This is a genomic window from Streptomyces niger, from assembly GCF_000718305.1.
Taxonomy (GTDB): Bacteria; Actinomycetota; Actinomycetes; order Streptomycetales; family Streptomycetaceae; genus Streptomyces; species Streptomyces niger.
Map to the genome: position 1 here is coordinate 571,354 of NZ_JOFQ01000008.1, position 57,671 is coordinate 629,024.

The window sequence follows — 57,671 nt, forward strand, 5'->3', positions numbered from 1 at the left end:
TGGCCACGGCATGGCCGCGGTCCCGCAGCGCCCGCACCAGCGCGCTGCGCAATTGGGGGTCGTCCTCGACGACGAGCAGGTGGGACATGCCGCCACGGTAACCAGCGATGATCTCGTCCGGGCGGTCGGCCGCAGCCTTTGTGCCTGCCTTAACCGGACGTTAGGGAACGGTGCGGGAGCCTGGATCGTGCCTGGTCCGGTGAGCTCCACGCGTACGTTGCGGAGGTTTCCGCCACCGGGGCGCGGACGCTGTGGACAATCGCCTCACCCGATCGAGCCCCCGCACACGGCGAATCCGCCCTGTGGAAAACCGCTCGGCCTCCGCCCGAGCAGGCAGAGTGAGAACCACGGAGACCGAACGGACAGAGTAAGAACGGCCGAGGCCGAACAGACGGAGTGAGGATCAGGCAAGACCGAACGGGACCAGGCGGACGTCGCCCGGACCAGGACGAGGCCCCGGCGACCACAGCAACACGGGGAAGCACAGCAACACCGGGAAACACAGCAACACCGGGAAACACGGAATACAGGAACGGGAAAGGAGGACGCGCGATGAAGTGGCGAGGCGCGGTGGTGACCGCCGTATGGCTCTGCGCGTTCGCGGGAGCGGGCGGCCTGGGCGCATGGTCGCTGGCCAATACCGACATGGGAGCGCGGAACAGCCGGGCCGAGCCGCTCGATGACGCCGGGGTCCGCCAGAAGCTCGCCGCCGCCCGCACCTCCCCCCGGCCCAACGGTTCCCCGGGCCCCGGCGGCAGTGCCACCGGCCCCGCCGCCCCGGACGCGAGCGGCTCCGGTAAGCCGTCCGAAGGCGGCACGCAGACTCCCGGTGACACGTCGTCTCACGGTGACACGTCGTCCTCCGCCGGCTCCGCCGCGCAGATGGGCACCGTCAACGTCACCGGAGGCAGCGCCACCGCCGAATGTCGGCCCGACGGCCGGGTGTACCTCACGGTGTGGAGTCCGGCCTCGGGGTACCACATGGACACCGTGAAGCGGGGGCCCTCGGGCGTCGCCACGATCGAGTTCGAACCGCTGGACGACGGCGACGACCGTACGTACGCGATCCGGTGCACCGACGGCCACCCGAAGGCGATACCGGTGGCGGACCACGACAGCGACGAGGACGACGACGATGACGACTGAGCGCACGGGGGCGGGGCGGGGGTAGGGGCGGGGGGGAGGCCCCCCGCCGCCCCTCACCCATCGACAACCTGTCGGACCCTCCCCCCACTCCCGTACACACTGTCGGTACCGCCATCCGCGCGGTGATCCATAGGCTGGAGGCGTCCGCCGCCCCACGTTCCCGCGTTCTCGCAGTACGGCGTGGTCGTCGTGCAGGTGGTCGCAGTGCAGCGTCTCGCTGATCAGCGCTCCGGCAGCGCACGCAGCGTCTTCGCGGTACGGCGTCCTCGTAGCGCAGCGTCCTCCGGTACGGCGTGTTCCCGCGTTCCCGATGTCCTGGCGGCCCGAAGCGATCCGAGGTAGTGACCGTGACCACGACGCAACCAGACCCCGCTGCCGGCGCGGCCGTGAAGGCCGCCGACCGTGCCCACGTCTTCCACTCCTGGTCGGCGCAGGGCCTGATAGACCCGCTGCCGATCGCGGGCGCCGAGGGCTCGTACATGTGGGACTACGAGGGCAACCGCTACCTGGATTTCAGTTCGCAGCTGGTCAACACGAACATCGGGCATCAGCACCCGAAGGTCGTGGCGGCGATCCAGGAGCAGGCCGGCAAGCTGTGCACGCTGGCCCCGGGCTTCGCCGTGGACGTGCGATCCGAGGCTGCGCGGCTGATCGCGGAGCGCACACCCGGCGACCTGGACAAGATCTTCTTCACCAACGGCGGCGCCGAGGCCGTGGAGAACGCCGTCCGTATGGCGCGGCTGCACACCGGCCGGTCCAAGGTGCTGTCGACGTACCGCTCGTACCACGGTGCGACCGCGGCGGCGATCAACCTCACCGGTGATCCGCGCCGCTGGGCCTCGGACACCGCGTCGGCCGGCGTGGTGCATTTCTGGGGCCCGTTCCTGTACCGCTCGCCCTTCCACGCGGAGAACAAGCAGCAGGAGTGCGAGCGCGCGCTGCGCCACCTGGAGGACACCATCGCCTTCGAGGGGCCGCAGTCGATCGCCGCGATCATCCTGGAGACCATTCCGGGCACCGCCGGCATCATGGTTCCGCCGCCCGGCTACCTCGCCGGTGTGCGGGAGATCTGCGACCGGTACGGCATCGTCTTCATCCTGGACGAGGTCATGGCGGGCTTCGGGCGCACGGGCCGTTGGTTCGCCGCCGACCACTTCGACGTGACGCCGGACCTGATGACCTTCGCCAAGGGCGTGAACAGCGGTTATGTGCCGCTGGGCGGTGTCGCGATCTCCGCGGAGATCGCCGCGACCTTCGACAAGCGCCCCTACCCGGGTGGTCTGACGTACTCCGGTCACCCGCTGGCCTGTGCTTCCGCGGTCGCGACGATCAACGCGATGGCGGAGGAGCGGATCGTGGAGAACGCGGCGGAGATCGGCGAGAAGATCATCGGCCCGGCGTTGCAGGACATCGCCGAGCGGCACCCGTCGGTGGGCGAGGTACGCGGCATGGGCGTGTTCTGGGCGCTGGAGCTGGTCAGGAACCGTGAGACGCACGAGCCGCTGGTGCCGTACAACGCGTCGGGCGCGGACAACGCCCCGATGGCGGAGTTCGCGGCGGCGTGCAAGGAGCGGGGTCTGTGGCCGTTCGTGAACATGAACCGTACGCATGTGGTTCCGCCGTGCACGGTCACGGAGACGGAGGCCAAGGAGGGCCTGGCCGCGCTCGACGAGGCCCTGACCGCGGCGGACGCGCACACGGTCTGACGTCCCGCCGTGCCGCGTGCGGCCTGACGTTCCGCCCCCCCCGGTAACGCCCACGGTCTGTCTGACGTCCCCACCTACCGCACAGGAGCTGACTCCCGCAGGGACTGACTCCCGCAAGGGCTGGTTTCCCTGTGTCCCCGGCCGGGCCGGTCCGCTGCCGATTTCTGGTTGTGGGCCGGTCCGGCGTCGGTTTCGTCACCACTGTCCCATCCGTCTCGCGCGACGCTCGCCTATCGTGAGAGCGAGGGCCGCGCTTCCGCCGCGCGGTCGCGGAAGGAGACGGACACGATGCCCGCCGGGCCGGTCAGCGGAGTCATCCAGCGCAGCACGCTCCGACAGCAGATCGCGGACGCGCTGCGTGACGAGGTGCTGGCCGGACGGCTGCCCGCGGGCCACCAGTTCACCGTCAAGGAGATCGCCGAGCAGTACGGGGTGTCGGCGACACCGGTGCGCGAGGCGCTGCTCGACCTCGTCGCGCAGGGGCTGCTGGATGTGGAGCAGCACCGTGGTTTCTGCGTGCACACGTTCACGGCGGCCGATTACCGGGCGATGGTCGAGGCCCGCACGCTGGTGGTGGAGGGGGTCTTCCGTACGCGTGCGGAGGAGCTGATGCACGGGGTGACGTCCGATGCGCTGGTTTCCCTCCGGCGTCGCGCCGAGGAGGCGGAGCGGTCGGCGCGGTGCGGGGACCTGGACGTACTGATCGGCTACGACCTGCGGTTCTGGCGGGAGTTCGGGAATCTCGTGGGGAATCCCTGTATCGCCGATTTCCTGGACCGGATGCGGGTACAGGGGTGGGTGTTCGCGGTGCCGATGCTGCGTGCCAAGGCGGACCTGGGCGGTCATCTGTGGCAGGGCCATCAGGAGTTGGCGGACGCGGTCGTGCACCGCGAGCTGGGCACGGCGCAGCGCCTGGTCCGCGAGTACAACGCCCATGCCCTCGCCCTCGTCGAGAACCTCGCCTAGCACTACGCTGTCCCGACCATCGGCTTCGTCTGCCGGACCCGAACGGAAGCGAGAACTTGTGGCATGTGACCTGTGGCTCGTCCCCCTCGTCGACGTGCTGTGCCACAGCCCCGACAATCCCTTCTCCGAAGAGCTCGCCGCCTACGACAAAGCGCTGAACGAGGCGGGACTGCCGCCCGTACCGGTCTTCAACTACATGCCGGGCCTTTCCGGGGACGTCGCGCCGGTCGCCGGTTTCGACTACGACGCGCTGCATTTCCTGCGCCGCGCGTACCTGCTCCAGATATGCGGGCTCGCCGTGTCGCCGGTGGACGAACTGGGCGGTGACTACGAGCAGTTGTTGGAGATGTTCGAGAGCACGGCCCAGGAGTCGCATCTGGTGTGGCATTACGACCACGCGGGGGCGTACGTGCCGGTGGACTTCCCGCATCCGCTGGCGAACGAGGAACTTCTGGCCGGGGGCGGTCCGTTGGGTTCTTCGCACGGGTTGTTGCGGGAGCTGGAGTTGGTCGCGCCGGCCATCGGCATCGACCCGGCCAATCCGCCGGCCGCGCCGACGCCCCCGGATCGGCCGACGAAGCTGGAGGAGCGGGTGGAGGGGCCGGTCGCCGACGACGGCCCGTTCGCCCGGGAGCGCCATGTGTGGCTCGGTCTGCATGCGGCGGCGACCCGCAGTCTGGGCCAGGGATCGATGATCGTCTTCAGCTGACCGGCGTACGGCGTCCGGGCCGGCGTACGGCGTCCGGGCCGGCGTACGGCGTCCGGGCCGGGGCGCGGGGCCCGGTCGACCACCGGGGCGACTCGGCCGGCCACCGGGCGGCTGGGTCGGCCACCGGGGCGTCTCGGCCGGATCACTGGGTGGCTGGGCCGGTTTCCAGGACGACTCGACCGGCCACCGGGCGGCTGGGCCGGCCACCAGGACAACCCGGCCTGATCACCGGGCGGCTGGGCCGGCCACCAGGACAACCCGGCCTGATCACCAGGCGACTCGGCCGGCCACCAGGACAACCCGGCCGGATCACCAGGTGGCTGGGTCGGTCACCGGGGCGGCTCGGGCGGTCGCTGGCGCGGCATGTTCGGGCGGGTGCCCGGCGGGAGGACGATGCGGCCCGTGCGGTCCGGGGCGGTCTCCTGGCGCGGGGGCCCCCACGGGGCGGGTGCCGTGTGGTTCCCCGTCGGCACCGGGCCGGTGCGGAACGCCATCATCCAGTCGGTCGTCTCGGAGCGTACGAGCTCCGCGATGTCCTCGTTGAAGCGCCGCAGCACGGTCAGGCAGCGTTCGGCGGCCTCGGCGGCGGTGCCCTCGGTGGGGCCGAGGACCTCGCGCACGCTCTCGGACGCCCAGTCGAACTGCAGCGCCTCCAGTCGTCGCTGTACGGCCTGGGCCGCGGCCACGTCCCGCATCCAGCCCGCGGTGACGCCGAAGAAGCGGTCGCAGCCGGCGCAGACGGCGGCGAGCAGCAGCGCGAGGTAGCCGTACTGCGTGCCGTCCTCCAGCGCGCCTGTGAGGCCGAGGAGTGGCAGCAGTGCGCCCGCCGAGACGCCGGCGGCGGCACCGGCGCGTAGGATCCGTGCGGTGCGCCGCTTGGCGACGCGGTCCGCGAGGTACCAGTCGATGACGTGCAGCGCGCCGGTCTCGGCCCATTGGTAGAGCTCGTCCAGGCGCTCGGCCGGTTCTCCCCAGTCGCCGAGCGGGAAGGCACGGCCGGTGAGATCACCGCGATCCCGCCCCTGCGCGTCCTCGCCTTCCTCCCGAGGGGGCCCCTCAGGAGGCCTCTCGGGCTGCATCTCCGGCTGGCTCACCCGTGCACTCCCTGTTGAAGATACGTGCGGTGCGCGCGTGGCGATGGAGACGGCCGTGGCACGCGACACCCTTCCTACCGCCGAACGGCTGGCGTTGCCGCCAGGATCGAGCTATTTCCGCCCGGAAGTGGCGCGGGATCAGGTATAGGCCTGTTCCCGGCCTCACTCGAAGGAGTTGCTACACCCCGCGGACCCCGCCTAGGTACCCAGGAAGGGGACACGCGCGCGTCCCTCGATCGGCTGTACCCGTTCGCCGGGCTGTACCTGTTTATCCCTGTTCAGCAGTACCTATGCGCATCTTGGACCAGCCGTGCCCGCTTGTGTTCGTTCGGGTGGCCGAAGCGGCGGCGACTTCGACCGATCTCACAGCCGTTCTTGCCTGCGAGGTGGGGGCGGAGCGTCTCGCCCCTTGGGGCGCCACGGTGTGCCCTCACCCGGGACGACTAGGCTGCTCCTGTGAAGGTCCTCGTCATCGGCGGCGGCGCCCGCGAACACGCCCTGTGCCGCTCCCTGTCCCTCGACCCCGACGTCACCGCGCTGCACTGCGCTCCCGGCAACGCCGGCATTGCCGAGGTGGCCGAGCTCCACCCGGTGGACGCGCTCGACGGCGCGGCCGTTGCCGAGCTGGCCCAGAGCCTGCAGGCCGAGCTGGTCGTCGTAGGCCCGGAGGCGCCGCTCGTGGCCGGTGTCGCCGACGCCGTGCGCGACCGCGGCATCCCGGTCTTCGGCCCCTCGGCCGACGCCGCGCAACTGGAGGGCTCCAAGGCCTTCGCCAAGGACGTGATGGCCGCCGCCGGCGTGCCGACGGCCCGCAGCTACGTCTGCACCACCCCCGCCGAGATCGACGAGGCCCTGGACGCGTTCGGTGCGCCGTACGTGGTCAAGGACGACGGCCTCGCCGCCGGCAAGGGCGTCGTGGTGACGGACGACGTGGAGACGGCCCGGACGCACGCGCTGGCCTGCGTGTCACAGCGTCGCGCAGCGACTCCTTCCGGGGCGGTGGCGGGAGACGGGCGGGCAGTGATCGAGGAGTTCCTCGACGGCCCCGAGGTCTCCCTCTTCGCGGTCACCGACGGCGAGACCGTCGTACCGCTCCAGCCCGCCCAGGACTTCAAGCGCGCCCTGGACGGCGACGAGGGCCCGAACACCGGCGGCATGGGCGCGTACAGCCCGCTGCCGTGGGCCGACCCGAAGCTGGTCGACGAGGTCCTGCAGACCGTCCTGCAGCCCACCGTGGACGAGCTGCGGCGCCGCGGTACCCCGTTCTCCGGCCTGCTGTACGCCGGTCTGGCGATCACCTCGCGCGGCGTCCGCGTGATCGAGTTCAACGCGCGCTTCGGCGACCCGGAGACCCAGGTCGTCCTCGCCCGGCTGCAGACCCCGCTCGCGGGCCTGCTGATGGCCTCGGCGACCGGGAACCTCGCCGCCCTCCCGCCGCTGCGCTGGAGCGACGGCGCGGCCGTCACGGTCGTCATCGCCTCGCACAACTACCCGGGCACCCCGCGTACGGGGGACCCGATCACCGGTCTGGACGCGGTGGCCGAGCAGGACGCGCCCGAGGCGTACGTCCTGCACGCGGGCACCCGGTACGACGCGGACGGCCGGGTTCTCAGCGCCGGCGGCCGGGTACTGTCCGTGACCGCCGCCGGGGCTGATCTGGCCACTGCTCGGGACCGCGCGTACACCGCCGTCGGCCGGATCTCCCTCGACGGGTCCCACCACCGCACGGACATCGCTGCCAAGGCTGCGGAGCAGGCCGGCTGAGGAGCCGCCCCGGGACCGTCCGGCCTCCGATGAGGCCGGACCGTCCGGCCTCCGATGAGGCCTGGTCCCGCCCCGTTCACAGGAACCGGCCGTCCGACGGCCGGTTCCTTGCTTTACCCAAAGCCATTCCATCGAGTGACCGAACCGGTTAACGGCTGACGTGTGGCGGCGCCCCAACTAGGGTTCCGCGCAAGCGTCCTGTGGTGTCCGTTCCGCTTCCCGGCCCGGCCGCCCCTGAGACGTCCGGCAAGTGGCTCACCGGCATTGCGATGTCAGTGGCCGGTGCCAGAGTGGTGGAGAACGAGCAACGCGCCGACGGTCGCGAGCGGCCGCCGACATGTTGCCGGTCTCTTCCGTCCCGTGATCTCTCCGTCCCGTTCAAGCAGGACAGCAGGGGGTGTACAGGCTCGTGGCAGGTCCGGAGGCAGGCGAACAGGCAGCACGCGCCAGGGCGCTCGCGGTGCTGCGGATCCGCGGCGCGGCGCTCGGTGCGGCCGTGCTGCCGGCCGCGCTGGCCGTGGTGCTCTTCGCCGGGGCCGCGACCGGTGGGCTCGGCTCCTGGAATTCCGGCGGCTGGGCCCTCGCCCGCTGGATCGTGACGGGCATCGCGGTGGTGGCGCTGCTGCTGGCGGCGTTGGTCGCCGCGGTGGTCGCCCGGGCCCGGCCCGCGCTCAGCCCCACCGTCCCGGTCGCCGAGGAGTCGGCGCCCGATCTGTACCGCCTGGTGCGCGACCTCGCCGACCGCCTGGAGGTCCCGGCGCCCTCCGCCATAGCGCTCACTCCCGACTGCGACAGCTGGCTGGAGGACCGTACGCACCGCGCGCACGTCCCGTCCGGAGGCCCGGCCGCCTCCCGCGGCGCGACCGGCGACGGCGCGGGCCGGCAGGCGCCGGCGCCGGTCCTGGTCATCGGCTCGCCCTTCCTGTGGTGGATGCGGGTCGGCGAGCTGCGTGCCCTGCTGGCCCCCGTGGTCGCCGGTACGGGCCCCTCGGTCCACCCCGACATAGCGGCCGCGCGCCGCTTCGTGCGCGGCCTGGACGCCGCCGTGGCGGTCGCCGCCCGCGCCCGGGGCGCGCTCCGCGGCCTGCCGCTGCGCTTCGTGGGCCGGGTGGCCCGCCTGCTGCTGCGCGCCTGCGGCGAGCACGCCACGCAGATGGAGCGGGGCGTCGCCGCCGCGGCCTCCGCGCGCGCCCAGGGTGTGGACTACGGCCTGCGCATCGTCGCGCAGGAGCAGGTGGGCCTGGCGTACGCGGGCTGGGACCGGCTGCTGACCCGGGTCGCGCTGCCGGCCTGGCGGATGGGCCGCTGGCCGGCCCGGCTGGACGCCGGCGTGGTCTCCGCGCTCACCGAGCTCTCCCGCCGCGACCGCCTCGCCGAGGGCTTCGCCTCTCGGCTGGGCGAGCGCCCGGCCTGTGACCTGCTGGAGGAGCCAGGCGCCATCGACCGCGCCGCCTCCCTGCTGGCCGCCCGGCTCTTCCACGGCGGCCCGGCCGAGAGCGGCCCCGACTGGGCGCCGATCGCCTGGGACCGCTATCCGGAGGAGGTCGTCGACCGCAAGTGGCGGCTGGAGGCCGCCCGCCTGCACCGCGTACTGGACGACCTGCCCGCGCTCCCGGCCACCGGTCCGAACGAGGGCACTGCCGCGCCCCGGCCCGTACGGACCACGGAGGCGGCACGGACGACGGAAGCCGTACGGACGACGGAAGCCGTACGGGCCACGGAAGCCGTACGGGCCACGGAGGCCGTACGGACCACGGAAGCGGTACGGACGGAGGCCGCGGCACAGCCCGTACGGGCGACAGCGCCGGTGGGTACGAAGGGGCCCGTGGGCGAGCCTCTCGGGGCGGCCGAGCCCGTGGTGGGCCGGGGCCTCGGCGAGCCGCCCGGGGAGACCGACGAGCGGCTCGGCGACCGGGGCCGGACGGCCGGTGCCGCGGACGCCGTCCCGTCGTCGGACGGCGGCGGACCCGCCGTGGCCGGGCCCACGCTGACCCGGGTGATCGAGCGGCTGGCCCGGGACGAGGCGGCGAGCGACCTGGTCGCCGCACGTCTGGTGACCGAGCTGGAGCGGGAGGAGCGGGCCACCGCCGACCGCAGGGCCACCGCCGACCGCAAGGCCGCGGCGCGTACGTCGGGTCCGGCCCAGGAGACCGCCGAGATCGCGGGGCCCGGGGCGTCCTGGGGCGACGGGCTGGTCGACGGCGGCGTGCCGCTGTTCCCCCTGCAGGCGCCTCGCTCGGGCCGTGAGCTGCTCGCCGACCACGTCACGGCGATGGTGTGCTGCGCCGCCGTGGACACCGCCGGCGCCGCTCCGGGCCTGGACTGGCTGGACGGGCCCGCGCTGCTGGTCGACGGCGCCCGTCGGGCGGACGTCGGCCGCCCGGTCCGCAGCCTGGTGGACGACGGCGACGCCGCCCCGCTGCGCGACTGGCTCGGTGAACTGGGCGTCCGCCCGGACAAGCCCGTACGCCTCGTCTGACCACGGACCGCAGCCGGCCCCACCGGTGACGGCCAGGCTCCTGCCCCGCCGCGTCTCAGCCCTCGGGCTCCGCGCCCGTACCTCGCCCCCAGCGGGTGCGACGCCCCCGTGCTCACCGTCGTATCGCATGCCCAACCGATCACTCTGGCCCGGAGCGACGGTGGGTATGCCTCCCCGGTTCGCCTTTCAGCCGTTCTCGCCCGTAAATTCACGACGAAGGGTGACGGTCCAAGTGCGTAATGTGATGTGCTGGGGGTACTCGCCGTGTCTCTTACGAACGAACTTGTACCCACGAGCCCGTGACCTCGGGCTCGTACCCGCAGCCCGGACAGGCCAGCGCATACGGGCGGCAGCACAGGCGAGATGAACGTGGGGCGTGGGAGGGGAGTGGGAGCATGGGGACACAGCAGATCCGGCGGTGGGAGTCCGGTGCGCTCGCGCATGCCGTGACGGACCCGTTCGGCCAGGGCCCACTCCCTTGGCTGCGCGGCAGTGAGAACTACTTCGACTCCGGCCGGGTGGTCCCCTGGTACGTCGATCCGGTGCTCGCCCGGGACGGCGCGCCCGTGCCGCTGCCCCGCTCCTGCGCGGGCCCCCGCACGGCCGACGACGTGCACCGCCAGATCAAGGGCTTCGCCGCGACCGGCGCGGTGGCCCCCGGTGAGGCCATCGACTTCCGGATCACCGTGGACCCGCCGCAGCAGTTCAGCATCGACGTCTACCGGATCGGCCACTACGCGGCGACCGGCGCCGCCAAGATCACCACCAGTCCCCGGCTCTCGGGCATCGTCCAGCCCGCCCCGCTCACCGCCGACCGCACGGTCTCCTGCCACCACTGGTGGCTCTCCTGGCGGCTGCAGATCCCCGAGTACTGGAACGTCGGCGCGTACGTCGCCGTGCTGACCACCGAGGACGGCTACCGCAGCCACGTCCCCTTCACCGTCCGCGACGACCGCCCCGCCGACCTGCTCCTGCTGCTCCCGGACGTCACGTGGCAGGCGTACAACCTCTATCCCGAGGACGGCCGGACGGGCGCCAGCCTGTACCACGCCTGGGACGAGGAGGGCGCGCTGCTCGGCGAGAAGGACGCGGCCGTCACGGTGTCCTTCGACCGCCCCTTCGCGGGCGCCGGCCTGCCGCTGCACGTGGGGCACGCATACGATTTCATCCGCTGGGCGGAACGGTACGGCTACGACCTCGCCTACGCCGATGCCCGCGATCTGCACGCCGGCCGCGTCGACCCGTCGCGCTACCGCGGCCTGGTCTTCCCCGGCCACGACGAGTACTGGTCAATCCCCATGCGGCAGGCGGCCGAGCGGGCCAGAGACAGCGGCACCTCCCTGGTCTTCCTCTCCGCCAACACCATGTACTGGCAGGTCGAGCTGTCTCCCTCGCCCTCGGGCCCGGACTCCCTGCTGACCTGCCGCAAGCGCCAGGGCCCCGGGCGCCCCGCACTCTGGCGCGAGCTGGGCCGGCCGGAGCAGGAGCTGATGGGCATCCAGTACGCGGGCCGGGTGCCCGAGCCGGCGCCGCTGGTGGTCCGCAACGGCGACCACTGGCTGTGGGAGGCCACCGGCGCGCACGAGGGGGACGAGCTGGCGGGGCTGGTCGCCGGCGAGGCGGATCGGTACTTCCCGCGCACGAGCCTGCCCGAGCACACCAGCCGGGTGCTGCTGGCGCACTCCCCGTACCGCGACGGGGAGGGGGTCCGCCGCCATCAGGAGACCTCGCTGTACCGGGCGCCGAGCGGTGCCCTGGTCTTCGCCTCGGGCACCTTCGCCTGGTCGCCGGCGCTGGACCGGCCGGGCCACATCGACGAGCGGATCCAGCGGGCGACCGCCAATCTTCTCGACCGCATCTGCAAACGCGATTGAGCGGTACCCGGCCCGCGCGCGGAGGCGTGGGCCGGGGTCGCATGCGCCGACCGGGACGGCCGGGCCGGGCGCCGGAGGGCGTGCGGGACCGGGCGGGCGCCGCGTCGGCCCACCCTGAAGCGCTGCCGGGCCCCCGCATGCGCGAGAATCGGAAGGACTCCTGGATCAACCTACGCGGAGGCAGCGTGTCCGGATTCGTTGAAAAGCCCGAACCTGTGGAGGTGCCGGGCCTGGTCCACCTCCACACCGGCAAGGTGCGCGACCTCTACGAGAACACCGACGGCGACCTGATCATGGTCGCCAGCGACCGCACCTCCGCGTACGACTGGGTGCTGCCGACCGAGATTCCCGACAAGGGGCGCGTCCTCACCCAGCTCTCGCTGTGGTGGTTCGACCAGCTCGCCGACCTGGCGCCGAACCACGTGCTCTCCACCGACGTGCCGGCCGGCGCCCCCGCCGACTGGGAGGGCCGGACCCTGGTCTGCAAGTCCCTGGAGATGGTCCCGGTCGAGTGCGTGGCCCGCGGCTATCTCACCGGTTCCGGGCTCAAGGAGTACGAGCAGAGCCGTACGGTCTGCGGCCTCGCACTCCCCGAGGGCCTGGAGGACGGCTCCGAGCTGCCCGGCCCGATCTTCACCCCGGCCACCAAGGCCGAGGTCGGCGAGCACGACGAGAACGTCTCCTACGAGGAGGTCGCCCGCCAGGTCGGCGCGGAGACCGCCGCGCAGCTGCGCCAGGCGACCCTCGCGGTGTACGGCCGGGCCCGGGACATCGCGCGCGAGCGCGGGATCGTCCTGGCGGACACCAAGTTCGAGTTCGGCTACGAGGTGGCTGCGGACGGCACGCGGACGCTGACCCTCGCCGACGAGGTGCTCACGCCGGACTCCTCGCGGTTCTGGCCGGCCGACCAGTGGCAGCCGGGCCGCGCCCAGCCGTCGTTCGACAAGCAGTTCGTCCGGGACTGGCTGACCTCGTCGGCCTCCGGCTGGGACCGTACGAGCGAGCAGCCGCCGCCCCCGCTGCCGGCGGAGATCGTGGCGCAGACCCGCGCGAAGTACGTCGAGGCGTACGAGCGGCTCACCGGGCTCAACTGGTCCTGAGCGGCCACGGAAACGGAAAGGGCCCCGGTCGGAAGACCAGGGCCCTTTCGTATGGAGCGGACGACGAGGCTCGAACTCGCGACCTCAACCTTGGCAAGGTTGCGCTCTACCAACTGAGCTACGTCCGCATCTCCGGCGCCGAAGCGCTCGGTGCGTGCACCACTATAGCCAACCGCGCGGGGTGCTTGTGCCCGTCCGGTGGGCAGCCGGAAAGAATGTGGTCACGGACACAGATCGTTTTCCGCTGCCGGGAGGTGGGGAAGCGTCTGCGGTGCGTTCGGGAGGCCGACTTCTCCCGCGGCGGCGGACGGCCAAGATCTTTCCGGGAAACCCGGGAAACCTGGGGAAACCTCGGGAAAGCAGAAGACCCCGATCACGTGGACCGGGGTCTTCTTTCCTGAGCGGACGACGAGGCTCGAACTCGCGACCTCAACCTTGGCAAGGTTGCGCTCTACCAACTGAGCTACGTCCGCATGCATCCGACCGGCTTTCACCGGGCGGCGCGACAGCTACTCTACCTGATCCGGAGGACTGGTCGAGACTGTCAGAGCGGGTGACAGGGATTGCACACTGCGCCTCCCTCTTGGAAAGAGGGCGCTCTACTACTGAGCTACACCCGCATGACTCCTCGGGGCCCGGCCTCTCGGCCTCGCCCCTCGGCGTGCTCCAGACTTTAGCTGATCAAGGGGGGTGCCGCGCAAGTCCGCTGTCCGCGGGGCTGCGGAGCCGGTGCCGGCCGGCCGGCACGGGTCCCGTCGGTCCGGCCGCCCGCACCCCGGCGCGGGGGTGCGGGCGGTCACGGGCCGTCAGCTGTTGGCGGCCTCGAACGCCTCGTAGACCTTCTTCGGGATCCGGCCCCTCGGTGGCACCTCCATGTGGTGCGAGCGGGCCCACGCCCGTACCGCTGCGGGGTCGGCCGCCACCGAGGTGTGGCGGTAGGCCTTGCCGGACTTCGCACGCTTGCGACCGGCCTCGACGTACGGTGCGAGCACCTCGCGGAGTTTCTCCGCATTGGCGGGATTGACGTCGATCTCGTACGTCTTACCGTCCAAACCGAAGGTGACCGTCTCTGCGGCTTCTCCGCCGTCGATGTCATCGGAGAGCGTGACCACTACGCGCTGCGCCACGGATATCGGTCCTTTCGTGCAGCATCTCGGTGCTGACATGGGGAGATGCGGCAGATCCGGATGTCAGGGATCAATGCTTTTTCATTTGTACAGCGATGGGCAATGCATTGGGAAGCCCAGTTAATTTCCTCAGCGTGTCACCGCGCAATCCGGACTGCCGATCTTTTCGAGGATTTTTCCCGGGTGTTCACAACCGTCGATACCGGTACGTGATCGATCGCCTACAGATCTATGCGCGTAGATTTTTCGGCAAGGTACTGTGAAGGAACCGAGTCGGGGTCCGGGGTGTCCCCGGATAAACCCAGCCGCACCACACAACCGGGAGTGCCAGTGGCACGCGTCGTAGTCGACGTCATGCTCAAGCCCGAGATCCTCGACCCGCAGGGACAGGCGGTGCAGCGTGCACTGCCGCGTCTGGGCTTCGAGGGCATCTCGGACGTACGTCAGGGCAAGCGTTTCGAGCTGGAGGTGGAGGGCCCGGTCGACGACGCCGCCCTCGCCCGCATCCGCGAGATGGCCGAGACCTTCCTCGCCAACACCGTCATCGAAGACTTCGTCGTACGGGTCGACGAGCCCGCCGGAGCCACCTCATGAGTGCTCGGGTCGGAGTCATCACCTTCCCCGGCACGCTGGACGACCGCGACACCCAGCGCGCGGTCCGGCTCGCCGGCGCCGAGGCCGTGCCGCTGTGGCACAAGGACAAGGACCTCAAGCAGGTCGACGCCGTGGTGCTGCCCGGCGGCTTCTCCTACGGCGACTACCTCCGGGCCGGAGCGATCTCCCGCTTCTCGCCCATCATGGAGACCGTCATCGAGCAGGCGAAGGCGGGCCTGCCCGTCCTGGGCATCTGCAACGGTTTCCAGGTCCTCACCGAGACGCATCTGCTGCCCGGCGCGATGCTGCAGAACAATCACCTGCAGTTCATCTGCCGTGAACAGAAGCTGCGCGTGGAAAACGCGGACACCGCCTGGACCGTGGACTACGAGCAGGGCCAGGAGATCCACGTACCGCTGAAGAACATGGACGGCCGGTACGTCGCCGACGAGCGCACGCTCGCCGAGCTGGAGGCCGAGGGCCGCGTGGCCTTCCGGTACCTGGACGTGAACCCCAACGGCTCGCTCAACGACATCGCCGGTATCACCAATGCGGCCGGCAATGTCGTCGGCCTCATGCCGCACCCGGAGCACGCTGTCGAGCCGCTGATCGGTGCCGGCGGCACCGACGGGCTCGGATTCTTCACCTCGATCCTGAAGAAGTTGGTCAACGCATGACGCTGGACACGGTCAAGCACGCGGCCGAGACCCCGGACACCGACCAGCCGTGGGCCGAACTGGGCCTGAAGCAGGAGGAGTACGAGCGCGTCCGCGAGATCCTCGGCCGCCGCCCGACCGGCGCCGAGCTCGCGATGTACTCGGTCATGTGGTCCGAGCACTGCTCGTACAAGAGCAGCAAGGTTCACCTCCGCCAGTTCGGTGAGAAGGCCCCCGAGACCGACGCGCTGCTCGTCGGCATCGGCGAGAACGCCGGTGTCGTGGACGTCGGCAACGGCTTCGCGGTCACCTTCAAGGTCGAGTCGCACAACCACCCCTCGTACGTCGAGCCGTACCAGGGCGCCGCGACCGGCGTCGGCGGCATCGTCCGCGACATCATCGCGATGGGCGCCCGCCCGGTCGCCGTGGTCGACCCGCTGCGCATGGGCGCCGCCGACCACCCCGACACCAAGCGCGTCCTGCCGGGCGTGGTCGCGGGCATCGGCGGCTACGGCAACTGCCTGGGCCTGCCCAACATCGGCGGCGAGGTCGTCTTCGACGCCTGCTACCAGGGCAACCCGCTGGTCAACGCCGGTGCCATCGGCGTCATGCGGCACGAGGACATTCACCTCGCCAAGGCGTCCGGCGCGGGCAACAAGGTCATCATGTACGGGGCCAGGACGGGCGGCGACGGCATCGGCGGCGCCTCCATCCTGGCCTCCGAGACCTTCGACGACTCCAAGCCGTCGAAGCGCCCCGCCGTCCAGGTCGGCGACCCCTTCCAGGAGAAGCTCCTCATCGAGTGCACCCTGGAGGCGTTCGCCGAGAAGCTGGTCGTGGGCATCCAGGACCTCGGCGCCGCCGGCATCTCCTGCGCCACGTCCGAGCTGGCCTCGAACGGCTCCGGCGGCATGCGCGTCGAGCTGGACGACGTGCCGCTGCGCGACTCCACGCTCTCGCCCGAGGAGATCCTCATGAGCGAGTCGCAGGAGCGCATGTGCGCGGTGGTCGAGCCGGCGAAGGTCGACCGCTTCCTGGAGATCTGCGAGAAGTGGGACGTCACCGCCACCGTCATCGGTGAGGTCACCGACGGCGACCGGCTGGAGATCTACTGGCACGGCGAGAAGATCGTCGACGTCGACCCGCGGACCGTCGCCCACGAAGGCCCGGTCTACGAGCGTCCGTACGCCCGTCCCGAGTGGCAGGACGCCCTGCAGGGCGACGACGCCGCGAAGCTGGCCCGCCCGGCGAACGGCGACGAGCTGCGCGAGCAGGTCCTGAAGCTGGTGGCGCACCCGAACCAGGCCTCCAAGTCCTGGATCACCTCCCAGTACGACCACTTCGTGCAGGGCAACACCGTGCTGGCCAGCCCGGAGGACTCCGGGATGATCCGCATCGACGAGGAGTCCGGCCTCGGCGTGGCCATCGCCACGGACGGCAACGGCCGCTTCGCGAAGCTGGACCCGTACCACGGTGCGCAGCTGGCGCTCGCGGAGTCGTACCGGAACGTGGCCGCGACCGGCGCCAAGCCGCTCGCCGTCTCGGACTGCCTGAACTTCGGCTCGCCCGAGGACCCGGCCGTCATGTGGCAGTTCGCCGAGGCCATCCGCGGTCTCGCGGACGGCTGCCAGCAGCTCGGTACGCCGGTGACCGGCGGCAACGTCTCGCTCTACAACCAGACGGGCGAGGCCGCCATCCACCCGACGCCGGTCGTCGCCGTCCTCGGCGTGATCGACGACGTGGCCCGGCGCACCCCGGTCGCCTTCGCGGAGGAGGGCCAGCTCCTCTACGTGCTGGGCGACACCCGCGACGAGCTGAGCGGCTCGGCCTGGGCCCAGGTGATCCACGATCACCTGGGCGGCCTGCCGCCGAAGGTGGACCTGGAGCGCGAGCGGCTGCTCGCCGAGATCTTGATCTCGGCGTCCCGCGACGGCATGATCGACGCGGCGCACGACCTGTCCGACGGCGGTCTGGTCCAGGCGCTGGTGGAGTCCTGCCTCAAGGGCGGCAAGGGCGCCCGGGTCGTGATCCCGGAAGGCCAGGACCCGTTCGTGACGCTGTTCTCCGAGTCCGCGGGCCGTGCGGTCGTCTCCGTGCCGCGCAGCGAGGAGCTCCGCTTCACCGACATGTGCGGCGCGCGCGGTCTCCCGGCGACCCGGATCGGTGTCGTCGACGGCGACACGCTCGATGTGCAGGGCCAGTTCAGCATCGCGCTGAGCGACCTGCGGAGGGCGCACGAGGACACGATCCCGGGCATCTTCGCCTGATCGTCCGCGCCTGACCGGCAGTACCGCGGCCCCACCGGGAATTCCCGGTGGGGCCGCGGCGCGTTGCGGTTAGGCTCGCGCCCATGCCTCCTGTGAAGAAGCGTCCCCGCAGTTACGACTCCGCCAAGACCCGTGCCGCGGTGACCGCGCAGCTCGGTCATGTGAGGGACGTCGTACGGACGTTGACCACCGAGGAGTTCGCCCGCCCGACCCGGCTCGGCGACTGGACCGTACGGGAGCTGGTCGCCCACTTCGCCATGGCGGTCGACCACGTACCCGCCGCCCTCGAACGCCCCGCCGCGGCCAAGCAGGAAGTGCAGCTCGTCGAGTGGCCGTTCGCGCCTGCCGTGTATGCCGCCGCCGTCGACGAGCGGGTGCGGGCGATGGCCGCCGAGGAGGACCCGGTCGCGCTGTTGGAGCGGGCGGCCGAGCGGTACGCCGCGCTGGTACCGGAGGCCGAGGACGACCGGCTGATGGCGATCCCACGGCCCGGGGCGATGCGGCTGGGCGACCTGCTGGTGACCCGCTGCCTGGAACTGGTCGTGCACACCGACGACCTGGCCGACGCGCTCGGCAAGGAGCTTCCGATCGACCGGCAGGCGCTGGCCGCCACGACCCGGCTGCTCGCCGATTCGCTGGCCGCGAAGGCGCCGGGCGGGTCGGTGGAGGTGCGGATCCCGCCGTACGCCGTCGTGCAGTGCGTCGAGGGCCCCCGGCACACCCGCGGCACCCCGCCGAACGTCGTGGAGACCAACCCGCTGACCTGGGTGCGGCTGGCCACCGGCCGTGCGGAGTGGGCGGCGGAGCTGGCAGCCGCGGCGGTCAGCGCGAGCGGCGAGCGCGCGGACCTCGGCCCGTACCTGCCGGTGCTGTCCTGACCGGTACGGGCCGGGGCTCCGACCGTCAGGCGGTCGGGTAGGGCAGCAGCGTGGCGTCGATGCGCTCCCAGGCCGTGCGCAGCTCCCGGAGCAGTTCCTTTTCGGCGCCTGCCCGGTCGGCCTGCTCGCGCGGGTCGGCCGTCAGGTGGAACAGCTGGTCGGTGCCGCCCTTGCCGCGGTAGTACTTCCAGTCGCCGCGGCGCAGCGCCCGCTCGCCCCGTACCCGCCAGAAGAGGTCGCGCGCGGGGAGCTGCTCGCCGCGCAGCAGGTGGCCCGCCAGGCTGGTGCCGTCCAGCGGGTAGCGGCGGTCGGGCCGGGCGCCGGCGAGCTCCAGCAGGGTCGCGGTCCAGTCCGGGGTGTACACCGGCTCGTGGCTGACCTGGCCGGCGTCCAGCCGGGCGGGCCAGCGGACGATCGTGGGGACGCGGATGCCGCCCTCCTGGAGGGACGCCTTGTTCCCGGACAGCGGCCACTGGTGGGACCAGCGTTCGCCGCCGTTGTCACTGGCGAAGAAGACCAGGGTGTCGCGCTCCTGCCCGGTGCGCCGCAGCGCGTCCAGGACCTGGCCTATGGAGCGGTCCAGGTCCTCGACCATCTCCTTGTACTTGCTCAGCGAGCCGCCGTCGCGGTGGTTGAGCGCGCCCTTCTCGCCGGCTCTGATCCGGGCGGTGATCTTCGCGCTCTCGGCCTCGTCGCCGTCCGCGATCCACGGCCAGTGCGGGGTGGTGAAGTTCAGGTTGAGCAGCCAGGGCGCCTGCTGCCCGGCGCGGCCGGTGACGTGGTCGACGGCCCGTTCGGTGAGGATGCGGGTGTAGTACCGCAGGTCCTTGTACCGGGCGTCGCCCTCGTACAGGTCGTACTCCCCGGCCGGCCCCAGTTTGGAGTAGTACTCCAGGGCGCCGCCGAGGTTGCCGAAGAAGGTGTCCCAGCCGGACTTGGTGGGGCTGTAATCCGGCAGGTAGCCGCAGTGCCACTTGCCGATCAGGGCGGTGGCGTAGCCCGCGTCGCGGAGCAGCGAGGCGAGGGTGGGGTGGTGCGGGTCCAGGCCGACGCCGCGGTCGGCGATGGGCTCGGCGAGGCCGCCTTCCGTCCGGCCCGGATACCGCCCTGTGTAGAGCGAGAAGCGGGTGGGGGAGCAGGTCGCGGAGCCGGCGTAGGCCTGGGTGAAGCGGACGCCCTGGCGGGCCAGCCGGTCCAGGTGCGGGGTGCGGATGTCGGGCGAGCCGTACGAGGAGAGGTCGGCCCAGCCCAGGTCGTCGCCGAGGATGAAGAGGATGTTCGGGCGGCGTGCGGACCGGTCGGTCGCGGCCCGGAACGGCCGCTCCTGGAAGGCGGCCGGCGCCGCGGGTTCCGCGGCCGCTGCCGTGCCGGCGGCGAGGGTGGAGAGCCCGCCGAGCGCGGCGGCGCCGGCTCCGGCGAGGCCGCCGAAGGTCCGGCGGGAGAGGGGGCGGCGGGCGGTGTCGGACATGTCGGGGTGCTGCGCGTCGGGCGACGTCACGAACGGGTGTCCTTTGCTGGCGGGAAAAGGGCGGCATGCGCGCCGCGACCTCGACCAGAAACCCCCGTAAATGCCTCACATCACCCCCGCCCGCGTACGCGATGGCCGGGAAGTGACGCTTCTCACCCCATGTAAGGCGGCGATCAAGAAGGCGCGGCCCGCTCGAACGGCCGCCGACGGCGCCCTACGGCGGGCCGTTCTGCCTGGTCAGAGTGGGTGCGACGACAGGCTGGCGGAGCCGGGGGAAGCCGGGGAGCGGCGGCGCGGCGGTGTACGGGACGTACAGAAAGGCGCGCGGCGGAAGGGGCGCGCGAGAGGCGCGCTCAGCGGCAGCGACAGATGGCGCTCGCGACGCGACCGAGGTCGACATGGCGGCGCTGCACCAAGAGCTGCGGGGTCTGCACGGTCCTGGATCCTGGCGGTGATCAGGTGTTCACGTCAAGCACATGCCGGAGCCCGGCGGCCATCCCCGGTTCGGATGAATCCCGTACCTGCCCTAGACTTCCTGATGTGCGTGGTGACGGACGACTCAACCACGACCTGCTCCCTGGTGAGAAGGGTCCCCAGGACGCCTGCGGCGTCTTTGGTGTCTGGGCCCCGGGAGAAGAGGTCGCCAAACTCACTTATTTCGGGCTGTACGCGCTGCAGCACCGCGGGCAGGAGTCTGCGGGCATCGCAGTGAGCAACGGCTCACAGATCCTGGTCTTCAAGGACATGGGTCTCGTCTCGCAGGTCTTCGACGAGACCTCCCTCGGCTCTCTCCAGGGCCACATCGCCGTGGGCCATGCCCGCTACTCCACCACCGGTGCGTCCGTGTGGGAGAACGCCCAGCCGACCTTCCGTGCCACCGCGCACGGCTCGATCGCGCTGGGTCACAACGGCAACTTGGTGAACACCGCCGAACTGGCCGAGCTGGTCGCCGACCTGCCCCGTGAGGGCGGCCGGGCGACGCAGGTCGCGGCCACCAACGACACCGACCTGGTGACGGCGCTGCTGGCCGGCCAGGTCGACGAGGACGGCAAGCCGCTGACCGTCGAGGAGGCCGCTCCGCGCGTCCTGCCCAAGGTCATGGGCGCCTTCTCGCTGTGCTTCATGGACGAGCACACCCTCTACGCGGCCCGTGACCCCCAGGGCATCCGCCCGCTGGTCCTCGGCCGCCTGGAGCGCGGCTGGGTGGTCGCCTCCGAGACCGCGGCGCTGGACATCTGCGGCGCCAGCTTCATCCGGGAGATCGAGCCCGGCGAGATGGTCGCCATCGACGAGGACGGCCTGCGGACCACCCGCTTCGCCGAGCCCCGCCCCAAGGGCTGCGTCTTCGAGTACGTCTACCTCGCCCGCCCCGACACCGACATCGCGGGCCGGAACGTCTACCTCTCCCGCGTGGAGATGGGCCGCAAGCTGGCCGCCGAGGCGCCCGCCGACGCGGACCTGGTGATAGCGACTCCGGAGTCCGGCACGCCGGCCGCGGTCGGCTACGCCGAGGCCAGCGGCATCCCCTTCGGCTCCGGACTGGTCAAGAACTCCTACGTCGGCCGGACCTTCATCCAGCCGTCGCAGACCATCCGCCAGCTGGGCATCCGGCTGAAGCTGAACCCGCTGAAGGAAGTCATCCGCGGCAAGCGCCTGGTGGTCGTCGACGACTCGATCGTCCGCGGCAACACCCAGCGCGCCCTGGTGCGCATGCTCCGCGAGGCCGGCGCCGCCGAGGTGCACGTCCGGATCTCCTCCCCGCCGATCAAGTGGCCGTGCTTCTTCGGCATCGACTTCGCCACCCGCGCCGAGCTGATCGCCAACGGTCTCTCGGTCGAGGAGATCGGCAAGTCGCTGGGTGCCGATTCGCTCGCGTACATCTCCATCGACGCCATGGTCGAGGCGACCACGATCGCCAAGCCGAACCTGTGCCGCGCCTGCTTCGACGGCGAGTACCCGATGGACCTGCCGGACCCGGAGCTGCTGGGCAAGCACCTGCTGGAGTCGGAGACCGAGGGCCGGACGACGTCCGACGTGGACGGCGTTCAGACGCTCACCGCCGGGGTCGGCGGCGCCGACGCGCTGCGTCGCCCGTAGAACCCCTGCAAGACGACACGAAAGCTCTCAGCCATGTCTGCTGAAACTCCTGCCGGTGCCAGCTACGCGAGCGCGGGCGTCGACATCGAAGCGGGCGACCGCGCCGTCGACCTCATGAAGAAGTGGGTCAAGAAGGCCACCCGCCCCGAGGTCGTGGGCGGCCTCGGCGGCTTCGCCGGCCTCTTCGACGCCTCCGCCCTCAAGCGGTACGAGCGCCCGCTGCTCGCCTCCGCCACGGACGGCGTGGGCACCAAGGTCGACATCGCCCGCAAGATGGGCGTGTACGACACGATCGGCCACGACCTGGTCGGCATGGTCGTGGACGACCTGGTGGTCTGCGGCGCCGAGCCGCTGTTCATGACCGACTACATCTGCGTCGGCAAGGTCTACCCCGAGCGGGTGGCGGCCATCGTGAAGGGCATCGCCGAGGGCTGTGTGCTGGCCGGCTGCGCGCTGGTCGGCGGCGAGACCGCGGAGCACCCGGGCCTGCTCGGCGAGGACGACTTCGACGTCGCCGGCGCCGGTACGGGCGTGGTCGAGGCGGATCGCGTCCTGGGCGCGGATCGCATCCGTAAGGGTGACGTGGTGATTGCCATGGAGTCCTCCGGTCTTCACTCGAACGGGTACTCGCTCGTTCGCCACGTGCTCTTCGACCGGGCGGGCATGGCGCTCGACCAGGAGGTGGCGGAGTTCGGCCGCACCCTGGGCGAGGAGCTGCTGGAGCCCACCAAGATCTACTCGCTGGACTGCCTGGCGCTGACCCGCACCACCGAGGTGCACGCCTTCTCGCACATCACCGGCGGCGGCCTCGCGAACAACCTCGCGCGGGTCGTCCCGGACGGGCTGCACGCCACGATCGACCGCTCCACCTGGACCCCCGGCGCGGTCTTCGACCTGGTCGGGAAGGCCGGCTCGGTCGAGCGCCTGGAGCTGGAGAAGACCCTGAACATGGGCGTCGGCATGATGGCCGTCGTCCCCCAGGAGTCGGTGGACGTGGCGCTCGCCACCCTCGCGGACCGGGGCATGGAGGCCTGGGTCAGCGGAGAGATCGTCGAGCGCGGCGACCACGCCGAGGCCGTGGCCCTGACCGGTGACTACGCGAGCTGACGCCCGCCGCCTCCCGCAGGGCAGCACAGAACCCGGTCCGGGCTATGCGCCGGACCGGGTCCGTGATGCTGCTGTGGCTGCCTTGAGCGCGCGTCGGCGTCAGGCGCGACGACGGTGGTCGGACGAGTCGCCCTCGTCCTCCTCATCGTCATCGTTGTTGTACAGGTCGGCGTACCGTGCGTACGGGTCGTCGTCCTCGTCATCCTCGAACGGCTCACCGTTCGGCGGCTGCTGTGCCGGCTGTTGCGGCGATGCACCCAGCTCTTCGGCCAGGCGTGAGAGATCAGTCCCACCGCTGTTGTACTTCAGCTGGCGGGCGACCTTCGTCTGCTTGGCCTTGGCCCGGCCGCGCCCCATGGCTCGACCCCCTCAACGACGGGGCTCGACGGCCCCAGAGTCTTGACACGCGTTCATGATTCAGAGCGGACTCTCGACGGAGAGTCCGGCCCGTAGGGCTTTAACGGTACCTGCTTCCGCGGCCATACGGTACGTCGCCCGCACCACCGGCCGCCCGGCATGACTCGCGGGACGCCCCGTACCCGCTGGTCAGCTGCGATTTTAACGTGTCATGTCCGGCGACCCGCCGGTGGGTGGTGAGGGATGTCTCCTTCACCACCCACCGAGCGTGTCGCTGTAGGAACCCCACGGTCATCACCGAGGGCCCTTGCGGGTGGCGTGGATCACGCCGAGCGGGCCTCCGCCATCCTCAGTTCGGCCAGCCGATCGGCCGCCGCGGCTGGCGGAATGCCGTCCTCCTTCGCACGAGCGAATATTGAAAGTGTCGTGTCGAAGATCTTCCCGGCCTTCATCCGGCACCGGTCGAAGTCGAATCCGTGCAACTCGTCCGCCACCTGGATGACGCCGCCCGCATTGACCACATAGTCGGGTGCATAAAGGATTCCGCGGTCGGCGAGGTCCTTCTCCGCGCCCGGATGGGCGAGCTGGTTGTTGGCCGCGCCACAGACCACCTTCGCGGTCAGAACCGGTACGGAGTGGTCATTGAGGGCGCCGCCCAGCGCGCACGGCGCGTACACGTCGAGGCCCTCCATGCGGATCAGCGCCTCGGTGTCGGCGGCCGCGCGGACCTCCGGGTGATTGGCCAGAATTCGATCCACCGATTCGGACCGTACGTCCGTGATGACCACCTCTGCCCCGTCTTCGAGCAGGTGTTCGACGAGGTGGCGGCCGACCTTGCCGACGCCCGCGATGCCCACCTTCCTGCCGCGCAGGCTCGGGTCGCCCCACTGGTGCTGCGCGGCCGCGCGCATGCCCTGGAAGACGCCGTACGCGGTGAGGACGGAGGAGTCGCCGGCGCCGCCGTTCTCCGGCGAGCGGCCGGTGGTCCAGCGGTTGGTCCGGGCGACGACGTCCATGTCGGCGACGTACGTGCCGACGTCGCAGGCCGTGACGTAACGGCCGCCGAGAGAGGACACGAAACGGCCGTAGGCGAGCAGCAGCTCTTCGGTCTTGATCGCTTCGGGGTCGCCGATGATCACAGCCTTGCCGCCGCCGTGGTCCAGGCCCGCGAGCGCGTTCTTGTACGACATGCCGCGGGACAGGTTCAGCGCGTCCAGTACGGCCTCGTCCTCGGAGGCGTACGGGTGGAATCGGGTGCCGCCCAAAGCCGGGCCGAGCGCCGTGTTGTGGAGCGCGATCACGGCCTTCAGTCCGCTGGCGCTGTCCTGGCAGAGCACGACCTGCTCGTGGCCGCCCTGGTCGGACCGGAACAGCGTGTGCAGGACACCGCTGGCGGTCGCAGTGTGAGCTGCGGAAACCTCCGGCACGGAGTGCGCGGAGGAGGGACGTACGTCGGTCACGGTAGTGACTCCCATAGTCGCGGTGGACGCCCTCGAATCGTTCCCCCCGCTTGTGGCAGGGGAAGCGGGGGGAGGGCCGGTCGAGGGCAGCGTATGACCTCCGCCGGCCGTTGATCGGCACAGTGCGGAGGATCACCCCTTAGTGGGGGACGGGCATGGGACGATTTGCGCATGCCGGGCCGCTCGCGGGGAGGCAACTCCCGGTGACGCGCCCCTGCTTGGCAGACTCCCTGTGGCGGACTTCCCTCACGGTCCACCGCCGGCGGACCGACAGAAGAATGGAGCGGGCGTGGCCCTGGCGTCATCGGTGATGGTCCCGTACGCGGCGTATCTACGGGTCTACGAACCGCTGGCAGCGTTCCCCGAGCCGGAGCGCTCCCACTGGGCGCGCTACGCCAAGCGGGAGTCCGTGCCCACCGCCCAGGACGAGCTGCGGCGCTCGCTCGCCGACCTGCTGCCGACCCCGCCCGTGGCGGTGCCCGTGCACGAGAGCGGCGACGCGTTCATCGCCGATGTGGACGGCGTGACGTGCGTGTGCCCCTGGCGGACGCGGCTGCGGGGCTGGCAGGCGCTGGAGGAGCTGCCCGAGCGGCTTCCCGGCCCGGTGCTGGACGCCGCCCTGCCGCCGGTGGTGCGCCGGCAGGCCGCCGCCGACTACGAGCGGTGGCTGGATCGCAACCCCGACGCGCGCCCCTGGATCCGCACGGCGACCTGGCACGTGCCGGTGCGCTGGTTCGTGCTCTTCGCCGACGCCGAGCGGGAGTACACGAAGAGTGACCAAGGGCTCGTACTGCGTTACCGGACGCCGATGGTCGAGGCCAGGCGCCGGGTCGCCCGCGGACTGCGCACGCTCCGTGACGCTCTCGACGAGGGGCCGCTGATCGACGGCCTGGTAGATGTGGGGCGCTGGCTGGAGGAATTCCACCCACGTGCCCTCGTCGAGCTGGACTACGGAGGACTGGTGCACGCCGTCCCCGAAGGGCAGCTGGCCGAGGACCGTTCCGCCGCGGAAGTGGCGGAGGGGCTCGCGGCGCTGCGCGAGGGCGACGGGGAGCGCGCCGGCGCGGCGTACGAAAAGCTGTCGGACCGCTGGCGTGAGGTCCGGGAGCGGCAGTACGCGAGCTGACCGTCGGGCATTGGGTGATCATTTTCGGAGGCACGCGTGGTGACGACGCGCGCCCCCGTTGTGCGCCTCCGGTGGGCGCGCCGGCGCATGCCCGAGGGCGAGGGTCGCCAGGCAGTCCCAGTGCGGTGATTGAGGGGTTTCTGTGCGGTGCTGTCGGTTTACGGTGTCCTGGTGCGGAGGTACGGGACGTAGGTCCCGATCCGGGCCAAACCGTAAAACAGTGACCTAAAGCACTGACTTCGGGCCTTGCCACCAACTACCACCCTCGTGCCAAAATAGGACAAGGAGCCTGACCGGGGCTCCTTCCGTCCAACTAAGGGCGGATAGATCGGTATTGCACTCCTTGGTGGGACTGGTGACGCCTGATCACGTTGTGACTGATCGTCACAGAGGCGTGACTGTCCGTTATGGCACGGTCCATCGGCTTCCGCCGAGGTTGAACACCTGAGAGGGCAATTCCATCGGTTTGGCCGACGCGGCTGGACAGATGGTGTAGTTGTAGTGCCGAGGACAAGCCGTTCGTCCTATAACCGACTCGGCCCGCGTCCGCCATTTCGGGCAACGCGGGTCAAGGTGCAGAATTTAGAGGAAAGAACCGTGATGGTTCGGTTCTCCCGAGGAGGCCGCTCATGACCGCTCGCACCCCTGACGCCGAGCCGCTGCTTACCCCTGCCGAGGTCGCCACGATGTTCCGTGTCGACCCGAAGACGGTGACCCGCTGGGCCAAGGCAGGCAAGCTCACGTCCATCCGTACGCTCGGTGGACATCGGCGCTACCGCGAGGCTGAGGTCCGCGCACTGCTCGCGGGTATCCCGCAGCAGCGCAGCGAGGCCTGAAAAACCGCATAACCGGGCATTTTTGGGTCCCCCAACCCGCCTGATGCCCATAGAGCACCACATAGCTCCTTATGACGCGGTGCCTGCCCCAACAGGCCCCACGCCCGCAGCACATGGGTACGTCATCGATCGCGCTGGACTCCGCCGGGTCCAGCGCGATCTTTTTTGTGTGTTCGTGCGGCCTTCGGTTCGCCGCTTCGCGCCGGCCCCGGTCACGTCCTCGGCGGATCCGCGCCCTGGGCGGTAGCTCTTGGTCACCGCCCACAGGGGACTCTCAGGTAGCGGTCCCGGTACTCGCCGGTACAGCCGTGGGACTGCCGGGTGGGCGGTGCAATTGCACATATTAAATTGACCACCTGTAGGCAGGGCGTAAGTTCCGTCGATCCCAAAATTCGTACGGTGACACCCGTCACAGGAGTCACTGGTTGTCCCTGTGGCACCCGCTGCGGTAGTGCACAGCAGCCTCGTCCCGTACCAACAGCCTCTCACCGCACGGGCGCTGACGGAGGCGTCATTGGTCATCGGGGCAACGGACTTTCGTCCTTGCTCCGCAGTACGCGTGCGGAGGTGGCGGCGCGGGGGGCCGTCCGGAGCGCCGACGGTCGCGAGGAGGGCGTCACGCGCCGCGTACGGGCCGCGGTGGCGGTCCTGGGCGAGGAAGAGAGGGTGGCGACCGGAGAGGCCGCAGAAGACCCCGTAGAGACGATCTTGGTCTGTGGGGCGTCCGGAACGCGGTCGAGCGCCAGCCGCAGCAGCCGGCGGCACACCGGACAGCGCACGGTGGCGTGCCGGAAACGCGCGGCGGCGGACAGATGCGCGCGGAGCAGTGCGCCGGTCGCGTGCCTCCCCGCTGCCGCCATCGCCGCACCTCCCCGGCTCTTCTTCGTGAGTACCGGTGGCAGGTGCCGTGGTCAAGGGTCGGGAGAAAAGGCGCGGAACCGCGTCCGCCGGGGGGAGGAGGTCGGAATTCGTTCGCGTCCGGACGCCGCGTACGACGAAAGGGCCCGCATCCTGATCGGATGCGGGCCCTCTGCTTGCGGTCCTGACGGGATTTGAACCCGCGGCCTCCACCTTGACAGGGTGGCGAGCACTCCAAACTGCTCCACAGGACCTTGTCGCCGGCGCCCTCTCGGGTGCCTGCGAAGCAAGACTCTACAGCAGGTCAGGGGGTGCGGTCGAACTCGCTGCCGGAGAAGGCCCCGGTAGGCCCCCGGCCGTGACCCGGCGCACAGCGCGTCGGGCCCGGAGCCCTACGGCGCGGCCGCGTCCACCGCCTTCACGATGCGCTTGTCGGACACCGGGTACGCCGTGCCCAGCGCGTGCGCGAAGTAGCTCACCCGCAGCTCCTCGATCATCCAGCGGATCTCCAGCGCCTGCTGCGGCACCGGCCGCCCCGCCGGGAACTGCTCCAGCAGCCAGCCGAATTCGTCCTGCATCTCCTTCACCTTCGCCATCCGGGAGCGGTCCCGTTCGGCGTTGGCGGGCATCTGCTGGAGCCGGCGGTCGGCGGCGACCAGGTACCGCATGAGGTCCGGCAGCCGCTTGGCGCCGTGCGCGGTGACGAAGCCCGGCTTGATGAGCGCGGCCAGCTGCTCCCTGACGTCCGTGACCGAGGACAGCAGTACCGGGGAGGTGGTGTCCTTCAGCCGCCGCTCGCACGCCTGCCAGGCGGCCAGCACCTCGCGCACCTGCTGGACGGTCTTCATCGTGGCGTCGACCAGGTCGGCCCGCACCGCGTCGAAGAGCTTCTTGAACCCCTCCTCGTCCCAGGCCGGGCCGCCGTGCGCGGCGATCAGCCGGTCGGCCGCCGCGGTCACGCAGTCGTCGAAGAGCGATTGAATCGAGCCATGCGGATTGCTGGAGAGCGCCAGCTTCTGCTGGTTGGTGAGCTTGCTCTGCGCGAACTTGGCCGGGTTGGACTGGATGTTGAGCAGGATGAGGCGGCGGGTGCCGGCCCACATCGCGCTCCGCTGCTCCGCCTCGGTGTCGAAGAGCCGTACGGCGACCGAGGAACCCTCGTCCACCAGGGCCGGGTACGCCTTGAGCGGCTGGCCGGCGCGCCGGGTCTCGAAGGTGTGCGGCAGCGTGCCGAGGGTCCAGGAGGTCAGCCCGGTGCGCTGCTCCAGGCCCGCCGGTCCGGCGGCCGCGCCCTCCTTGCCGGGCCGGCCGCCCTGCTGCGTCGCCTGCTTCTGGGCCGCCTGCTCGAAGGCCTTGGAGATGGCCTCCCGGGTCTTGGGCTTGAGCTTCAGCCGCAGCGCTTCGAGGTCCTTGGCCTCGGCGAGCTTGCGCCGCCGCTCGTCGACCACCCGGAAGGTGATCTTCAAGTGGTCCGGCACCTTCGACAGATCAAAATCGGCCGCCTCGACCGGCACGCCGACCATCCGCTGCAACCCCGCGGCCAGCGACGTCGTCAGCGCGCCCTGCAGGGGCACCGTTTCGTCCAGGAAGCGGGCCGCGAAGTTCGGCGCCGGGACGTAGTTCCGCCGGATCGGCTTGGGCAGGGACCGGATCAGCTCGGTCACCAGCTGCTCGCGCAGGCCCGGGATCTGCCAGTCGAAGCCCTCGGCGGAGACCTGGTTGAGCACCTGGAGCGGGATGTGGACGGTCACGCCGTCCGCGTCGGCGCCCGGCTCGAACTGGTACGTGACCTTGAACTTCAGCTTCCCCTGCCGCCAGGAGTCCGGGTAGTCGTCCTTGGTGACGGCCTCGGCGGTTTCGTTGATGAGCATCGAGTGCTCGAAGTTGAGGAGTTCGGGCTCCTCCTTGCGCTTCTTCTTCCACCAGGAGTCGAAGTGCGCCCCGGATACGACATGTTCGGGAATCCGCTGGTCGTAGAAATCAAACAGCGTCTCGTCGTCGACGAGGATGTCGCGGCGCCGGGCGCGGTGCTCCAGCTCCTCGACCTCGCCCAGCAGCTTGCGGTTGTCGTGGAAGAACTGGTGGTGGGTCCGCCAGTCGCCCTCGACCAGGGCGTTCCGGATGAACAGGTCGCGCGAGGTCTCGGGGTCGATCCGGCCGTAGTTGACCTTGCGCTGGGCCACGATCGGTACGCCGTAGAGCGTCACCCGCTCGTACGCCATCACCGCGGCCATCTTCTGTTCCCAGTGCGGCTCGCTGTAGGTCCGCTTCACCAGGTGCTGGGCGAGCGGCTCGACCCACTCGGGCTCGATCTTCGCGTTCACCCGCGCCCACAGGCGGGACGTTTCGACCAGCTCCGCCGACATGATCCAGCGCGGCGGCTTCTTGAAAAGCGCGGAACCGGGGAAGACCGCGAACTTGGCGCTCCGGGCGCCCAGGTACTCGTTCTTCGCGTCCGTGTCCTTCAACCCGATATGCGACAGCAAACCGGCAAGCAGCGACGTGTGGATGTGTTCGGGGGCCGCGTCCTGCTCACTGAGGTGGATCCCCATCGTCTTGGCGACCGTGCGCAGCTGCGTATAGATGTCCTGCCACTCGCGTATCCGCAGGTAGTTCAGGAATTCGTTGCGGCACATGCGGCGGAACGCCGACGAGGACAGCGCCTTCTGCTGCTCCCTGACGTACCGCCAGAGGTTCAGGTATGCCAGGAAGTCGCTGGTCTCATCCTTGAAGCGGGCGTGCTGCTGGTCGGCCTGCTGCTGCTTGTCGGCGGGCCGCTCGCGCGGGTCCTGGATGGACAGCCCCGCGGCGATGACCATGACTTCGCGTACGCAGCCGTTGCGGTCGGCCTCCAGGACCATCCGCGCGAGCCGCGGGTCCACCGGCAGCTGGGAGAGCTTCCGGCCCATCTGCGTGAGCCGCTGCTCCTTCTTGCCCGATTGGGGGGACTTCTGCTTCGGGTCGATCGCGCCCAGCTCTTCGAGGAGCTGCACGCCGTCCTTGATGTTGCGGCGGTCCGGCGGGTCGATGAAAGGAAACTTCTCGATGTCGCCCAGGCCGGCCGCCGTCATCTGCAGGATGACCGACGCGAGGTTCGTGCGCAGGATCTCCGCGTCGGTGAACTCCGGCCGTGACTCGAAGTCCTCCTCCGAGTACAGCCGGATGCAGATGCCGTCGCTGAGCCGGCCGCAGCGGCCCTTGCGCTGGTTGGCGCTGGCCTGCGAGATCGGCTCGATCGGCAGCCGCTGCACCTTCGTGCGGTAGCTGTAGCGCGAGATGCGGGCCATGCCGGTGTCGATGACGTACCGGATGCCGGGGACCGTCAGCGAGGTCTCCGCGACGTTCGTCGCCAGAACGATCCGCCGCCCCGAATGCCGCTGGAAGACGCGGTGCTGCTCGGCGTGCGACAGGCGCGCGTACAGCGGCAGCACCTCGGTCTCGCGCGCCAGTGCGCCGCCCCGGTTCAGGCGTTTGGTCAGCGCGTCCGCGGTGTCGCGGATCTCCCGCTCGCCGGAGAGGAAGACCAGGATGTCGCCGGGGCCCTCGGCGTGCAGCTCGTCCACGGCCTCGCAGATGGCGCTGACCTGGTCCCGGTCGGCGTCGTCCCCGCCCTCCTCCAGGAGTGGGCGGTACCGCACCTCCACCGGGTACGTGCGCCCGCTGACCTCGATGATCGGGGCGTCCCCGAAGTGTCGGGAGAACCGTTCCGGGTCGATCGTCGCGGAGGTGATGACGACCTTCAGGTCCGGCCGCTTCGGCAGCAGCTGCGCCAGATAGCCGAGCAGGAAGTCGATGTTGAGGCTGCGTTCGTGCGCCTCGTCGATGATGATCGTGTCGTACTGGCGCAGCTCGCGGTCCGTCTGGATCTCGGCGAGCAGGATGCCGTCCGTCATCAGCTTGACCAGCGTGTCGCCGCCGACCTGGTCGGTGAAGCGGACCTTCCAGCCGACCGCCTCGCCCAGCGGGGTCTTCAGCTCCTCGGCGACCCGCTCCGCGACCGTACGCGCGGCGATCCGGCGGGGCTGGGTGTGGCCGATCAGGCCCTGCACCCCGCGGCCCAGCTCCAGGCAGATCTTCGGGATCTGCGTCGTCTTGCCGGAGCCGGTCTCACCCGCGACGATCACGACCTGGTGGTCGCGTATCGCCTCCAGGATGTCGTCCTTCTTCTGGCTGACCGGCAGCTGCTCCGGATACGTGATCTCCGGAACGGCGGCCCGGCGCTGCTCGACGCGGAGCTGCGCTTCCTCGACGCCCTCGGCGATCTCGGCGAGCACGGCGGCCCGCGCCTCGGGCTTGCGGATCCGGCGCGCGCCGTCGAGACGGCGGCCGAGTCGCTGCTGGTCACGCAGCATCAGCTCGGGCAGCTGCGCCAGGAGTGCGGGCAGGGCGGGAGCACCCTTGGGCGTGGCGCCCCTGGGCGCGGCGGAGGCAGGCTGACTGGACATACGCGATCCAGGATCTCACCTTGCCGAAACGACTGGCGAACGAATTGCTGCCGGGCGGCCCCCGGAACGGCCGCACGCGGCCGGATCCGGGCGTTCGGCGGAGCCCGGCGCAGGCCTCGACGCAGGCCGCGGGGAATGTCCGGGATGCTCGGCGCAGGCCCCAGGGAATGTCCGGGATGGGTGCTTTAGCGTGGTCGTATGCCCGATGATCACGACGCCGAGCCCGCCGAGCGCGCAGCGCCCGTCGACCGCGCAGCGCCCGCCGACCGTGAAGGCCCCGCCGACCGTGAAGGCCCCGCTGACCGCGAAGCACCCGCCGACCGCGCAGGCCCCGCCGCCGATGGCTCGACCGCCGCCCACGAAGCGCACGGGGCGCACGCCAGGACCCGGACCGCGGCCGAGAAGTGGGTGGCCTTCAAGAAGTCGCCGTTCCTGCCTGCGACCGTCCTGATCTTCATCCTGGCGGCCGCCGCCGGCCTCTTCGCCGGCTCGTACACCTACTCCATGGCCGCGCCGACCCCGCACCGCATCCCCACGGCCCTCGTCGGCGCCCCGGACGACGCCCGCGGCAAGGCGTTCGTGCAGGGCATGGAGAAGGCCCTGAACGCGTCGCTGGAGCTGCACGAGTACCGGACGTACGCGCAGGCCCGCGAGGCGATCGACGAGCAGCAGGCGTTCACGATCATCAGCGTGGCCGGCTCGGGCGTACGGATGGACCTCTCCAGCGCCTCGGGCGCCTCGGTGAGCCAGCTGCTCCAGCAGGCCGCGCCGCAGGTCGGCAAGAAGGCGGGCGTGCCGGTCACGATCAAGGACATCAAGCCGGTGCAGCCCGGCGACCCGCGCGGCCTGGCGCTCTTCTACGTCTCGCTGGCCGCGGTGATCATCGGCTTCGTCGGCGCGATCCAGCTGAGCGTGCACGCGCGCGGGCTCAACCCGGCCGAGCGGATCGCGTTCACCCTCGCGTACGCCCTGCTCGGCGGCTTCTCCATCGCCGCGGTCGTCGACTGGCTGCTCGGCGCGCTGACCCTGCCCTTCGTGCACTCCTGGCTGATCCTGGCGTTCACCATGTTCACGTCCGGCATGGTCTTCACGATGTTCAACACCCTGATCGGGCGGTGGGCGATGGTGCCCACCTGGGGCCTGATGGTGCTGCTCGGCAACCCCTCGTCCGGCGGCGCGGTCTCCTGGCCGCTGCTCCCGTCCGTGCTCGGCCACATCGGCCGGTGGCTGCCGCCGGGCGCCTCGGTGAACGCCCAGCACACCGCCGTCTACTTCCCCGGCCACCAGCACGTCTTCCCGTACCTGGTGCTGGCCGGCTGGTCCCTGCTGTCCTGCACGGTCTTCTGGCTCTGGCGCCACCGCCACCCCGGCGGCCGCCCCACGACCCCGGCCCACGCAGCACACTGACCGGCCCCCGGCCCAGATCCGTACGCGGGCACGGACATGGGTGTGGCCACGGACCTGGGTGTGGGCACGGACCTGGGTGTGGGCACAACGAAAAGACCCCGGGAAGCGAACTTCCCGGGGTCTTTCACGGAGTGGCTGGGGCCGGGGTCGAACCGGCGACCTTCCGCTTTTCAGGCGGACGCTCGTACCAACTGAGCTACCCAGCCACGCAGTCCCAGAGAGACTGCAGCGGTCCTGACGGGATTTGAACCCGCGGCCTCCACCTTGACAGGGTGGCGAGCACTCCAAACTGCTCCACAGGACCAAGCTTTGTGCGAGCACCAGTCTCGCACAGGGTGTTGCGTGCCCCCAACGGGATTCGAACCCGTGCTACCGCCTTGAAAGGGCGGCGTCCTGGGCCACTAGACGATGAGGGCTGATGGCCCACCTGGGCGCTTTGTCGGCGCCGTCGGGGACGTGAGAAGCATATGGGATGGGGGGACGGTTCGCCAAAACGGTTTACGGAGAGGGGCTCGGCGAGGTCCGTGAAGGAGTGGACGACGGGGTGGCGCCGGGCCGGTTGTCGGCCGGCAGATGGCGGCTGACCTGGGCTTTCGACAGGCCGAGCCCGCCCAGCGTGATCTCGTCCCAGGCCTGGAGGCGCCGCGAGTCGCGATCCAGGTAGAGCACCGAGGCCTGCACCTGTTCGGGTGTCGCGCCCTCGACCGCGCGCAGCCCGCCGCCTCCCGTGGACCCCTCGACCATCAGCCGGGTGCCCTTCGGCAGGACCCGGTTGTCGCGGTGGTGGACATGGCCGGCGAGCACCAGGGGGACCAGCCCGTCGGTCTCGGACGCGGCGACCGGGTTGTGCGCCAGCGCGATGTCCGCCGGGGTGCGCGCCCGGGAGAGGGTGCGCAGGGAGTCGGCGAGGCGCCGCCCCGCAGCGCGTTCCGTGCGGTCCCCGGAGGGGGCCACCGAGCGGTCCGGGGTGAACTGCGGGTCGCCGATGCCCACGATGCGCAGCCCTCCTGCCCGCACGGAGGTGCCCTGGTCCACGACCTTCACGTTCTTCAGCTTCTTGCTCTGCGCGAGGTACTTCTGCGTCTTCATGGAGTCGTGGTTGCCGCGCACCCAGACGTACGGGGCGCCGAGCCTGCCGATCGGGTCCAGGAACGTGTTCTCGGCGGCCGAGCCGTGGTCCATGGTGTCGCCGGTGTCGACGATCACGTCGATGTCGTACTGCTCCACCAGGGACCTGATGATCTGCCAGGCGGCCGGGTTCAGATGGATGTCGGAGACGTGCAGGACGCGGACCGTGGAGGGGTCCGGTTGGTACGCGGGCAGCGTGGACGTCGCGTCGTAGAGCTTGGTGACGTTCGTGACCAGCCGGGCCAGCTCCTTCTGGTAGACGTCGAACTCGCTCACGATGGAGCGGGCGCTGCCCACCACGGAGGGCGCGGAGGACAGCAGCCCTGAGAAGCGGGGTTCCAGTACGGACTTGGGGTTCCAGGTGGCGTACGCGACGCCCCCGGAGGCGGCGAGCAGCGCGAGGGCGAGGCCGCCGGCGGCCAGCGCGCGGCGGGGCCTGCGGTACACCGCGAGGCCCAGCGCCGTCGCCCCGGAGACCACCGCGACGCAGGACCGGAGGGCGAGGTCGGCGGTGCCGCGCTCGACGTCCCGGGTGACCTCGGCCTGGAGGCCGGAGAACCGTTCCGGGTGGTCGACCAGTTCCTGGGCGCGTGCCGGGTCCAGCTGGTCGACGTCGACGTCCAGCCGTATCGGGGCGTGGTGACTCTGCAGGTCCAGCGCGCCCAGCGGGGACACGTTGATCTTCGTGCCGCCGCTGAGGGACGGGCGCAGCGCCATGGTCGTGTCCACGGGCCCGACGGGGATCCGGACGCTGCCGACGATCAGCAGGCCGAGCCAGGCGCCGAGCAGCGTCACGGCGAGCAGTCCGAGGGCGCGGGCGTACGGGTGCGGGGTGTGCGTCAGGGCGAAGGTGGGGGCCTGGTGGTGGGCGCGGTAGTGCCGCAGGACGGCGGCGGGGGCGCTCCGGACGCGGTCGTACGCGGTACGGAGCAGCCGGAGCACGGAGGAGCCCGGGGACGGCCCCCCGGACGGCGCGGTGCGGGCCATTGTGGCCGTATGCCCGTCCGCAGGGCCCGTTATGCCGGGGGTTGTGGCATACGTGGGTGAGGACGCGCAATTCGTGGGCGTAGGTGGTGGCCGTGTGCCGGCGCGCGTGCGGGGGCGGGGTTACGGGGTGCACGCGGGAACGTACGGGGCCCATCCGGCGTGAGGCCGGGCCCCGAGCGACCCCGTGACCCACAATGGGCGCGTGCTGGAGATGACGCGCGAGGAGTTCGAGGAACTGGTCAGCGAGGCGCTGGACCGGATCCCGCCGGAGCTGACCCGCCTGATGGACAACGTCGCGGTGTTCGTCGAGGACGAGCCGCCGGCGGACGACCCCGAGCTGCTCGGGCTCTACGAAGGGACGCCACTGACCGAGCGCGGTGAGTGGTACGCGGGCGTCCTGCCGGACCGGATCACGATCTACCGGGGCCCGACGCTGCGGATGTGCGACACCCGGGAGGACGTGGTGGCCGAGACCGAGGTCACGGTCGTGCACGAGATCGCCCACCACTTCGGCATCGACGACGAACGGCTGCACGCCCTCGGGTACGGCTGAGGGCGGCCGCGGCCCCTGAGGACGGGCGTCCGGCACGGATGCCCGGCGCGCAGCCCGGGGTGGGCGACACGCCGTGCTCCGGGGCGCGTGGGGTTCGGCCGGCCGGGGGCGTCCCGGGCGTGTCCTCCGGTGGGCGGCGGGAGTTGGGCAGGGCGTCAGTCCCGCGTGTCCGCTCCGGATCCGGAGGTCCCGTCCGTGCGTCGCTCGCTCCCCGCCAGTCGCCCGCCCCAACCCGCACCCCCCGCTGCCGGGCCGCCCGGCCCGCTCCCGCCCTCCGTTTCCTCCGCCTCCTCGCCCGCTTCCTCCGACGGATCCGCCTCGCCCGCTTCCTCCGACGGATCCGCCTTGCCCTGTACGGCGACGCGTACGGCCCGCTCCCTGGCCCGGACGGCCGCCGTGGCCGCGGCGGCCTCCGCCTTCGCCATGTCGCTCACCGGCTGCATGAGCGTCAGCGACGACCCGCCGAGGCCCAAGCCCTCCGGCACGGCCGCCGGGCACCACGGCAGCGACGCCCAGCCGGACGGCGGCTCGGCCGAGGCGCCCGGCGCCGGACCGCGCCGGATGGGCCGCTCCACCGGCCCCATGGAGGACGAGGACCGCAGCACGCCCTCGGGGGACGAGGAGCCGTCGGCCGACGAGAACAGCACGCCCGGAGAGCCCGGCGGCAGCAGGACCCCGAGCGGCGCCGGGCCGGGGTCGGAGAGCCCGACGAAGGGCAGCGCGCCCCGCCCGGCCCCGCCGCGCCCCACCGGCCGCCCGAAGCCCACGCCCACCCCCTCCCGTACGACCCCGGCGCCGCCGGACCCGACGCCCACCCCGAGCCAGGACCCGCCGCCGAGCAGCCCCGAGCAGACCGACCCGCAGTCGGGCTCCCCGGCCTCCGCCTCGGACCCCGGGAGCGACGGCGCCCAGTAGGACCGCCGCCCGCCCGCCCGGTACGGAGGTGCCGCCCGTCGCGTACGGAGGTGCCGTCCGCTTCGTACGGAGGTGCGGCCGCCCCGTACGAAGGTGCGACCATCCCGCACGAAGGCACGGCCGTGCCGTATCGAGGTGTCGAGCGGCCTGTACGGGGGCGTCGAGCGGGACCCGTACCGAAGTGTCGAGCGGCTCGTACGGGGGCGTCGAGCGGGACCTGTACCGAGGCGTCGAGCGGATCCGCGCAGTGGTGTCGAGCGGGTCGCGCACAAGGGGCGATGATCGGCCTTCGAGCAGCGAAAACCGGACGACCAGCGGTGTCGGGAGAATCCTGCCGGCACCGCATTTGCCTTCAGGGGGGCCGGGTGCGTATGGTGGTAGATCGTTTGATCCCATTTGCCCGGCGCCCACCGGATCCCCTTCACCGAAGGGGGCGAAGCGCGCCGCGTGGCGCGTTCTCTCCTTACCGTGGCTGACCGCATTGAGGCGGTCGTTTGTGAAACAACACGGAGTTTGGGCGCGTGCCGAGACTCCGGAAGGTTTCGCATTTCGCATGTCCGTTTCCACTGACCACTCCGCCCTGCCCGCGCACGACGAGCAGGCCCTCCTCGACGACGACCAGGCCGTGAGCCAGGACGCGCAGACCGAGGCCGCCGAGGCCGTCGCGGAGGAGCCGCAGGCCCCCGAAGAGCCGCAGATCACCTTCGCCGATCTCGGCCTGGACGAGAAGATCGTCCGCAAGCTGGCGCAGAACGGTGTCACCACCCCGTTCCCGATCCAGGCGGCGACCATCCCGGACGCCATCGCCGGCCGCGACATCCTCGGCCGTGGCCGCACCGGCTCCGGCAAGACGCTCTCCTTCGGCCTGCCGCTGCTGACCCGCCTGGCCGGCGGTCGCACCGAGAAGAAGCGCCCCCGCGGCGTCATCCTCACTCCGACCCGTGAGCTCGCCATGCAGGTGAGCGACGCGCTGCAGCCGTACGGCGACGTCCTCGGCCTCAAGCTGAAGGTCGTCTGCGGTGGCACCTCGATGGGTAACCAGATCTACGCCCTGGAGCGCGGCGTCGACATCCTCGTCGCCACCCCGGGCCGGCTGCGCGACATCATCAACCGCGGCGCCTGCTCCCTGGACGAGGTCGAGGTCGCCGTCCTGGACGAGGCCGACCAGATGGCCGACCTGGGCTTCCTGCCCGAGGTCACCGAGCTGCTGGACCTGGTCCCCACCGGCGGCCAGCGCATGCTCTTCTCCGCGACCATGGAGAACGAGATCGGCACCCTGGTCAAGCGCTACCTGAACAACCCGGTCAGCCACGAGGTCGACGCGGCCCAGGGCGCGGTCACGACCATGTCCCACCACGTGCTGGTCGTGAAGCCGAAGGACAAGGCGCCCGTCACGGCCGCCATCGCCGCCCGCAAGGGCCGCACGATCATCTTCGTCCGTACGCAGCTGGGCGCCGACCGCGTCGCCGAGCAGCTGTGCGACTCGGGTGTCCGCGCCGACGCCCTGCACGGCGGCATGACGCAGGGCGCGCGTACGCGGACCCTGGCCGACTTCAAGGACGGTTACGTCAACGTCCTGGTCGCCACCGACGTCGCCGCCCGCGGCATCCACGTCGACGGCATCGACCTGGTTCTGAACGTGGACCCGGCCGGCGACCACAAGGACTACCTGCACCGTTCCGGCCGTACGGCGCGCGCCGGCCAGTCCGGCACGGTCGTGTCGCTGGCCCTGCCGCACCAGCGCCGGCAGATCTTCCGCCTCATGGAGGACGCGGGCGTGGACGCCTCGCGCCACATCGTGGGCGGCGCCGGCCAGTTCGACGAGGACGTGGCCCGGATCACCGGCGCCCGCTCGCTCACCGAGGTGCAGGCCGAGTCGGCCGCGAACTCCGCCAAGCAGGCCGAGCGCGAGGTCCAGGAGCTGACCCGCGAGCTGGAGCGGCTGCAGCGCCGCGCCGCCGAGCTGCGCGAGGACGCCGACCGGCTGACCGCCAAGGCCGCGCGCGAGCGGGGCGAGGACCCCGAGGCCGCGGTGCAGGCCAAGGCCGAGGCGGAGGCCGCTGCCGAGGCGGAGAGCGCCGCGCAGCCCGAGGCGTCGGTGCCGGCCCAGGCCCCGCGCGCCGCCGAGGCCGACGACACGCAGCGCCGCTCCACGTACCGCGACGAGCGGGGCAACTACGAGCGCCGTGACCGTCGTGACGACCGTGGTGGCCGTTCCTTCGACCGCAACGACCGTGGCGGTGACCGCGGTGGCGACCGGGGTGGCTTCGGCCGTGACCGTCGTGATGACCGTGGTGGCCGTTCCTTCGACCGGAACGACCGCAACGACCGTGGCGGCGACCGCGGTGGTTTCAACCGTGACCGTCGTGACGACCGTGGTGGCCGTTCCTTCGACCGCAACGACCGCAACGACCGCGGTGGTGACCGGGGTGGCTTCGGCCGTGACCGCCGTGATGACCGCGGTGGGCGTTCCTTCGATCGGAATGACCGCAACGACCGTGGCGGCGACCGGGGTGGCTTCGGCCGTGACCGTCGTGATGACCGTGGTGGCCGTTCCTTCGACCGCAACGACCGCAACGACCGCGGTGGCGACCGTGGCGGCTTCCGTCGCGACGACCGTGGTGGCCGTCCCTTCGAGCGTCGTGACCACCGTGGCGGCGACCGCCCGTTCAACCGCGACCGCCGGGACGACCGCTTCGGTCGCGACCGCGACAACGACCGTCGTCCGCACAACCGCCGCGACGACCACCGCGGCGGAAACGCCGGCGGCCGGTCCTTCGACCGCCGTGCGGACAAGCCGCGCTGGAAGCGCAACGGCTGACCCGGCGTCGGAGCGGCCCTGAGCTGCCCGTACGCGGTCGCCTGAACGGTGGGCCCACCCTCTTCGGGCGGGCCCACCGGCACGTTCTCACCCCGTGCCGCAGGCCCACATCGGGCCACTTCGACCCCGCCGAGCCCTAATGCCTTCCAGCTGAAGGACGAGCGCGGGCTATGCTGCTCGGTGCGGGCCATTAGCTCAATTGGCAGAGCAGTGGACTTTTAATCCATTGGTTCAGGGTTCGAGCCCCTGATGGCCCACCGGTCAGGCCCCTCGACAGGACGCTGACCAGCAAGAACGCGCCCCGGCTACTTTCTCTGGCCGGGGCGCTTCCTGTAGATCAGCCGATTGCGTGAGCGATGCGTGAGCGCACTACACGGCCGAGCTGCGAGGAACGAGCTGCGCTGCGGCTTCCGCGGCCCCCTTGGCCAGCTCAGGAAGGACGCTCGCGTAGATGTCCCTCGTGATCGTTATCGACGAGTGACCCAGCATCTCCTCAACTCCTCGACCACCTTCATGTCCGCTCCGGCAGCGAGCATCAGTGTGGCCGCGCCGTGCCGAAGGTCGTGGAGACGGACCGGCGGAAGACCTGACGCGGTGACAAGCCGCTCGAACAGGTCGGTGACCTTGCCCGGGTGGAGCCAGGAGCCGTCCTCACTGGTGAAGACGCGGCCGGTGTCGACCCACGCCTTCCCCCACGCCAGGCGTTCCTTCGCCCGCTGGGCGCGGTGGGCCTTGAGAGCGCGGACCGTCTGGTCGTCCAGGGGGGCGACACGGAAGCCGCTGGACGTCTTGGGTACCGACTCAGCGACCTCCCAGCCGTCTTGAACGAGCTGTGCGGACACGGTCAGGGAGCCGGCGTCCAGGTTCGTCTCCGCCACGGCTGTCCGCAGGCTTCGCCCCGCCGGAGGCCGCGGAGGGCTATGAGGTGCCACACGGCGTAGAGGCGGTCCTTGGACACGAAGTCGAGGAACTGCCCGACCTGCCCGACCTGCCCGATTTGCTCGGGCGTCCAGACCATGACAGGAGAGGGCCTGACGCTCGTCTCGCGCCATTGGGCAATCCGCTCGCCGGTCCAGAGCAGGGCCTTGGGCCGCTCGGCGGCTTCCAGCTAGACGTGTGAGCCGCCGGGGTGAAGGTGATCGGCTGCCCGGTCGCTCGTCAGGCCGTCCAGCACCTCCAGACCGCCAGCGCTCGCACTCTCGTCCCCGTCCTCGATGACCTCGCCGCCCGGCAGCCCAGGGAGGACGAACGCCGTCCCCTCACCCATGACATCCGGACCGCCGTACCCGACCACGCCGAACGCATAGTCACGACCCCGCCTGGCCTGCCCTCGCCACCGTCCTGGCCGACGCCGAGGCATGAGGCCACCGCCCCCACCAGCTCCTCAAGGAAGCCGCCGCACAACGCGAACTGACCACCGCCCGCAGCCCGCCCGTGTGCTGATCACCCGCATCCAGCACACCAGCCGCACCCCCGCCCCCGACCGCCGCGCCGAAGCAGCCCGCCGACGCTCGACCATGATCTCCTCGGCCCCTGCCCAGGCCGAAACCCCACAGCGAACGGCGGCGAACACGACACCCACCGAACGGCAGCACCGGCAACGCGGATAGTTCCCGTCGGATTCGAGGGGCCGTCCCCGCGGTCAGCGAGAGGGGCCCGCCCGCGGCGTCGGCCAGCTCGACGCGCGACCATGGAGCGGCGTCAAGGAACGACTGCGGACCGTCGGGCAACTCGCACGGCAGCTGCCATAAAGCCCAATGTCCCTGCATTATGTCCCTCGGGAAATCAGGCGGAAACTCCAGAAAATCTGGGGGAGTTGTGGTGAGCCGCGCGGACTGTGATCAGGGACACGCCGTCGCGCGTTCGCTGTGTGATCATGTCAATGGCATCATAGGGGGCGCTCGCACCGCGGGCGACTTTTTCTCTGGCACCCGCACTGACCATTCGGGAGCCTGAACGGGGCATCTGAAAAATCCATGCGGGTGCGCATGGATCGGGGGATTAATGAAGACGAAGACCGCACGTTCGCGTTTCCTGAAGGGCGCGGCGAGTGCCGCCGCACTCAGCGCCGGTCTGCTGATCGCCGCACCGAGTGCACACGCCACCAGTGACTCCGCCACCTGGAACATTCCTGGTGGCAACAAGATGTCGGTGAACGCCTGGCACTGTGGCACCTACGTGAGCGCCTGCGACTGGAAGGCGTCCACGAAGATGAAGGGCAGCAACCCGAAGAAGGCTCAGTGGATCAAGAACGTCGCTGACCTCCAGGCTCACGGCGTCAGCGTGAGCATCAAGATTTCGAAGAACCCCGAGGCATCGCTCAAGATGGTGAGCAAGTCTCTGGGGCGGGTGACCTGGAAGAACACCAAGACGTGGATCTCCGACACCAGCGGCCAGATGCGTCCCAGCAAGCTGACCACCTACGTGTCGACCAAGAGCTGCGGCTCGGCCCAGATCACCAGCAAGGTCAAGTTCAGCACGAAGTGCGTCTACGCCGGCGCTGCCTGACCAGCGGTGCGCGGCTGAACTGAATTGCTTGACGAGGGTGCGGACCGTCGGGTACCAGGCGGTCCGCACCCTCGGGGGTATGCACGAAGTGTTGGGGGGGACGCGTGTCATACATCGGGGTGGCGCGGAAGTCGAGAAATGCGCACGAGTGGCACCCGCGTAACTGGATTCTGCTGGCAGTTTGCTGCTGCTTGCTGCTCAGTTCATGTGGCTCTTCGGACGCACCTGCCGGTCGGCAAGGGGAGCAGTCGCAGAAGTACTTCCAAGGATTGGTCAGTTCGCAGAACGGGCTTTACTACCACCCCTTCTTGGAGAATGAACCAGCCGGTGTCGAGGCGCAGTCCTATGCGCTGGAAATACTGGCCGAGACGGGGCAGCGGCCAAAGGTTTCCCTCGACGCAAAGGAACAATCGGCACTGCACGACGACGCCCTTGCAATGTCTGCGCTGTGGGGACGTTATTGGCTCATCCCTTTCCGCCAGGCGGATGCCACTGGCGTGCTGACCGCCCGGGACGCCGAAGCTGTACAGAAGCTCCGTCAAAAGGATGGCTCATACCGCGATCCTGACCTCGGCAAGAAGGACACCGCAGCCCTCATCGGCACCACCTGGGCGGCTCTGGAGGTGCTGGACGCCGTCGGCTCTCTCGACGGGCCCGTTGCCACCGGAACCTCTTCGACAGCCGCCTGGCTGGAATCCCTGGCCGGCAAGACCGATGACCTGTCCGAAGCCGGAGCGCTGGCCCGCGCCCTGCAGCTGCTGTCGCAGCCCGTGCCGGAGCACCTCACTCGGCTGAAGGCGCCGCGCATGGACGACTTCACCTCCCTCGGCGCCGACGAGCGCATCTCGCGGCTCGTCGACACCTACGGATACGTGCAGGTACAGGAGGCTGCGGGACGGCGCCCCGCAATCGATGCGACAGCATGGCAGCAGGTGCTGAAGCACAACGCCGACACACTGGACTACGAACAGCTCTTCTACACCGTGCACATTCTGCACTCGGTCGGCACCGATACGAGCGTCTACCACGACGCCCGCCGTCGCCTGTTGCGCAACCGACTCGACAACGGCACGGTGCGCGATCCGGACGCCTACGCGGGCAGCCTGGACGCCTCCTTGTGGGTGGAGCGGCTGCGCTCCCTGGTCGGCTGGACGACCGAGGACCGCCCACTGGTCGCCGCGCTGGAGCGCACGGACGGGACCGCGGACCGGAGCCCGGACGGTGGCGAACTGCTCGCCCGGACCGCGCTGTTCCAGCAGGCCGGTTCTCCGGACCACGCGGACGGCACAGTGATCCAGGACTGCGCGGAAGGCCGGCTGCTGCCCGGCACTGTGACGGCGGACAACGCGGCCGAGTGGCAGCGTACGAGCATGGAGTGCGCCGAAGCCGGAGGCACCGTGCCGACGCCGGACGTGACCCGCTGGCAGCTCGACAGCCCGCAGCGGGCGGCGGCCGCCGGCGCGCTCGCGGTGGGTCTGGATGCCACGGACCACGCGGACGACGTCCCGGACTGGATCACCGCCGACACACTGGCCTCGTGGGCCAGGAACCCGGAACGTTTCACCTCCGTCTACGACTACGCCCAGGTCGTACGCGCCTACCTGTCGCTCGGCGGGCAGGCGAACGGCGCCCTACGCACGGCGATGCGGCGGGGCACCGGCCAGTACAAGGGGTGCCCCGGCATGCCGGACTTCTACCGGACCGGCGGCTCCGACCCCGGCTGCGATCTGAAGACCACCTGGGCGGTATGGGCGCTGGATCAGGAGGCGCAGGGCGTGCTCGACGCCCTGCCCGAGGGTGCTGCCCGCACGGCGGGCGCACGGGCACGACAGTAGGACAGTGATGGATGAAGGTGGGAGCGACACAGTGAGTGCGCCATTGCGCGTCGAAGGAGTGGGTAAGTCCTATTCCTTGCGCGGACAGAGAATCGACGTGCTGCGAGGTGTCGACCTCACCGTGGACCGTGGTCGCATCAGCGCCCTGATGGGGCGCTCCGGATCCGGCAAGAGCACCCTGCTGCACGTCCTCGGGCTGCTCACCCCGCCCGACACCGGCCGCATCCACCTCGACGGCAGAGACGTGACCGGCCTTCGCGACGCCGAGCTGGCCGATCTGCGCCGTCGGCAGTTGGGCTTCGTCTTCCAGTCCTACAACCTGCTCCCCCAGCATTCCGCGCTGGACAATGTGGTGCTGCCCGCGCTGCAGCGCCGCACCTCAGCACTGCAGCGCGGGCGCGAACTGCTGGAACGGGTGGGCCTCGGCGACCGTGCCGGCCACCGTCCTGGCGAACTGTCCGGCGGCGAGCAGCAGCGTGTCGCGCTGGCCCGCGCGCTCATCAACGACCCGCCCGTCATCCTCGCGGACGAGCCCACGGGCAATCTCGACGAGAACAGCGAGGAACTGCTCCTCAAGCTGTTCAGGGAGCTGGCCGACGAGGGCAAGGCCGTGCTGATCGTGACCCACAACCAGGCCGTGGCGGAGATCGCCGACACGGTATCGCGCATCGCCGACGGCACACTCGACAACACCGCCACCGGTGGCGAGGACAAGGCGGCACGAGGGACGGACGCCACATGAGCCTGTTGCGACTCGCGCTGTCCAATGTGATCGCGCTGCGCCGCCGCCTGTACGGCCTGGTCACCCTGGTGGCCGTGGCCACCGCCGTGTGCCTGGCCTCCATGGGCATCGCCGACCGCGCACAGGGGGCTGCCGACACTGGTGTGAAGGAGAGTTATGCCAACCGGAGCATCAAGGTCGACCAGAGCGACGATGATCGCCCGGATGCCAAGCCGCTGACCGAGCGTGCGGAGCAGCAGCTGCGCGCGCTGCCCGGCGTCCAGGCCGTGCAGCACCGGGCCCAGGCCTCGTTCGGGCTGAAGGACGACCACGTGGATGGTGTGCTGCTCTATGCCACGACCTACCGTGCGTCGATGGTCCCGCCCGTCACGGACTCCGTGCGCAAGGCGGTCTTCCCGCTGCACGCCGGGGAGGTGGTGCTTCCGGCCACCTCACAGGGCGAGAGCATGAAGCCGGAGCTCGGCAAGAAGGTGACGGTCGAGACCACCCGGTACATCGCGCAGGGGCAGGGCACGGGTGCCTCCGACACCGTGCGGGTCGTCGGTCTGTACGACCCCACCTGGCAGCTGGACGGCCCGGACGTGGCCTACGCCGATGACGCCACCGTGGTGCGCTGGGCCGCAGCAAAGGCCGGGGTACCGGAGAAGAGCTACCTGAGCAGCGTCGGATACGACCAGCTGACCGTGGTCGCCGCGTCCTCCGGCAAGGTGGCGGACGTACAGCACCGCGTCCAACAGCTCGGCTATCCGGCCACCACGCTCCAGCAAGAACTCAGCGCGCTGCCCACGGTCCTGGAGCTCATCAGGTCGGTCGGCAAGGTACTGGTTGTGGTCCTGGGGCTGCTGTCCTTCGCGGGCGCGGTGACAGTGACCGGCGCGCTGGCTCGGCAGCGGGTGCGCGAGATCGGCATCCTCAAGGCCGTCGGCTTCCGTACCCGTTCCGTACTCTCCCTGCTCATCGTAGAAATGGCGCTGACCGGCGTGGTCTCCGCGGTGCTCGGCACAGCGCTGGGCGCCGTGCTGAGTGGCGCCGGAGCCGCTCTGCTCCGCGGCCAGGCGGACACCGCCGCGTACGTGGAAGGTGCGGTTCTGCTCCCCGGCCCCGGCATGACGCTGCTGTTGCTCGGGGCACTGATACTCGTCGTCGTCGCCGGTGCGCTGCTTCCGGCCCGACGTGCAGCGGTACTTCCCCCCACCGACGCGATGAAGGACTGGTAAGCCCATGCGCACGCACCACACACACCACAAGGATTATGTCGTCACTCGTACCGGACGCGTGCGGCGGCGTTCGCTGCGCGGGGCGTTGCCGCTGGCTGCCGTGGGGCTGCTGACGGTGGTCGCGACCACGGCATGCTCGGTGGAGCCGGGCGGTGTCGAGCTGGGCTCGGACTGGAAGGGGGCCCGTGCCTTCTCGCTCGCCGAGGTCGACGGTCAGCTGACCGTTGTGGGCGTCAACCCGCAGAAGGGCAAGGCGGAACCTCTGGTAGTCGTACCGTCGCAGGCCGACGACAACGACACCCTCGCCCCACAGATCGTCCGCCTCGCCGACGGCCAGTGGGTCATCTCCGTCCCGCGTAAGGGCGGGAAGCCGGACCGGATGTACCGGATCGACCGCAAGGACCACGCCGTCGCCGCGCAGGGTGCCGGCCTCGAGCCGCTGCACGGACTGTTCCCGGGCAAGAGCCGGGTCGCGGCCGTCCCCGGCCTCCCCGATGAGGGCAAGGCGGGCGGCAAGGGGCAGGGAGACAGCAGCGCGGTACTGGTGGAGAAGCCCGCTGACTGGACCACCGACCGTACGGTGAAGATCCCGGGCACCATTTCGCTCGCCGCCTCCGGCCTGGATTCCGACGAACTGTGCGTGGCGCAGGACGCGGAGGACGGCAAGGGCAGGACCAAGGTGGCAACCGTCGACCTCCTGGACGGCAAGGTCCATGACGGTGCGGCGGCGCCGGAAGGGTTCGAGGCTCAGCAGCTCGCCTGCGACGACGGCCACCCGGTGCTGGCCGGGCCCGGCGGGGCGCCGGGGAAGACCTCCGGCGGCTCCGGCAAGGTCAGCGCGGAGCAGAAGGACGGCAACATGATCGTTACCGTCGAAGGCGGGCGCGTCGACCAGCTGGCCGTGGACGGCGACACCATCGTCGCCGCGGTGTTCCACGACGACAAGGAAAGCCTCGTCACCCTCGACGCGAAGTCGGGCGAGGAGACCCACCGCGTCGCTCTCTCCGGACTGACCGACGCCCAGGGCCTTCAGCGTACGGAGCAGGGCTGGTTGGTCTTCTCCGACGAGGGGGCCGCGTTCGCCACCTCGGCCTCGAAGACGGCCAAGAAAATCACCCTGCCGGGGAAGCTGCTCGCTTCCTGATGCCCTGGCTCCGCCACATACTGCAGGTCCTCCGGCGCTGACGTTTTTTCCCGCGATGGTTCGTCGGAACGGGCAGTGGAGACTGAGGGTCTGCCGGTGCTGACGGCGTCGATGACGGCCTGGAGTTCGCGGGCGGGGCTGGGCTGTCATCCCGCCAGTAGCATCGCAGCGTGTACCAGAGCGCCGGACACAGCCACGAGCGGCCCCTACCGACCATGGCCCTGGAGTGGTTGAGGCGGATGGTGTTCTGACCGGCCTCCTTCTCTGCCTATTGCAGGCGGTGGACTTCGGTCCGCGGCGGGATGGCGGCGGCCGTCCCGGACCCGCACCGTCACGCCCCGGCCGGACTCTCCGGTCGGGGCGTTTCCGTTGCTGCAGGCGCCGGCGAACTCGTTGCCGTACCCGTTGCCGTGCTCGTGGCTGCTCGTGGCCGGTCCGGTGACTGCCGTGTCACCTGCGGGGCGGCGGTCAGCACGGCCTTGCCACCTCTGGGGCGGCGGTCAGCACGGCCTTGCCACCTCTGGGGCGGCGTTCAGCGCGGTCGTGTCACCTGTGGGTCGCGTTTTGCACGGTCCGGTTCCGGTAGCGATCATGACCCGGCGAAACGATCATGCCGTCGCGCCGCTGGAGAGACCGACGGCTCCCGGCGGCGGGGTGCGGAGGGTGCACGGATGACGGCGCGTGACCCGCGGCCGCCCCGGGCGTGAGGCGGCGCCCGCCATGCGCGCGGCCGCAGGAGCCGAGAGCAGTACGGGAGCGGAGCACCGAATGGCCGCGAGCACGCGTTCCGGGGAGCCCGACGAGAAGATCGTGCGGCTCCTCTTCACCGACTTCGACGGGGACCGCGCCGACCCGGACGACGTCATCAGCGACGGGCTCGACGGCGGCTACGCGGACCGTACCGAAGCGCTGGCCGCGATCCTGCGGGACCCGGCCGAGGGGCCGTACGAGCGCTTCCTGGCCTGCCTGGCGCTGACCAGGTGGGGCGACGCCCTCGGTTACGCGGCCGTCGTCGAGGCGGCGTCGTCCCCGGAGTCGGTGGACTGGCGCGGTGCGTCGTACGACAGGCTGCACTCCCGGGACGACACCTTCGGGTTGCTGGCCGAGGCGGTCGGGGACAGCGCCGACATGGTCGAGGAGCGGTCCACGCCGGACGCCCGCGTCGACGCCGCGCGGGCGCTGCTGGCCATTGCCGACCGGGTCCGGTTCGACCGGCGCATCAGCGCCCTGCTCCGTCGGGACCTGCTGTCCGCGTGCCTGCCCGCGCTGCGGGACGCGGTGGACCGCGGTGTACGGCGGCTCGCGGAGCGGGAGCGGCTCGGCTTCGACCTCGGGGTGCAGCTGGCGCTGATGATCGTCGCGGCCCACCCCGCCGACCCGGCCTGGGCCGCTGCCGCCGGCGGTCGCCTCGCCAGGGCCGAGCCGGGCGAGCGTGCGTTGCAGGAATTGCGGGACCTGCAGGAGCCACGGGGCGCGTGAGACAGCAGCCCGGGGCGTGAGACAGGAGCCACAGGGCGCATGAGACCGGAGCCACAGGGCGCGTGAGACAGGAACCGCGGGGAGCGTGAGGCAGGAACTACGGGGGCGTGTGCGAGTCGAGCACGGCGCGAATGCGCGTCGCGCACACCGATCGGCGGTGCCACTTCCCGCTTGCCGGGACACCCGTACCGCCAAGGACGACGACACCCGCGCCTTCTGGGCAGTGACGGCCCGGATGCGCATCGCGGTTCGGCTCCGGCACCGACGCCGAAGCCGGCTGGAGACGCCGAAGACACGAAGCCGACCGACGACGCCGAAGAAGCCGACCGACGACGCCGAGGCCGACCGACGACGTCGGAGACGGCCAGGAGGAGGGACGGACCGTGCCGTCCGTACGGGCGTGCCCCGTCCGGCCCTCGACGGGTCGCCTCGTCGCGCCGGGGCAGGCACCCTGGGACGGCGTTGGTGGCTTTGTGGCCTCGGTGGCGTCCGTGGCGCGGGCGGTGATGACGGACGCGCGGCACGACACGGGAAACGGGCGCGCGGCACGACACGGGAAACGGGCGCGGGAAACAGCGCGGGAAACAGCGCGGAAAAGAGGCCGGTGCGGATGGGGCGAGGCGGAACGGGCATGCCGGAAGAGCGGGAGCGGCAGGCCCGTCGGGACGGTCTGCCGCGGTTCGGCCGCCGGCTGGTGTGCTGGCTGCCCGCCATCTTCCTGATCGGCGGCCTGGCCTTCGACCTGCTGACGCCGACGCCGTACACCGCGGCGCCCTTCTTCTCGGCGGCGCCTCTGGTGGCGGCGCCGCTGTACTCATTGCGGTACACCGCCCTGAGCGCGGTCCTCTCCGTCCTGGCGGAGCTGGGCGTGGTCGCCTTCCACGGCCGGACGGGCGGCTACGAGTCGTACACCGAGGCGGTGACCGTCCTGGTCGTGGCCGTCCTCGCGCTCGGCATCAACCGCGTCGTACGGATCAGCGACGCCCGGCTGGCCTCCGTGCGGGACGTGGCCGAGGCGGCCCAGCGCGCCGTGCTGCCGCTGCCGCCGGACCGCATCGGCGGGCTCGACGTGGCCGCGCGGTACGAAGCGGCGCAGGCGGATGCCCGTATCGGCGGTGACCTGTATGCCGTGCAGGACACCCCGCACGGCGTACGGCTGATCGTCGGCGACGTACGGGGCAAGGGGCTGGAGGCCGTGGAAGCCGCCGTGATCGTGATCGGGGCCTTCCGGGAGGCCGCGGAACAGGAGGCCACGCTGGAGGCGGTGGCCGGGCGGCTGGAGCGGGCGCTGCAGCGCGAGGGCAGCAGGCGCGAGGGGCTGGACCAGTTCGAGGGGTTCACGACGGCCGTCCTCGCCGAGGTGCCGTCCGAGGAGCGCGGGCTGCTTCGGGTGCTGAACCGTGGCCACCCCGCGCCCCTGCTGCTGTGCGCGGACGGCACACTGAGCGAGCTGGCACCGCGTACCCCGGCGCTGCCCCTCGGGCTGAGCGAGGTCGCGGGCTGGCCGGACCGCGCGGACGAGTCCCGGTTCCCGCCCGGCGCGATGTTGCTGCTGTTCACCGACGGGGTGACCGAGGCGCGGGACACGGAGGGGGTGTTCTACGAGCCGGCGGTCCGGCTCTCCGGCCGCGTGTTCACCGGCCCCGACGCGCTGCTGGACGCCCTCGTGGCGGACGTGGCACAGCACACGGGGGGCGAGACCGAGGACGACATGGCCCTGCTGGCGCTGCGCAGACCGGAGGGGTGAGTTCGGGAGGGGTGACGCCCCCGTGCTGGTTTCCGGGCCGCTGCCGCTCCGTGCCGTCTCACTGAATTCCGCGCCTCCAGTGACGCCGCCTATGAGTCCCCTGGCTCCTGCGGCCTCGGGAGCCACTGCACGCTCCGCCCGTGCTGTTCCGTGAGCGCGACCGGCCGGCCGTCGACGGCGAGCGTGAGGTGGTGCGCGTCGGCGGGGCGCGGGCCGGGCAGCCAGGGCAGCACGCTGTGGTGCTCCTGGGAGACCCAGTGCCCGGGCCGGTCCGCGAGCAGCGACCGTACGACCCGTACGAACTCCTCGCGGCGTTCCAAGGGCAGGTAGGTCAGCACCGCCGTGTGGAAGACCACCAGCGTCGCTTCGCGCGGCGCCTGCGCGGCCAGCGCAGGCAGCTCGTCCAGGAGGTCGCCGCGTACGAGGGGGGCAGGCGGCGCGCCACGTACGGCCTCGATGGCGGCCAACTGCCGGCCGGCCCGGTCCGCACCGACGTCCGCACGGATGCCCGCACGGATGTCCGCGCCGATGCCCGCGCCGACGTCCGTGCCGATGGTGGCCCCCGTGCCCGCACCGATGTCCGCGCCGACGCTCGTGCCGACGTCAGTGCCGGGGTCCGTGTCGTGTTCCGAGCCCGGCCAGACCAGGGCCTGGAGCCAGCGGACGTCGTCCGGGTCGGACGGGTCGAGCGGTTCGAGGTCGATGCCGGCCCGCCAGACGACCTGCGGCAGCGCGGCCGGTACCGGCGTGCCCGGAGACGTACGGCACGGGAAGACCACCGGGCTGCCCGGGGCCCCGAACTCCGGCCCGCCGTCGTAGCGGTAGCGGTACCGGTCCGGGTGCAGGCACAGCCCGGCCGCCGCGCCGACCTCCAGGAGCGCGAGCGGCTGGGGGAGACGGGCGAGGACGGGCAGCAGCGCGGCGCAGCGCGCGGGCTCGTTGGTCTGGGTGAGCCGCCGCATCATGACGTCGCGTACGTCGTCCCAGTGCCGGATGGTCCACTCGCGCCAGGTCCGGTACGCGAAGTCGCCGCGGGGGCCCTGCGCGGCGTGCGGGCCGTCGAGGTAACGGACGGCGGCGAGCAGGAGATTGGGCTGCTGCTTGTTGCCCGGTGGCAGCGAGGCGGCCAGGAGGTCGCAGAACTCCGGGTCCTGGCTGATGCGGGCGGTCAACTCCTCATGGGCCCGGGACACGCCCCGTGCCTGCTGCCACGAGAAGTCCGCGTACCGATCCGCCACTGCCTGCGCGCTGTTGACGACCATGATCAGACGCTACTGCTCTCACCGTCCGTAGTTGCTGCGCACCCCTCCGCATAACAACTGGCAAACGATCAGTCCGGTTCGGGTTTCCGATACGCGGTCAACTCGCCCCTATTTAGCCGTGACTGAGTGCATAAGTCCTGGTCAGCGGCCATACGGATTCAGGGGAACGCTTGGAATCCAGCCGTCCCTTCCATTACTGTCCGATAACGGAGCGCGGTCGTTTCAGCCGTCGCAAGAGGCGGCAACGCGCGCCGACGCCGAATCCCAACAGCGCACTTCAGCACCGCAGCACCCGCCAAGGGAACCGGGGAACCACCACCTTGGGGTGAATCGGGCGACTCCCCCGGAGCCGCTCGTAGGAGACCTTCCTGCTCCGAACCCGTCAGCTAACCCGGTAGGCGAGAAGGAAGGAAAGGAGTGCGCCCCCGTGGCGTCCAACAAGCCTGCCCCCGACCCGTCCCGCCGGACCGCGTACGAGCCGTTCGCGACGCATGAGGGGGTGGTGCACGACTCGTACGCGCACCCCCATGCGCACCCGTACCCCCACCCGCAGTACTCGCAGCATCTGCACCCGCAGTCGGGCCATGAGTTGAGCCATGAGTTGAGCCATGAGTCGGCCCATGAGTCGGCCCATGAGTCGGGCCATGAGGACCCCGGGGCCCACACAGGGCCGGCGTTCGCCGACACGGCTACTTTTCCGGCCGCTTCCGACACGGCCACCTTCTCCACGGTTTCCGATACGGCCGCCTTCCCCACCGTGGATGCCGTGGACGGCGTGCACGACGGGGCGTGGGAGGAGTGGAATCCCACGGAGGAGTCCGTACGCCCCGTACGCGGCAGACACCGCGTGGCCAAGCAGCGCGGTGGCGGCCTCGCCCGCAGCAGCACGGTCCTGGGCGTCGGCGTCATGGCGGCGGTCGGCGCGGGCGGCATCGCCACCGCGCAGGGCAAGCCGCAGGTCTCCATATCCATGCCAGACCTGGGCGGCGTGGCCGAGCGCGTATCCGAGAAGCTCCCCGCCGCCGAGTCCCTGCCGGGCATCGGCGAGTTGGTCTCGCACGACTCCGCCGACGCGACGGACACGCAGGGCGGCCCGTTCACGCAGGCCGCCGGCATCGCCGGGAGCGAGCACTCGCAGGGCGGCGGCGAAGCTCTCCGGGCCCGCATCCTCGAACAGGCCGAACAGGCGCAGAACTCCGCCGACCAGGAGGCCCGCGAGGCCGCCGAGCAGGCCGCCGTCGAGCAGGCCGAGGCGGCCGCCGCCGAGCGCCGGCAGGATGCCGAAGCCGCGAAGGAGAAGGCCGACGCGGAGGCCAAGGCCAAGGCCGAGGAGGCGGAGCGGAAGAAGGCCGAGGCCGCCCGCGCCGCCAAGCTCGCCGAACTGGCCAAGAGCTACACGCTCCCCGTCTCCTCCTTCACCATCACCGCCACCTTCGGTCAGGCCGGCGACCGTTGGGCCGCCGACCACACCGGCCTGGACTTCGCCGCACCGACCGGCACCCCGGCCAAGGCGGTGCACAGCGGCACGATCACGCAGGCCGGCTGGGCCGGCTCGTACGGCTACCGCATCGTCGTCACCCTCGATGACGGCACCGAGCTCTGGTACTGCCACCTCTCCTCGATGGTGAAGACCTCCGGCAAGGTGAACACCGGCGACGTGATCGGCCGGGTCGGCGCCACGGGCAACGTCACGGGCCCGCACCTCCACCTGGAGGTCCGGCCGAGCGCCGACTCCCCGATCGACCCGATGCCCTGGCTCCGCGACCACGGCCTGAACGTCTGAGTTCGGCCGATCCGCCGCCCGCGGGCTTCCGATGTCGGGCACCGGGCACTTGTCTGCCGTCGCCGCCGCCTCGTGCGCCCGCCCCGTAGGGCGCACACAGCAGGAGGGGAGAGGCGGTGGCCGACGGTCGGGTCTCCGCGTGCCCGCGGGCCGTCCCCGGCCTCCCGTGCGCGGACCCGCACACTCCGGCGGCCCCGATGCCCCACACATCGGGGCAGTCGACGTCGACACGCCGATCAGCGAGGGCATACGGATCATCCAGCTGACCCCGCCCGGCTCCCGCTGCTCGATCGCCCTCATGCAAGGCATGCCCCCGGCCCCTGGCCGATCAGCGATGGCCCCGGGATCGCTCCAGGGGCTCCAGCTGTGCAGACGGCAGGACACCCCCGACCACCACCCGACCACCACCCGACGAAGCGTTCGTTACCTGCCGACCTGCCTGTCATTCACTCGGTGCCGTGCCGTGCCGTGCCGTGCCGTGCCGGTGCCGGCACCGTTGGCTGTTGGCTGTTGGCTGATGGCGGGCAATCGAGTGACGCACCGTCTCTCCCCCAGCCGCTCGGAATAACTCGCACCACCACCTCGCTGTCGCCCATATGTCGACTTCCTCTGCACCCACTCCCGGCAACGGCCCCGTCCCGCTCCCCTCCTCGAAGCCGCTCGGCTCGCTCTCCGTCTCGCCGCTCTCCCTCGGCGGGAACGTGTTCGGCTGGACCGCCGACGAGGCGACGTCCTTCGAGGTGCTGGACGCGTTCACCGCGGCCGGCGGCAACTTCATCGACACGGCCGACGCGTACTCCTTCTTCGCGCCCGGCAACAAGGGCGGCGAGTCCGAGACGGTCATCGGCGACTGGCTCACCGCCCGGGGCAACCGTTCCGACCTCGTCATCGCCACCAAGGTCGGTGCCCTCCCCGAGCGCAAGGGCCTGTCCGCCGCCAACATCAAGGCGGCCGTCGACGAGTCGCTGGCCCGTCTCCGCACGGACTACATCGACCTGTACTACACCCACTACGACGACGAGTCGGTCGAGGTCTCGGAGATCATCTCCGCCCTCGACGACCTGGTGAAGGCCGGCAAGGTCCGCGAGATCGGCGCCTCCAACATCTCCCCCGAGCGGCTGACCGAGTCCCTGGAGTTCTCCTCCCGCGAGGGACTGGCCCAGTACGTCGCCCTCCAGCCGCACTACAACCTCGTCTCCCGCGACACGTACGAGGGTCCGCTGCGCGACGTCGCCGCCAAGTACGGCCTCGGCGCCATGCCGTACTACGGCCTCGCCTCCGGCTTCCTGACCGGCAAGTACCGCCCCGGCGCGAACGTGGACAGCGCCCGCTCCGGCAAGGCCGCCGAGCACCTGGCGACCGAGCGCGGGCGCCGCGTCCTGGCCGCCCTCGACGAGGTCGCCGAGCGCCACGACGCCGAGCAGGCCACCGTCGCGCTCGCCTGGCTCGCCGCCCAGCCCACGGTCACGGCACCCATCGCCAGCGCCCGCACCGTGGCCCAGCTCCCGGCCCTGATGTCGCTCTCCACCCTGCCCCTCACGAACGAGGACCTGAAGCTCCTGACGGACGCCTCGGCGTGACCACGACCTGCTGAGGCCGCACCGCTGAGGCCGAGGCCGCAGCGGCCGCACACCACAGAGGGGCGGCGTACGTTTCCGCGTACGCCGCCCCTCCGGTCGTTGCGGCACCTGGCCGCTCCGTCGTCACTTCCGGTCGACGACCGCCCACGAGGTCGCCGCCACGGCTCCGGCCACCGCGAATACCGAGGGCCACGCCCCGACCTTCTTCGCCAGCGGGTGCGAGCCGGCGAACGCGGCGACGTACAGCCCGGTCAGCGCTGCCGCCGTACCGTTCCCGCCCTTCCGCTGCCACTCCCGCGCAGCGACTACCCCGGCCGCCGCCAGCGCCACCCCGCCCAACGGCCGCTTCTTCGTCCACCGGGCCACGCCATAACCCCCGACAAGCCCACTAGCAGCCACCACACTCGCCGGCACCCGAGCCATCGTCACAACCTCCGCATCGTGGACATCTCTCCCCAAGACCTTACGCTCGGTCGTTCGCACGCGGACGGGTGACTCAACCCGTCCCGCGAGGCCACCGGGAGCGGAAGGCCGGGGCGGCGGTCGGCGGATCAGCTCTGCCGGTTCGGCGGGTCGGCCGCGGTTCTGCCGCCGCGCTCGGCAGTGAGTGTCGCGGCAATGCGTGTGGCGACCTCGGCGGGGGCCTCGTGTTCCCAGAAGCGGAGGACCGTCCAGCCGGCAGCGGTGAGGTGTTCGGTCGTCTCCAGGTCGCGCGTCATGTTGCCGTCCAGCTTTTGGCGCCACCATTCGGCGTTCGCCTTCGGGTGGGTGGCGTGTTCGGGACAGCCGTGCCAGAAGCAGCCGTCGAGGAAGATCGCGACCTTGGCCCCGGGGAAGGCGATGTCGATCGTCCGGCGCGGTAGGTCGGGTACGCGCCACTGCAGCCGATAGCGCATCCCGGCGGCGTGGAGCAGGCGGCGGACCGCCATCTCCACGGAGGTGTCCTTGCGGGCCTGGCGACTCATGCGGGCCGAGACACCGGGGGAGGAGGGCGTGACAGGCACGGGATCCATTGTGCCGGACGGCTCGCGGGGCGAGCCGGGGGTCGCCGGCGACGGATCCGCCCAACCGTCATGCGGAGTCGGCGAGGAGGTGGCTTCCGGCCCTAAGGGTGTCTCCGGGTGTGATGCGCGTGGGTCAAGGCTGGGTGGGCCAGGGGCTTGGTTTGCCAGAGGTGGTGGAGGAGGGCGCGTTCGCGGGTGTGGAAGTCGGGGGTGGGGCCGATGCGGTGGGCGCGGCGGCGGAGGAAGGCGAGGGACGTGGCCAGGGCCGCGTATTCACTGACGGCGCGGGCGGCGGCCGGGCCGTGGGTGCGGCGGGCGATCGTCCGGGCCAGGGCGCGTGTCTTGAGGGAGGAGAGGGTGAGCGGGTCGGTCGGGGTGAGCCAGCCGGCGGCCGCGTACGGGGGCAGGTAGGTGCGCAGGGAGAGCAGTTCCTCGCGGCGCGACCAGACGGCGAGGCAGGAGACGGCCGCGAAGACCGGGACCATGAAGAGCCCGTAGACGGCCAGGAAGCCGAAGCTGCCGAGGGAGGACGCGGAGTTCCATATGGAGTGGAGCAGGATCGCCGTCAGCAGGCCGAGGACGGGGAGCGCCAGGCGCAGCGGGCGGTGGTGCGGGAAGCGGGTCGCGGCGATGCCGAAGGCCAGGCCGGTGAGGACCGTGAAGAGCGGGTGCGCGAACGGCGACATGATGACGCGTACGAAGAAGGTGCCCGCGGTGAGGGAGTCGGCGAGCCCGGCCAGTGAGTGCGGACTGAGGGAGCCGAGGGAGAGATCGCGGCCGACGGCGTTGCCGAGGTAGAGGACGTTCTCGGTGAAGGCGAAGCCGGTGGCGGTGAGGCCGGCGATGACGATGCCGTCCGTGATGCCGTCGACGTGCCGGCGCCGGAAGACGAAGAGCAGGAGGATGGCGGCGGCCTTCGCCGACTCCTCGACGACGGGCGCCACCACCGTACTGCTCCACGTCTCGGCGTCGGTGGGGGAGACGCTGGCGATGTTCGTACTGAGCCATTGGGTCGCGAAGCCGTTGGCCACGATCGCGACGAGGGTCGCGGCACAGGCGCCCCAGGCGAAGGCGAACGCGAGGTTGCGCCATGGCTCCGGCTCCACGCGGTCCAGCCAGCGGAAGACCGTGACCAGCACCGGGACCGGGAAGACGGCGAGCGCGAAACCGACCAGGAACCCTTCGGTGCCGGTCTGCCGGCGGACCATGGCCAGGATGGCTATGCCGGACATGGTCAGCAGGGCTATGAGGGTGATGAGGGACAGGGCGCGGAACAGCGCTCTGCGGGAGGCCGGCGAGCTTCGGGGCGCGAGCGTGCGAGCGAGGAAGCCCGGGCGGCAGCCGCCGGCGCCGGTCGTGGAGCCGTCGGGCCCCTGAGGCATGGCCGGTGGCCCGCTCGGTGGCCCGTACGAGGGACCCGAGGGGCGGTCCGGCGACGGCTGGGA

At 71.0% G+C, this 57,671-nt stretch carries 43 protein-coding genes, 8 tRNA genes, 3 pseudogenes and 1 riboswitch (1 of these 55 running past the window's edge); of the genes and pseudogenes, 32 read left to right on the forward strand and 22 right to left on the reverse strand.

From position 1 onward, the window contains the following. Nucleotides 1-88, reverse strand: the 5' end (the start) of a protein-coding gene (locus IF20_RS18975; RefSeq protein ID WP_110944306.1) for a response regulator transcription factor. 683 nt of this gene lie to the left of the window's left edge; only the first 88 of its 771 coding nucleotides appear in the window; its start codon is at nt 86-88; the stop codon falls past the left edge of the window. A 464-nt stretch (nt 89-552) separates the two neighbouring features. On the opposite strand from IF20_RS18975, the gene IF20_RS18980 reads away from it, so the two are divergent. The 4 genes from IF20_RS18980 (at nt 553) to IF20_RS18995 (ending at nt 4,527) form a co-directional block, all read left to right on the forward strand. After that, complete coding sequence (locus IF20_RS18980; protein WP_052866363.1) at nt 553-1,146, forward strand: hypothetical protein; 594 nt, start codon at nt 553-555, stop codon at nt 1,144-1,146. Between the two features lie 347 nt (nt 1,147-1,493). Then, entirely contained in the window at nt 1,494-2,852 is a 1,359-nt protein-coding gene (locus tag IF20_RS18985) for an aspartate aminotransferase family protein (RefSeq protein ID WP_052866482.1), read from the forward strand. Between the two features lie 288 nt (nt 2,853-3,140). Beyond that, the gene (locus IF20_RS18990) at nt 3,141-3,818 is read left to right on the forward strand and encodes a GntR family transcriptional regulator (RefSeq protein ID WP_052866364.1); all 678 of its coding nucleotides are present in this window, start codon (nt 3,141-3,143) and stop codon (nt 3,816-3,818) included. Between the two features lie 58 nt (nt 3,819-3,876). Beyond that, nucleotides 3,877-4,527, forward strand: coding sequence for a hypothetical protein (locus tag IF20_RS18995; protein WP_052866365.1), 651 nt, complete (start codon nt 3,877-3,879; stop codon nt 4,525-4,527). Nucleotides 4,528-4,856: 329 nt separating this feature from the next. Here the strand turns inward: IF20_RS18995 and IF20_RS19000 are convergent, their stop codons facing one another. Further along, on the reverse strand, nt 4,857-5,621 hold the full coding sequence (locus IF20_RS19000) for an SLATT domain-containing protein (protein WP_052866366.1): 765 nt from the start codon (nt 5,619-5,621) through the stop codon (nt 4,857-4,859). Between the two features lie 456 nt (nt 5,622-6,077). Between IF20_RS19000 and purD the strand changes: the two genes are divergently transcribed. The 4 genes from purD (at nt 6,078) to IF20_RS19020 (ending at nt 12,838) form a co-directional block, all read left to right on the forward strand. Then, entirely contained in the window at nt 6,078-7,385 is a 1,308-nt protein-coding gene (gene purD / locus IF20_RS19005; RefSeq protein WP_052866367.1) for a phosphoribosylamine--glycine ligase, read from the forward strand. Nucleotides 7,386-7,794: 409 nt separating this feature from the next. After that, a complete protein-coding gene (locus tag IF20_RS19010) occupies nt 7,795-9,864 on the forward strand; it encodes a hypothetical protein (protein ID WP_234426712.1) in 2,070 nt (689 codons plus the stop codon). A 395-nt stretch (nt 9,865-10,259) separates the two neighbouring features. Next, nucleotides 10,260-11,738 (forward strand): N,N-dimethylformamidase beta subunit family domain-containing protein, encoded by a 1,479-nt coding sequence (locus tag IF20_RS19015; protein ID WP_052866368.1) that lies wholly within the window; start codon nt 10,260-10,262, stop codon nt 11,736-11,738. A 185-nt stretch (nt 11,739-11,923) separates the two neighbouring features. Then, the gene (locus tag IF20_RS19020) at nt 11,924-12,838 is read left to right on the forward strand and encodes a phosphoribosylaminoimidazolesuccinocarboxamide synthase (RefSeq protein WP_052866484.1); all 915 of its coding nucleotides are present in this window, start codon (nt 11,924-11,926) and stop codon (nt 12,836-12,838) included. 52 nt (nt 12,839-12,890) lie between these two features. Here the strand turns inward: IF20_RS19020 and IF20_RS19025 are convergent. From IF20_RS19025 to IF20_RS19040, 4 genes are all read right to left on the reverse strand, one after another. Then, nucleotides 12,891-12,966: transfer RNA gene (locus IF20_RS19025), tRNA-Gly, on the reverse strand. A gap of 272 nt (nt 12,967-13,238) precedes the next feature. After that, nucleotides 13,239-13,311: transfer RNA gene (locus IF20_RS19030), tRNA-Gly, on the reverse strand. Nucleotides 13,312-13,386: 75 nt separating this feature from the next. Then, a tRNA-Gly gene (locus IF20_RS19035) sits at nt 13,387-13,458 on the reverse strand. Nucleotides 13,459-13,644: 186 nt separating this feature from the next. Further along, nucleotides 13,645-13,965 (reverse strand): histone-like nucleoid-structuring protein Lsr2, encoded by a 321-nt coding sequence (locus tag IF20_RS19040; protein WP_052866369.1) that lies wholly within the window; start codon nt 13,963-13,965, stop codon nt 13,645-13,647. A 330-nt stretch (nt 13,966-14,295) separates the two neighbouring features. Between IF20_RS19040 and purS the strand changes: the two genes are divergently transcribed. From purS to IF20_RS19060, 4 genes are all read left to right on the forward strand, one after another. Continuing rightward, the gene (gene purS, locus IF20_RS19045) at nt 14,296-14,559 is read left to right on the forward strand and encodes a phosphoribosylformylglycinamidine synthase subunit PurS (RefSeq protein ID WP_052866370.1); all 264 of its coding nucleotides are present in this window, start codon (nt 14,296-14,298) and stop codon (nt 14,557-14,559) included. Next, nucleotides 14,556-15,236, forward strand: a complete 681-nt coding sequence (gene purQ / locus IF20_RS19050; protein WP_052866371.1) for a phosphoribosylformylglycinamidine synthase subunit PurQ — start codon at nt 14,556-14,558, stop codon at nt 15,234-15,236. The genes purS and purQ overlap by 4 nt, the downstream gene beginning before the upstream one ends. Beyond that, nucleotides 15,233-17,482, forward strand: a complete 2,250-nt coding sequence (purL, locus tag IF20_RS19055) for a phosphoribosylformylglycinamidine synthase subunit PurL (protein ID WP_052866372.1) — start codon at nt 15,233-15,235, stop codon at nt 17,480-17,482. Before purQ ends, purL begins: the two co-directional genes overlap by 4 nt. Nucleotides 17,483-17,565: 83 nt before the next feature. Continuing rightward, nucleotides 17,566-18,360 (forward strand): maleylpyruvate isomerase family mycothiol-dependent enzyme, encoded by a 795-nt coding sequence (locus tag IF20_RS19060; protein ID WP_052866373.1) that lies wholly within the window; start codon nt 17,566-17,568, stop codon nt 18,358-18,360. A gap of 25 nt (nt 18,361-18,385) precedes the next feature. Here the strand turns inward: IF20_RS19060 and IF20_RS19065 are convergent, their stop codons facing one another. Together IF20_RS19065 and IF20_RS40905 are read right to left on the reverse strand one after the other, a co-directional pair. Next, nucleotides 18,386-19,828 (reverse strand): sulfatase family protein, encoded by a 1,443-nt coding sequence (locus tag IF20_RS19065; RefSeq protein ID WP_052866485.1) that lies wholly within the window; start codon nt 19,826-19,828, stop codon nt 18,386-18,388. Nucleotides 19,829-20,181: 353 nt separating this feature from the next. Next, a complete protein-coding gene (locus IF20_RS40905) occupies nt 20,182-20,262 on the reverse strand; it encodes a putative leader peptide (protein ID WP_407702527.1) in 81 nt (26 codons plus the stop codon). A 106-nt stretch (nt 20,263-20,368) separates the two neighbouring features. On the opposite strand from IF20_RS40905, the gene purF reads away from it, so the two are divergent. Further along, nucleotides 20,369-21,925: an amidophosphoribosyltransferase gene (gene purF / locus IF20_RS19070; RefSeq protein WP_407702522.1), complete on the forward strand. Its 1,557-nt coding sequence runs from the start codon at nt 20,369-20,371 to the stop codon at nt 21,923-21,925. A 33-nt stretch (nt 21,926-21,958) separates the two neighbouring features. Beyond that, on the forward strand, nt 21,959-23,032 hold the full coding sequence (gene purM, locus IF20_RS19075) for a phosphoribosylformylglycinamidine cyclo-ligase (RefSeq protein WP_052866374.1): 1,074 nt from the start codon (nt 21,959-21,961) through the stop codon (nt 23,030-23,032). Between the two features lie 99 nt (nt 23,033-23,131). Here the strand turns inward: purM and IF20_RS19080 are convergent, their stop codons facing one another. Both IF20_RS19080 and IF20_RS19085 read right to left on the reverse strand, forming a co-directional pair. Next, nucleotides 23,132-23,389, reverse strand: a complete 258-nt coding sequence (locus IF20_RS19080) for a DUF3073 domain-containing protein (RefSeq protein WP_052866375.1) — start codon at nt 23,387-23,389, stop codon at nt 23,132-23,134. Between the two features lie 323 nt (nt 23,390-23,712). Beyond that, nucleotides 23,713-24,864, reverse strand: coding sequence for a Leu/Phe/Val dehydrogenase (locus IF20_RS19085; RefSeq protein WP_052866376.1), 1,152 nt, complete (start codon nt 24,862-24,864; stop codon nt 23,713-23,715). Between the two features lie 274 nt (nt 24,865-25,138). Here IF20_RS19085 and IF20_RS19090 point away from each other — a divergent pair, with 274 nt between their 5' ends. Continuing rightward, on the forward strand, nt 25,139-25,975 hold the full coding sequence (locus IF20_RS19090; RefSeq protein ID WP_052866377.1) for a hypothetical protein: 837 nt from the start codon (nt 25,139-25,141) through the stop codon (nt 25,973-25,975). A gap of 629 nt (nt 25,976-26,604) precedes the next feature. Beyond that, complete coding sequence (bldC, locus tag IF20_RS19095; RefSeq protein WP_003949541.1) at nt 26,605-26,811, forward strand: developmental transcriptional regulator BldC; 207 nt, start codon at nt 26,605-26,607, stop codon at nt 26,809-26,811. 518 nt (nt 26,812-27,329) lie between these two features. Here the strand turns inward: bldC and IF20_RS40015 are convergent. From IF20_RS40015 to hrpA, 3 genes are all read right to left on the reverse strand, one after another. Beyond that, nucleotides 27,330-27,671: a DUF6274 family protein gene (locus IF20_RS40015; RefSeq protein WP_110944307.1), complete on the reverse strand. Its 342-nt coding sequence runs from the start codon at nt 27,669-27,671 to the stop codon at nt 27,330-27,332. 177 nt (nt 27,672-27,848) lie between these two features. Further along, nucleotides 27,849-27,923 (reverse strand) — tRNA-Asp (locus IF20_RS19100). 138 nt (nt 27,924-28,061) lie between these two features. Next, entirely contained in the window at nt 28,062-32,114 is a 4,053-nt protein-coding gene (hrpA, locus tag IF20_RS19105) for an ATP-dependent RNA helicase HrpA (RefSeq protein ID WP_052866378.1), read from the reverse strand. A gap of 198 nt (nt 32,115-32,312) precedes the next feature. On the opposite strand from hrpA, the gene IF20_RS19110 reads away from it, so the two are divergent. Continuing rightward, entirely contained in the window at nt 32,313-33,521 is a 1,209-nt protein-coding gene (locus IF20_RS19110) for an ABC-2 transporter permease (RefSeq protein ID WP_234426713.1), read from the forward strand. Between the two features lie 132 nt (nt 33,522-33,653). Here IF20_RS19110 and IF20_RS19115 read toward each other — a convergent pair. From IF20_RS19115 to IF20_RS19130, 4 genes are all read right to left on the reverse strand, one after another. Beyond that, a tRNA-Phe gene (locus tag IF20_RS19115) sits at nt 33,654-33,727 on the reverse strand. 23 nt (nt 33,728-33,750) lie between these two features. Beyond that, nucleotides 33,751-33,825 (reverse strand) — tRNA-Asp (locus IF20_RS19120). Between the two features lie 39 nt (nt 33,826-33,864). After that, nucleotides 33,865-33,937 (reverse strand) — tRNA-Glu (locus tag IF20_RS19125). Between the two features lie 82 nt (nt 33,938-34,019). Further along, nucleotides 34,020-35,636 (reverse strand): metallophosphoesterase family protein, encoded by a 1,617-nt coding sequence (locus IF20_RS19130; protein ID WP_052866379.1) that lies wholly within the window; start codon nt 35,634-35,636, stop codon nt 34,020-34,022. Between the two features lie 202 nt (nt 35,637-35,838). On the opposite strand from IF20_RS19130, the gene IF20_RS19135 reads away from it, so the two are divergent. The 4 genes from IF20_RS19135 to IF20_RS19150 all read left to right on the forward strand — a co-directional run bounded on the left by IF20_RS19135 (nt 35,839) and on the right by IF20_RS19150 (nt 40,182). Continuing rightward, nucleotides 35,839-36,189 (forward strand): metallopeptidase family protein, encoded by a 351-nt coding sequence (locus IF20_RS19135; RefSeq protein WP_052866380.1) that lies wholly within the window; start codon nt 35,839-35,841, stop codon nt 36,187-36,189. Between the two features lie 345 nt (nt 36,190-36,534). After that, the gene (locus tag IF20_RS39245; protein WP_199896651.1) at nt 36,535-37,104 is read left to right on the forward strand and encodes a hypothetical protein; all 570 of its coding nucleotides are present in this window, start codon (nt 36,535-36,537) and stop codon (nt 37,102-37,104) included. Nucleotides 37,105-37,657: 553 nt separating this feature from the next. Next, on the forward strand, nt 37,658-39,925 hold the full coding sequence (locus IF20_RS19145; protein ID WP_052866382.1) for a DEAD/DEAH box helicase: 2,268 nt from the start codon (nt 37,658-37,660) through the stop codon (nt 39,923-39,925). Between the two features lie 184 nt (nt 39,926-40,109). Further along, nucleotides 40,110-40,182 (forward strand) — tRNA-Lys (locus tag IF20_RS19150). A gap of 112 nt (nt 40,183-40,294) precedes the next feature. Here the strand turns inward: IF20_RS19150 and IF20_RS37935 are convergent. Beyond that, a pseudogene (locus IF20_RS37935) lies at nt 40,295-41,071 on the reverse strand (site-specific integrase); the annotation flags it as partial. Between the two features lie 7 nt (nt 41,072-41,078). Between IF20_RS37935 and IF20_RS40020 the strand changes: the two are divergent. From IF20_RS40020 to IF20_RS19190, 8 genes and pseudogenes are all read left to right on the forward strand, one after another. Then, nucleotides 41,079-41,535, forward strand: a pseudogene (locus IF20_RS40020) (mobilization protein); the annotation flags it as partial. 394 nt (nt 41,536-41,929) lie between these two features. Continuing rightward, the gene (locus IF20_RS19160; protein ID WP_052866384.1) at nt 41,930-42,433 is read left to right on the forward strand and encodes a hypothetical protein; all 504 of its coding nucleotides are present in this window, start codon (nt 41,930-41,932) and stop codon (nt 42,431-42,433) included. Nucleotides 42,434-42,930: 497 nt separating this feature from the next. Then, on the forward strand, nt 42,931-44,268 hold the full coding sequence (locus IF20_RS19165) for a hypothetical protein (protein ID WP_052866385.1): 1,338 nt from the start codon (nt 42,931-42,933) through the stop codon (nt 44,266-44,268). A gap of 76 nt (nt 44,269-44,344) precedes the next feature. Continuing rightward, entirely contained in the window at nt 44,345-45,010 is a 666-nt protein-coding gene (locus IF20_RS19170) for an ABC transporter ATP-binding protein (RefSeq protein WP_234426714.1), read from the forward strand. Continuing rightward, nucleotides 45,007-46,227, forward strand: a complete 1,221-nt coding sequence (locus IF20_RS19175; protein WP_052866387.1) for an ABC transporter permease — start codon at nt 45,007-45,009, stop codon at nt 46,225-46,227. The genes IF20_RS19170 and IF20_RS19175 overlap by 4 nt, the downstream gene beginning before the upstream one ends. A 4-nt stretch (nt 46,228-46,231) precedes the next feature. Continuing rightward, nucleotides 46,232-47,371, forward strand: coding sequence for a hypothetical protein (locus IF20_RS19180; RefSeq protein ID WP_052866388.1), 1,140 nt, complete (start codon nt 46,232-46,234; stop codon nt 47,369-47,371). A 768-nt stretch (nt 47,372-48,139) separates the two neighbouring features. Further along, a complete protein-coding gene (locus IF20_RS19185) occupies nt 48,140-48,850 on the forward strand; it encodes a hypothetical protein (protein ID WP_052866389.1) in 711 nt (236 codons plus the stop codon). 631 nt (nt 48,851-49,481) lie between these two features. Further along, nucleotides 49,482-50,597 (forward strand): PP2C family protein-serine/threonine phosphatase, encoded by a 1,116-nt coding sequence (locus tag IF20_RS19190; RefSeq protein WP_234426715.1) that lies wholly within the window; start codon nt 49,482-49,484, stop codon nt 50,595-50,597. An 89-nt stretch (nt 50,598-50,686) separates the two neighbouring features. On the opposite strand, the gene IF20_RS19195 is transcribed toward IF20_RS19190, so the two are convergent. Next, entirely contained in the window at nt 50,687-51,859 is a 1,173-nt protein-coding gene (locus IF20_RS19195; protein WP_052866391.1) for a DUF2332 domain-containing protein, read from the reverse strand. A 274-nt stretch (nt 51,860-52,133) separates the two neighbouring features. Then, nucleotides 52,134-52,275: riboswitch (cyclic di-AMP (ydaO/yuaA leader) on the forward strand. Between the two features lie 11 nt (nt 52,276-52,286). Between IF20_RS19195 and IF20_RS19200 the strand changes: the two genes are divergently transcribed. The 3 genes and pseudogenes from IF20_RS19200 to IF20_RS19205 all read left to right on the forward strand — a co-directional run bounded on the left by IF20_RS19200 (nt 52,287) and on the right by IF20_RS19205 (nt 55,222). Continuing rightward, a complete protein-coding gene (locus IF20_RS19200; protein WP_407702523.1) occupies nt 52,287-53,642 on the forward strand; it encodes a M23 family metallopeptidase in 1,356 nt (451 codons plus the stop codon). A gap of 244 nt (nt 53,643-53,886) precedes the next feature. Further along, nucleotides 53,887-54,012, forward strand: a pseudogene (locus IF20_RS40025) (VOC family protein); the annotation flags it as partial. A gap of 226 nt (nt 54,013-54,238) precedes the next feature. Continuing rightward, a complete protein-coding gene (locus IF20_RS19205; RefSeq protein ID WP_052866392.1) occupies nt 54,239-55,222 on the forward strand; it encodes an aldo/keto reductase in 984 nt (327 codons plus the stop codon). A 123-nt stretch (nt 55,223-55,345) separates the two neighbouring features. Here the strand turns inward: IF20_RS19205 and IF20_RS19210 are convergent, their stop codons facing one another. The 3 genes from IF20_RS19210 to IF20_RS19220 all read right to left on the reverse strand — a co-directional run bounded on the left by IF20_RS19210 (nt 55,346) and on the right by IF20_RS19220 (nt 57,608). Next, entirely contained in the window at nt 55,346-55,645 is a 300-nt protein-coding gene (locus tag IF20_RS19210; protein WP_110944308.1) for a hypothetical protein, read from the reverse strand. Between the two features lie 128 nt (nt 55,646-55,773). Then, entirely contained in the window at nt 55,774-56,235 is a 462-nt protein-coding gene (locus IF20_RS19215; RefSeq protein WP_234426716.1) for a very short patch repair endonuclease, read from the reverse strand. 92 nt (nt 56,236-56,327) lie between these two features. Beyond that, nucleotides 56,328-57,608, reverse strand: a complete 1,281-nt coding sequence (locus IF20_RS19220; protein WP_234426717.1) for a PrsW family intramembrane metalloprotease — start codon at nt 57,606-57,608, stop codon at nt 56,328-56,330. Nucleotides 57,609-57,671 lie beyond the last annotated feature (63 nt).

Coding starts and splice junctions, on each gene's coding strand:
- IF20_RS18980 (WP_052866363.1), top strand. CDS start 553: ATGAAGTGGCGAGGCGCGGTGGTGACCGCCGTATGGCTCTGCGCGTTC.
- IF20_RS18990 (WP_052866364.1), top strand. CDS start 3,141: ATGCCCGCCGGGCCGGTCAGCGGAGTCATCCAGCGCAGCACGCTCCGA.
- IF20_RS19015 (WP_052866368.1), top strand. CDS start 10,260: ATGGGGACACAGCAGATCCGGCGGTGGGAGTCCGGTGCGCTCGCGCAT.
- purQ (WP_052866371.1), top strand. CDS start 14,556: ATGAGTGCTCGGGTCGGAGTCATCACCTTCCCCGGCACGCTGGACGAC.
- purL (WP_052866372.1), top strand. CDS start 15,233: ATGACGCTGGACACGGTCAAGCACGCGGCCGAGACCCCGGACACCGAC.
- IF20_RS19060 (WP_052866373.1), top strand. CDS start 17,566: ATGCCTCCTGTGAAGAAGCGTCCCCGCAGTTACGACTCCGCCAAGACC.
- IF20_RS19065 (WP_052866485.1), bottom strand. CDS start 19,828: ATGTCCGACACCGCCCGCCGCCCCCTCTCCCGCCGGACCTTCGGCGGC.
- purM (WP_052866374.1), top strand. CDS start 21,959: ATGTCTGCTGAAACTCCTGCCGGTGCCAGCTACGCGAGCGCGGGCGTC.
- IF20_RS19080 (WP_052866375.1), bottom strand. CDS start 23,389: ATGGGGCGCGGCCGGGCCAAGGCCAAGCAGACGAAGGTCGCCCGCCAG.
- IF20_RS19085 (WP_052866376.1), bottom strand. CDS start 24,864: ATGGGAGTCACTACCGTGACCGACGTACGTCCCTCCTCCGCGCACTCC.
- bldC (WP_003949541.1), top strand. CDS start 26,605: ATGACCGCTCGCACCCCTGACGCCGAGCCGCTGCTTACCCCTGCCGAG.
- IF20_RS40015 (WP_110944307.1), bottom strand. CDS start 27,671: ATGGCGGCAGCGGGGAGGCACGCGACCGGCGCACTGCTCCGCGCGCAT.
- hrpA (WP_052866378.1), bottom strand. CDS start 32,114: ATGTCCAGTCAGCCTGCCTCCGCCGCGCCCAGGGGCGCCACGCCCAAG.
- IF20_RS19110 (WP_234426713.1), top strand. CDS start 32,313: ATGCCCGATGATCACGACGCCGAGCCCGCCGAGCGCGCAGCGCCCGTC.
- IF20_RS19130 (WP_052866379.1), bottom strand. CDS start 35,636: ATGGCCCGCACCGCGCCGTCCGGGGGGCCGTCCCCGGGCTCCTCCGTG.
- IF20_RS19145 (WP_052866382.1), top strand. CDS start 37,658: ATGTCCGTTTCCACTGACCACTCCGCCCTGCCCGCGCACGACGAGCAG.
- IF20_RS19160 (WP_052866384.1), top strand. CDS start 41,930: ATGAAGACGAAGACCGCACGTTCGCGTTTCCTGAAGGGCGCGGCGAGT.
- IF20_RS19175 (WP_052866387.1), top strand. CDS start 45,007: ATGAGCCTGTTGCGACTCGCGCTGTCCAATGTGATCGCGCTGCGCCGC.
- IF20_RS19180 (WP_052866388.1), top strand. CDS start 46,232: ATGCGCACGCACCACACACACCACAAGGATTATGTCGTCACTCGTACC.
- IF20_RS19185 (WP_052866389.1), top strand. CDS start 48,140: ATGGCCGCGAGCACGCGTTCCGGGGAGCCCGACGAGAAGATCGTGCGG.
- IF20_RS19190 (WP_234426715.1), top strand. CDS start 49,482: ATGCCGGAAGAGCGGGAGCGGCAGGCCCGTCGGGACGGTCTGCCGCGG.
- IF20_RS19195 (WP_052866391.1), bottom strand. CDS start 51,859: ATGGTCGTCAACAGCGCGCAGGCAGTGGCGGATCGGTACGCGGACTTC.
- IF20_RS19205 (WP_052866392.1), top strand. CDS start 54,239: ATGTCGACTTCCTCTGCACCCACTCCCGGCAACGGCCCCGTCCCGCTC.
- IF20_RS19210 (WP_110944308.1), bottom strand. CDS start 55,645: ATGGCTCGGGTGCCGGCGAGTGTGGTGGCTGCTAGTGGGCTTGTCGGG.
- IF20_RS19215 (WP_234426716.1), bottom strand. CDS start 56,235: ATGGATCCCGTGCCTGTCACGCCCTCCTCCCCCGGTGTCTCGGCCCGC.
- IF20_RS19220 (WP_234426717.1), bottom strand. CDS start 57,608: ATGCCTCAGGGGCCCGACGGCTCCACGACCGGCGCCGGCGGCTGCCGC.